The sequence below is a fragment of the Sphaerospermopsis sp. FACHB-1094 genome, from assembly GCF_014696195.1.
Classification (GTDB): Bacteria; Cyanobacteriota; Cyanobacteriia; order Cyanobacteriales; family Nostocaceae; genus Sphaerospermopsis; species Sphaerospermopsis kisseleviana.
This window is the reverse complement of the sequence record NZ_JACJPT010000026.1, coordinates 1-55,833: the sequence shown is the minus strand read 5'-3', so window position 1 is coordinate 55,833 and position 55,833 is coordinate 1. Positions and strand designations below refer to the sequence as shown.

Sequence of the window (55,833 nt, the reverse complement as noted above, 5' to 3'; positions counted from 1 at the left end):
CTTCGACACCGCCCTTCGACACCGCTCAGGACAGGCTCAGGACAGGCTCAGGACAGGCTCAGGACAGGCTCAGGACAGGCTCAGGACAGGCTCAGTACAAGTCGCTCAGTACAAGTCAAAATAGCTAAAACCCTTTACCTGTAAAGTTTTCGGATTTATATGGCTAACGCCACGCTACGCTATCAGCAAACCCTACATAACCAACCATCATCAAGTAACATCCTGTAAATCCTCAAATCCTGGACATCCTAATTCTGGCAAAAAATTGAGAGTATTTTAGAGGTAATTGTTAAATTGGTTTAACATTGTTTAGCCGTTGCAGGATCAACAAAATCATGTAAATCTGCTTCCCAAACACTAATATAAATTGAATCGCAATTTTGCCTGATTATTTGCCCTTTAACTCCACCTTTTTTGAAGGTAAAATTGTCTGTCTGACGTTGTTGAATTTGTTGTAGTCCTTGTTGAATTTCTGCGGTTGCTTTTCCTGCTAATAAACCATTTAAAGTTGTTTGCATGATTTGATGATCTACAGTTCCCGCAAAACCGACTTCTGTTTGTCTGAGTCTACCAGTGTCACGGTCAAATAAATAACCCAGGTCTATTTTATCGGGTACTACTTCATAGATAACTGCACGGGTATTAGGCCATAATCCCCTTAAATCTCTTCTGGGTTTGCCTAATGCGGCTTCTACCGTGCTTCTGGATGTACCTGTAGTAAATGTTGGTACACTTGTCCTGATATTGGTGGCATTTAATTGGCCTGTTGACTTAGGTTTATTCTTTTCTGGCTTTTTCTGGGTATCTGAAAATACCTCTGATTTGGGCAATACTTCTGGTTGAGTAGGCGGTTGTTCTGGCTGTTTCCGAGAATCAGATAATACCTCTGCTGAGGGAACTGCTTCTGGCTGTGGTTGCTGTTGTTGTATTTCCGCTTGGGGTGTGGATGTGACTGGAGGAATGGAAGTATTTTCAATTACAGGCTTATCCGCTGGTGGTGGTGTTATTTCTGGAGAAGAATTGCTTTCTGGTATGGGATTAGAAATGATTTCAGGTTGAATAGGGGGAGTTGGTGTAATTACTGGTGTGGGTGAAACTTCCAAAACCGGGGAATTTGTAGGTAAAACAGAGGGAGTTTGTGCTTCTGTTGTTACTGTGGAGTTGGTGGACGCTGAAGTTGAAGGTTGTGGCTGACGGTTAGAAGCTGTTACTAAACCAATTACAATACCAATTGCTACACCACCAAAAATGATAGCGGGTTTCTGCCAGTTATTAGGATTGTTGACTTGTTTGATAACTGGAGTTTTTGCGGGTGAATATGTGGGTTGAGTTGGCTGGTTAAGGATTTTTGTGGCGCTGGTGGTGGGAGAATGGGAGGGTTTGTAATTCTTATAATTATTTTGACCAGATTTTAAAGCATAGAGCATTTTACTGGCTGTGGTGTAGCGATCGCCAGGACGTGGTTCAATAGCTTGTGTAAGTATCTGTACCATTACTGGGGATATTCCCGCAGCATATTGTTGCCACAATATTTGCCCTGTTTGCGGGTGAGTTTCTAATTCTTGGGGGTGTTTACCTGTGAGTAAATAAATGGCAGTTAAGCCTAAACTATAAATATCAGTAGCATAAACTGGACGACCGATCGCTTGCTCACTGGGCATATAACCAGGAGTACCGATAACTATGGATTGTACAGGATTGCTTGAAGGATTGATCACGGTACGGATAGTTTCTTTCACTGCACCGAAATCAATTAACACTGGTTTATTATCCTGGGAGCGAAGGATGATATTATCTGGTTTTATATCTCGATGAATAATACCTTTGCTGTGGACATAATCTAAAACTGACAGCAAACTGACAAGAATTTCTCTAACAACTGTTTCATTTAACTTGCCTTTTGATTGGATAATATTGCTGAGGGTTTGTCCTTCAATCCATTCTTGCACTAAGTAAAATTTGCTATTTTCGGGAAAATAGGCGTAAAGTTTGGGAATTTGATCGCTGGTTTCCCCTAGATTTTCTAATATCGCGGCTTCTCTCTCAAATCTTTGTTGAATGAGTTGAGAAGTTCCAGGATCGTGGTTAATAGGTTTTAGTTCTTTAATGACGAAGCGACGACGGGAAGGAAGGTGGATGTCTTCTGCGAGGGAAGTTTCCCCAAACCCACCAGCACCGAGTACCTGGATAACTTGATAGCGGTTGTTTAACAGTTTTGTTGTCATGAAACGTTACACGCGAGATCCTTCCCAATGTATATCAGATACTTTGACGATGTAACTATAGGATGTTTCCTTTGTAATGAGGTACTCTCTGGGCGGGCAAGATGCCCACCTCACAGGGGTAGGTTTTTAATATTATCTGTGAAGGCAGGACAAGGAAGGCAAGGAGGGAAAGTAGACAAGGAAGATTTTAGACAAGAAATGTACTTCGGCTTCGCTCAGTACAAGGTCTGTTGAGCGTCAGTTTTTGTTACCAATCGTACATCATTTGTACGGCTTTCCTCCCTTGTCCACTGTCCTTCCTTGTCCCCCAAGTCTTGCCCTCACGACAATGTAAAATACCTACCCTTGTGAGAAGATGCCCACCCCACAAGAGTTTCATGATTATGATTTGTACCTCATAAGAATGAAATCTGCTGCATAACCGATTTATCTGAAATAGCGTAAATTGTTCTGATCTTGATATTGATTAATAAATTCTGCGTTTTCAACTTCTATTTTTGACAACAAATCAACAGGAAATTCTTGGGGTGAATATTGGGGATTATACCACGATTGCTGATTAAAATATGCTTGTAACTCAGGAGTATTAAACCTGCGTCCGTGAACTGCAAATATTGTGTTTCTCATAATATCTAATTCATAACCACTTTTACCAGATAAATCTGCTGCTGTCACCCGTCTTTGCGAAAGCCAAAAATAATTATTATTGATATTTGTGTTATTTACTGGTGATGTATCAGATATGGAAACCTTAAAAATTTCCTTGAAATATACACGATCAGGTGATGTATTAGCGTCTTTACTCGCAAGCACACAATAAGCATCTGAATTAACTTGTCCATAGGTTTTTAGAAAGTTGATACAATTCGTGCGATCGCTAAACCAATTTGCGTATACTTGATATAAACGCTTTCCTGATAGATTTGGATAATCTGGTATCCAAAACATTCCAGCTTGAGAATAACCTCTAACTTGTAAAGTTCTAACTTGTTGAGTAGCAGTTGGTAAATCTTTAAAGGCAGAATCAGCTACAAAATAAAATGAATTATTGACTACAGATTCATCTGCTAATGGGGGATTAACTTGAGTCTGTGTTGCGTCAGTAGATTGAGGTGAAGTATTTTTAGATGATTCTGTTTTTTGTTCTTCCTGAGTTGGTGATGAAGATTCTACTGAATTTTTATTTGAGGAAGATAGAGTTGTATTTGTGTTATTGGCAGATTCAACAGGTGGAGAAGATTTATTAATCGCCAATCCAATAATAATAGAACCACCTATCAAACTACTAGCGATAATACTAGGTAGAATCATTCCTGTTTGTTTATTATTCTGATTAACTGGTTGATTTGTATTCCCTGGACTAACTGTAACTGTATTTTGCAGTGGAGGAGCAATTATTGTTTGAGTAACTGGTGATTGACTATTAATAACTGACTTTATTTGCAAAGCATCCAACATTTCCTGAGCAGAAGTAAATCTTTCTCTGGGATGATAAGCAATAGATTTATCAATGACTTTTGCTAAATGAGGATTTATATTACTAGCAAAATTTTGCCAAATTATTTTCCCTGTTTGCGGATCTGTTTCCAAGGTTTGAGGCAGTTTACCAGTTAATAAATAAATTGCTGTTAAACCTAAACTATATAAATCACTAGAATAAACTGGTCTTCCTGCTGCTTGTTCACTGGACATAAATCCCGGTGTACCAATAATAATAGAACTGGTAGGATTTCCTTGCGAATTTAACACCGTTCCCATTGATTCACGCACTGCACCAAAATCAATTAAGACTGGTTTATTATCACTTTTACGAAAAATAACATTATCCGGTTTAATATCTCTGTGAACTATTTTTTGTGAATGAACATACTCCAAAACAGGCAATATATTAACTAACAATTCCTCAATAGCATTTTCAGTAAATAATCCCTGCTTTTGCATTTTCGCTGTTAAAGTATCTCCTTCTATCCACTCCTGAACTAAGTAAAATTCACCCCCTGTAGAAAAATAAGCATATAAAGCAGGAATTTGATCAGATGCACTACCAAGGTTTTCTAAAATGGCCGCTTCTCGTTGGAATCTTTCTTGTACTATTTGGTAAATTTGCGGATTATTGTGAATCGGTTTTAATTGTTTTACCACACAAAGGCGCTGTGATGGCATATTGGTATCTTGAGCGAGAAAGGTTTCACCAAACCCACCAGATCCCAGGGTGCGAATGACTTGATAGCGGTTGTTTAGCAGCATTATTTTTATTAATGATTAAGTACGATATCTCTAATACCCATATTTTCGTTTTTTATTTGCAGATTGACTAGCTCTTGATTCTAAGGTAAATACTGGTATTTCCTCTAATTCATCTTCAGTTAAATTATACTGTTCACAAACCAGACTGAGGCGATTTCCAGGAGTTTTCACAGCGTTAACAGAATGGGTTAAATCTCCTTGAAAGTAAACCAGGGTATTAGTTTGAGGTTTAACTTGTCCCACTTGGCGTTTAGTTGATTTTAACACCAATTCTCCCCCTTCCATGTTTTCTGGTACTCGCACATAAAGAACACTAACTAGGTTGGGTGGTTCAATTGTTTTACAATAAGAACGCAAAGAACGATCTATGTGTGGATCAACGCGAGAACCTTCTTTTAATAGTAAGGGATTGAGATAAAAAGCATTACAATTAGGTTGCAATGCTAAATCTAAATAAGGTTTAAAAAAGGGAAACTTTTCTATAACTTTGGGTAATCCCTGACGCTGAAAAACCACAGAAAATCCTTTGGTGTTGATAAAATCACGATTAAGATTGTTGATAGCAAAGTAAGGACTAGATTGAATTTCACCCCACAAGTCATTGAGGTAATTATTAGGTAAAACGTTGGTTTGTAGTTGATAGTATTTCATGTTTTTAGTTCATAATTTTATTTGATAAATTAACTACACAGATACCCGAATTATAAATTATAACTTATAACTTATAAATTATGAGTAATTTACAAAATAAACAAGAAGTCGGGTATCTTATTTTTAAATTTACAAATTCTGCAAAATTCGCTCAATCATCCCGTTTGCTTGGGAAGCATAACCACCACCAAATAAATTAAAATGATTTAAAATGTGATATAAATTATAAAGGGTTTTCCGTTGTTCATAACCCTGATCTAAAGGTAATATTTCTTGATAACCTTGATAAAAAGCTGGTGGAAAACCACCAAATAATTCTGTCATGGCAATATCAACTTCGCGATCGCCAAAATAAGTTGCTGGATCAAAAATCACCGGTTCACCATCAACTGTAAATCCGGCATTTCCTCCCCATAAATCACCGTGTACTAAAGCTGGTTCAACTTGATGATTTGCTAATAATTCGGGAATAGCTGCTAATAATTTTTCTGCTAAAGGAAATCTTCCTCCCTTTCTTTTTGCTAGTTGAAATTGATAACCTAAACGATGTTCTGTATAAAATTCTCTCCAGTCAGATTTCCAAGTATTAATTTGGGGTGTAGAACCAATAGTATTATTCAGATCCCAACCGAAACCTTTTTTACTAATGGTTTTGTGCATTTCTGCTAGGTTTCGTCCCATTTGTTGCCAAGATTTGTTATTACCACCGTTCATTTCTAGCCATTCTAATACTATATAACTAGAATTATTTGTATTTCCCCAACATACAGGTTTAGGAACACGGATAGTTTTGGTTTCATACATTTGTTGTAAACCCAGCATTTCTGCTGCAAACATTTCTCCCTGAGTAGCTTTGTTGAGTTTCACGAAGTAGGTGATTTTATCATTACTAATGGCATAACCTTGATTAATACAACCACCGCTTACAGATGAATGTTGAGAGGTTTGAAATTTTTGTCCTGTTACTTGACTTATATGGTGATCTATTTCTTGCCAAATCATGGTTTTTTATTGGTTATAGGTTATAGGTTATTAGTTACGCAAAAGGCAACGAAAGTAGGGGTAATACCCTTCGGGAAGCAAGCTACATGAATTACCCCTACGCAAGAATAAGGTTTTTAGTCATATCTTGCGTAAGTCCTATAGGTATTGGTTATTAGTAAGAAGTAAAAGTTATAGAATAGTATATTACCAATTACCAATCACCAATTACCCATGACTAATTTGGTTTGATGACAACTACACCATAAGCTGAGGGTGAAAGATATTTTTGTGCAGCTTGCATTAAATGATTTTCGTCTTGGTTTTGGATATATTGGGGATAATTAAATGCTGGTTCTAACTCACCTATTAAAGATTGATAATAACCATATAAACCAGAGCGATCGCTTGGTGTTTCATTGCCAAATATAAACCTATTTGCTACTCGTCTTTGCACACGAGCAATTTCTGATTCTTTAACTAATTCTGTGTGTAGTTTTTCCAAATGTTCAATGATTGCTGTTTCTACTGCTGGTAAATTTTCTACATCACATTTAGCAGAAATAGTAAATACTCCTTGGAGTTTATAATTACTATTACTCACAGAAATTGAAGAAACTAAACCTCTTTCTTCCCGCAGATCATGGACTAATCTAGATGTCCTTCCATGTCCTAAAATTCCCGCTATCACATCTAAAGCATAAGTGTCATTTAAATCAATCAATCCAGGTACTCGCCATAATATTATTAACCGGGCTTGTTGCAGACTTTCATCAATAAATTCCCGACGCACAATTTCTGTAAATGCTGGTTCTGTAACACCTGTTAAATGTTGATTTTTTGATGTTAAGCTTTTTGATGTTAAGCTTTGTGATTTTTGACTGTTTTTTTCAAATCCCTCAGCGACAATTTCTATTAATTCTTCCACTGGTAAATTACCCACAGCAACCGCAGTTATGGAAGATGGTTGATACCAAGTTTGATGAAATTCTCGCATCTGTTGGGGTGTAACTTGGGATATTACCGCTTCTGGACCGAGTACCGGACGACGATAGGGTAAAACATCAAAAGCGGTTTCCATTGTGTGCCGATAAATGCGCCTTCTGGGATTATCTTCTGAACGTCTAATTTCTTCTAAAACTACTAATCTTTCTCTTTCAAAAGCTTCTTTAGGAATGCTAGGATTACACACTACATCTATTTGCAGTGGTGCTAATTCTGCAAAATCTTTAGGGGCGGTAGTGATATAAAAATGTGTATAATCTTGGCTGGTAGCCGCATTTGTTACTGCACCTCTTTCTTCAATGCGACGTTCAAACTCACCACTGGCTAATTGTTCTGTACCTTTAAATACAATGTGTTCTAAAAAGTGAGCCATGCCATTGATAGCATCTGACTCCACAGCAGAGCCAACTTTTACCCATACATTCAGGTTCACTGCTTCTACTGGCATTTGCTCGGCAATAATGGTTAAACCGTTAGGTAGAGGATGCACCTTGGGAGCGTGAAGACGAGGAGATTTTAACAGAGTTGATGTCATTGGTGGTGAGGGCTATGTTACTGCTTATATCTTACAATGCCTTTGATGGTGTTAGCAGTGGTCTGGGTTGTGGAAGTTGTGGGGGATGTTTTTAGTTAGTTTCAAAGAAGGAAACATAATTATCCTAATTTTGAAACTGTGTAATTGTTCTTGTTTACTAGCTAAAACTTAAACAATATTATTTAAGTTATCTAAAAATTGTTGTACGTAATAAGTATTATTACCAGGATTTTCTGAAACTAATAAACTATTTCTATCTTCAAATGTAATTTTTTGTTTCTTAGTTGTTCCTTCATTGGGTATGCGACGACATGAAAATAATATTCCTCTAAATTCTACTTGGGTATTAATTTCTTTGTGAAAAATTTGAATGCGTTGTAAAACAAACTCAACAAAAATTTTTGCGGATTTTAATTGGTTTAAATAACTTCTAGCATTAGTTGATTTCATCTCTATCAATAAAACATAAACTTTATTTGATTTTTGTAAAAACAAAATAGCATCATTTTTAGAACAAATCCCTGGCAATTGTGGATTAAAAAAGGGATATATAGGATCATTTTTTCCTTCTTGTTTAGGCACATCCAGGGAAAATCCAAAATAAGGAATTGATTTTTTAAATTTAATGATTACATGACGACATTTTGCCTGTTCATGTTTCTCTTCAATTAAGATACAGCCAGCTTCATTTATATTTAAATGTAAGTCTTCTGTAATTACCTGTTTCACTAAATCAATTAATCTTTTACTCTGCATCCCAATCTTCCTCTTCTTGAGAAGCATAGTAAATATCATTGGAAGACTGATTAAGATTGTTAATCACTGCATCAAATGTTTCTGCAATAATACCTTCATCGTGATCAATTTCCATCTGATTAATAGTGTTATCGCTAAATAGATAAGCAGATACTTTTTCAGGATTTAAACTTTCATCTGGTTCATAACCATACTGCCTTCTTAATTCATCAGCTTGAGTAAATGATTTGTTTAACATAATCAAATTATTTAATTCACGGACAAAATAAGGACTATGGGTACTAACTACTACTTTAACACCATTATTCACTAATTTTGCTAATATTCTAGCTAAATTTCTTTGATTATCTGGATGTAAACTTAATTCTGGTTCATCAATCATTAAATAATCTCCCGGTTGGGCGAGATGTTCCACATAAAAAACGAAGCTAAATAGGGTTTTTACTGTTGAAGAAGTAAAATGTAAAGGCATTTTTTTATTTTTACTTCTATGAGGTTTAAAAAAAATATCACCATAACGATCTATTTCATATTTACCATTGATAATTTTTGTCTGAATATATTGGGTTTGTGTTTGAAAATTACTTTTTCGTTTTTTACTGTTGTTTAAATCATTCAAAAATTCAATATGATCAGAAATGGGTTTTGCATATCGAGAGTGAATAATATCTTTTAATACCTCCATAGGATCAATATTATCCTTCTGTGCATGATGTAAGAGACGGTTACGAATACTTGACAACTCTTTAAAAAATAAAGCTAGTCCTGCACGTTCAGCAGGAAGTAAAAAGCAAGTTTGATTATTTTGGTTGTTGCTTTTGTTAAAAATTAAACGATTGATAGTATTAGAAATTATTTCTATTAATAATTGATGAGGAATTTGAATTCCTTTATCCTGCATTGTCAAAGTTACTTGTGTGTTATTTTCTGGTTTCTGAATGTCTAAAAACCAATCCGATTCTTTCTTTCCTAAACTTAAACGACGTTGCCATTGATAATTAGTAATATTGTTGAAAATTAAATCAGCATCAAGTTCTATTTTAATCCGAGTATTCTGAAATTCATCTGGTTCTGTTGCAAATAAAGTAGGTAGAAATTTATAAAGACCCTGTGATATTTCTTGGGAAATGTTATCTAAGTTTTCAGTTATCAACTGTCCAAAATCATATTGACCAACTTTATCCTCTATTAATTTATTCAGAATGTTCTCAACAAAATTAAACTTGACTTCAAAATCATAATCAACGAGTGAATATAAAGAATACATTACATAGGTTTTAGCTGTATTGTTTGCTCCACAGAGTAATGTTAAATTATTTAACTCTAAGTTACCTTGTTTGATTACTCCAAAATTCTCCAAAAAGACTTTTGTTTTTAACATATTATCCTTACAAAGTGATGAAATATACAAGGGTGGTTTTTTAGTTCCACCCCACAATAACTAGACTAATATCTTATCAGCTTTTCGCCGTTGTTGGAAAAACAGAAATGTTGTTTGGTGCTGCCGCAGAACTTGGGAAAAATTTATCTGACAACAGTTTTTGAAATGTCTTAACTGAATCTTGCCAATTTTGAATTATTGCTTGCAAATCTTGTAATTTTTCAACCGGAGTATTTCCTGATAAAGAATAGTTGAAGTTACCAGAAAATAAAATTGCTGCCGCTACTTTATCAGGAAACTGTACATTTGCTTGGTTAATACTTAAATTTAGTATTCCCCGTTTCAAAGGATAACTTAACTGCAAGGCAGCATTCACTTTTGTACCTTCAAATTCTTGCCATGAACCAGGTGCTAAAAGTTTACCATTAATGTATTGATATGCTTCTGCATCAGAGTTAAAAACTACGAATCCTCTGGGGTTAATTTCTACTCTTTGATACTCAACTTGGGAGAGTTTTTCTACTAACTGATGAGTAATTTTGGGTATTTGAATTTCTGCCTGTTGTTTTGCACCTATGGACTCAACTACTGTAACATTATTGGGCTGGGCTACAATTCCTACACCACTTTTGTAAAAAATCTGCACGACAAAATTGTTAAAAACTGGCTCTCTCGCTAATTCCCAATCTGTGGGAACAATTCCAGTATATTTCAAAAAATCAGGGGTTATGACTGTGGGATTCAAATTTTTAGCAGTGATAGCGATCGCTAATTCTTGAATTTCAAAATTTTTACTCATGTTTAATTTTGTCTATTATTATCGCAGCAGAAATACTGTATCACAAAGTCATAGGTGATAGGTGATAGGTGACAGGTGACAGAAATATATTCCACATCACCAGACTGAATTGAAAATTATGTAAAATTATGAGTAGTAATATTAAGAATTGTAAAACAGGTATTCATGCCTAGTCTATCCCTGAACAAAAACCAAACCCGTGTGATCGTCGTCGGTGCGGGAATAGGTGGACTAACCACCGCAGCATTATTAGCACATAGAGGTTATAGCGTTTTAACCCTAGATCAAGCTTTAGTTCCCGGTGGTTGTGCTTCCACCTTTAAACGTCAGGGTTTTACTTTTGATGTCGGTGCAACTCAAGTTGCAGGGTTAGAACCTGGGGGTATACATCACCGCATTTTCTCAGAATTGAATATAGAATTACCTGAAGCAACTCCTTGTGATCCTGCTTGTGCGGTATTTTTACCAGGAGAAAATACACCTATTAATGTTTGGCGAGATCCGGAAAAATGGCAAGAAGAACGCCAAAAACAATTTCCTGGAAGTGAAGGTTTCTGGCAATTATTAGCGACTTTATTTAATGCAAGTTGGGAATTTCAAGGACGTGATCCGGTGTTACCACCCCGAAATTTCTGGGATATTTTACAGTTAACAAAAGCTGTTCGTCCTAGTACATTTATTACTGCACCTTTTACCTTATTTACTGTTGGGGATGCTTTAAGATTATATGGTTTAGGAAATGATAAAAGACTGCGGACATTTTTAGATTTACAACTAAAATTATATTCCCAAGTGAATGCCGAAGAAACCGCTTTACTTTATGCAGCTACAGCATTGAGTGTATCCCAATCGCCCCAAGGATTATATCATTTACAAGGAAGTATGCAAATATTGAGCGATCGCCTTGTAGAATCTTTAGAAAGAGACAATGGTAAATTATTAATGCGTCACACCGTAGAAAAAATAAATGTAGAAAATGGCAAAGCTAACGGTGTAGTAATTAGAAATCAAAAAACTGGCGAAGTTTGGACAGAAAAAGCAGATCATGTAATTGCTAACGTCACTGTACAAGACTTAGTAAGATTATTAGGAGAAAAAGCACCATCGGGATATAAACATAGAGTAGAAAAATTACCACCTGCTTCCGGTGCTTTTGTCGTTTATATCGGTGTTGATCAAAGTGCTATTCCTGATGATTGTCCGCCCCATCTCCAATTTATGTATGATATTAATGGACCAATTGGGGAAAATAACTCCTTATTTGTATCTGTCAGTCATGAAGGAGATGGACGCGCACCAACCGGAAAAGCGACAATTATTGCATCTTCTTTTGTTGATTTTACCCAATGGTGGAACACAGAAAACTATCAAGAATTAAAAGAAAAATTTACCCAAGATGCAATTTCCAAACTTGCTCAATATTTCTATTTAAAACCAGAAACCATCATTTATGTAGAAGCTGCCACACCTAAAACCTTTGCCCATTATACAGGTAGAGAAAAGGGAATTGTCGGGGGAATTGGGCAAAGAATACCGACATTTGGACCCTTTGGTTTTGCCAATCGTACACCTATTAATAATTTGTGGTTAGTGGGTGACTCAACCCATCCAGGAGAAGGTACAGCAGGGGTAAGTTATTCAGCATTGACAGTAGTTAGGCAAATTCAAGCGCAAGAAAAGCGTTAGAGGCTAAATGAAGATAACAAAATTAAAGTAAACAGAAAATTTTGTTATATTCAAATCTATCACCTGTGAGAAAAAGAAACTATGGTAACAACAGCAACACCCGCAGAAACCAGAGTTTTACTAGAAAACATCTCCTGGCAGACATTTAAAACCATGCTAGTAGAAATGGGTTCAGAACGCGCAAATAGAATTTCTTACCATCAGGGAAATATAGAAATTATGACTCCACAAAAACCTCATGAAAACGCAAATCGGTTAATTGAGGTTTTTGTCGGGGTATTGTGTGAAGAATTTGGTTTAGAAGTTGATCGCGTTGGTTCACTCACATTAACTAGAGATGATTTAGAATATGGTGCAGAACCAGACAGTGGTTATTATATCCAGAATGAATTATTAGTCAGAGGAAAAGAGAATATTGATTTAGCCTTTGATCCACCACCAGACTTAGTGCTAGAAGTGGAATATTCACGACCTAAAATAGATAAATTGAAGCTTTATGCTGCAATGGGAATCTCTGAATTTTGGCGTTACAACGGAACTTCATTAAGAATCTACATTCTGACAAATGGGCAATATTCAGAAACTCAAATCAGCCCCACTTTTGCACCTATCCAAATCACAGAAATTCCTCGATTTATTGCGGAAAGTAAAAAAATTGGACAAATGTCCGCAACTCGCGCTTTTCGTAATTGGGTGAAACTGGCACTAAATGATTGACACTATCCTGCCTAAAGGCGTTCGCACTGTCAACTTCACCAATCACCCATTACCCATTACCCATTACAAACCATCACCAGTTGATGATGGAGATGGTTCAGCTTCAGGTGATGGAGTAGGTAATGACTCCAGCGATGATGTAGGTAATGTTGTAGGTGATGTACGAGGAATGAGGAATTGTCTCCAAGTTCTAATTTGTAGTTGGGCATCTCTGTAAGCAGAACTACCACGAGGAATCAATCTAGCAGTTTCAATACTTCTAGGAATATCAAACTCGCTTTGAGAACGTGCCATTTGTAATATTTGCTGACCCCATTGATCAATAGCCACGTTAACATCCATGCGTAAAATGTTACGGTTGGAAACTCGATCAGCTATGCGGATGGCCTCAGCTAAAGCTTCTGGTGTGCCAGCAATAGCCACTTCTCTGGCTTTTTTCCAGTTTTCTCTCGCCCTAATTTGTTCTTGCCAAGTATCCACTGATGCTTGTGCTTCACTAGCCAGCGCCCTTCCTGATGAAGCGATTTTTTGTGCTTCCCTAATCGCAGTAGTTAAATCACCACTTTCAGCAATAATTCGTGCTTGGTCTAAATAAGGTTGGTCTTGAATACGCTGAATTTTAGCCGTCCAATGGCGGATTTTTTTCCGTGCTTCTGGATATAATGCACGACCAGAGCGAATTTGACTAGCTTCTGCGATCGCAGTTTGCAAGGAAGTAATATCTTCTAACAAAGCTATTTGTTCAGCACGGTCTAAATAAGGTCTGTCTTCAATAGTTTCTACTTGGGACTGCCAGCGATTCATCTCCTGTCTAGCTTCTGAAGCGCGGGGGTTGCTATTGGGAATCATCTGAGCTTCAGAAATGGCTGCTGTTAAATCATTGATTGTACCTTGACTAGCTAGGGTTCGCGCTTTTTCTAAACGAGTCACATCTTCTATTTCTAGTTGCCAGCGGGCAATTAATTCTTGTGCTTTAATATACACTTCCCTAGAAGCATCAATTTGTTGAGCTTGGGAAATGGCGCTCTCTAAACCAGCAACCGTACCTATCCAAGCACTTCTTTGGGCTTCACCCAAAACAATAAAATCATCAATTTCTGATTGTAATTCAGCAATAGGCGGAATTTTTCTAGCAATTTCTAATGCTGTATCCGCATCTTGCCTATCCATGCGAGATTGTGCCAATTGCAGTATCTTGCGCCCAAATTCAGGAATTAATTCCTGAGCTTTTTGATATACGTAACTCTCCGACTTAATCGACTCTACCAGCTTGATAGCTGCTAGAATATCATCCACTGAGGCACGTTTTGCTAAACCTTCAGCTTTGTCAAGTTTATCACCATCTTCCCTTGCTGTGACAATGATGCGATTTAGTTCATCATACTTGGTAGTTGACCAATATTGATTGTTGATGCGGAGCAGTTTAGATGACAGCATAAAAGCTGACTGCCAGCGTCTTTCTCCCAGTTCTTTTAATGTTTCGTCATAGATTTCTTCTGCCTTAGACCAGGTAGACTGCCATTTAGTAATTTGCTCTTCTACAATATTACGAGCTTCTAAGTCTTCAGGAATTTGTCGAGCCGTGGCGATCGCTTCTTCTAAATTCCCGGATTGGAAACTTTCCTCAGCCAGCTTTAAAATATCCCTTGACCATTCCTCCAACAAACCATTAATCTGTCCCCTGAGTGGGTGATTTTCTGGTAAGTCTCTCACCAGTGCGATCGCTTGCAGTAAGTCGTTCACATTCTGCTTAGAAGCAGCCAGGGAAGCACAGTGTAAACGTACAGACGCACTAGCTAAAGGCCAAAATATTTTTGGGCAATTTGGCGCTGATGGAAGTTTTAGCAGCATCGACATTGATATAAACCCGATACCGCTAGGAATCAATGTTAATAAAATTGACCACATCACCCAGCTTTTCATCCAGCTTGGCAATTTTACCCATTTTTTATTAGTATCAAAAGATTCCTTTGAATAGTTTTCTATAGGTAATCCTTCTGAATTGTTATCTTGTTGCTGCGTCACTGATTTAAAGTTAGAACCAGTAGGAGGGACACCAGATGATTGAGTTGTCCCGACTTCTGGAGTTCGGGACAATCTTGTATTAGGATCTGGTTTTCTGGCTCTGGTTGGAGAACAACTGTCTGAAATATCCCGATCTGTCATCTCTCACACCAAAGTAATTGAATAGCAGTTCTGATGAAACTGATTATTCCATTTTTGCCATAGTAACTTTCTTTCTCATCATTAAAAAGCTATTTTTTTCATTTTTTATCTTCCTCCACAAATACCATTTATATGTTTGGGCTTTAGTAGTATTTCACACTTATTCTGAAACAGAAGTTTCCCTTTGTAAATCAACTATTAATTGTGCTAGATTATCACCATTTGCTTGATAAACATTGCCACAAAAATCACAAGTAGCTTCCGCACCATCGTCTTTGAGAATCATATCTTGCAGTTCTGCTGCTCCTAGCATTTTCAAAGCTCCCAACACCCGATCAAAAGAGCAACCACAGTGGAAGCGCAACATTTGACTTTCTGGAAAAATCTTCAGATCCATATCTCCCAGCAAATCATGAAAAATCTCTGTTAACGTCTTCCCAGCTTGCATCAACGGTGTAAACCCTGATAAAGCAGATACTCGTGATTCCAGGGTTGTGACTAAAGCTTCATCTCTAGCAGCTTTAGGCAAAACTTGGATTAATATCCCTCCTGCCGCAGTCACTCCTTCTGCTCCTACAAACACACCCACAACCAAAGCCGAAGGAGTTTGTTCTGAATTTACCAGGTAATGAGCCACATCATCACCAATTTCTCCCGAAACAAGTTCTACTGTACTAGAGTAAGGATATCCATAGCCGATATCTCGAACTACATAGAGATAACCACTACCTACAGCACCCCCCACATCTAACTTACCTTTAGCATTGGGAGGCAATTCTACAGATGGATTTCCTACATAGCCCCTGACTGTCCCATCTAACCCGGCATCTACCAATATACCACCCAAAGGACCATCACCCCTGACCCGGACATTGACCCTAGAGCCTGGACGCTTCATACTAGAAGCCATCAGTAAACCTGCTGACATTGTTCTTCCCAGTGCTGCTGTAGCTACATAGGAAAGCTTATGGCGTACTCGTGCCTCCTCTGTTAAGCGTGTGGTAATCACTCCCACCGCTCGAATACCCCCATCCGCTGCTGTAGCCCGTATTAATTTATCTGCCATGAAAACTTTTACAATTTTTAACAAGATGACTTTATATATTGTAAGTTTTTCAGGGAACAGGGAACAGGTGACAGGTGACAGGTGACAGTAAGAAGGCAAGAGGCAAAAGGCAAAAGGCAACAGTTTATTTTTTCTTCCCAATTACCAATTACCAATTACCAATCACCATGCTAGGCACTTTTCAACAAAGCCAACTGCGAATTGAAATTGAAGCATCCGCTGATGCTATTCACGATAGTCTATTAATTCCTGCACAACTGGAAAAATGGCTACCAGGTCAAAGTTTTTCTCCGGGAATGCCAGAAAAGTTAACTTCGGGTTTTGATTTTACTACTTCCACTGGACCTGTGAAAATTCATCACCATGTAGATGTAGCAAAAAATAATTGTTTGCGCTTGTTACTTAGTGGTGGAATTGATGGTTTTCATGAGTGGTACTGGGGGGAAGGTTGGGTACAGTCTCGTTTGGAAGGTGTGTCAATTTTACCTTTGAATTTGGGTCAGACTGTATCTTTACTCAAGTTGCGGGAGTTTTTGCGGGGTAAAAAGGGGTAAGAAAGTTTTTTATGTTCACGCAGAGGCGCAGAGTCGCAGAGAGTTAAAGGAGAAGTTTTTTGTGGGGTGAGTCAAACGCTATCTGACTCACTCCGTTAGCAATTACAATTTTGATTATCGGATATAATTAAAAGCGAATAATTTCTTTTTGATGAACTTATTCAAAATACATATCTATTCCATGCGATGCGATCGCTCTTGGTTTTTAGATAAGTTTCAGTTATTTAAAACTAAAAATAGTTTAGTATTTCATAACTTGATAAAATCGCTGAAAATTCCCATTGCAGTGAAAGTTATATTAGAAATATCGGTTACAAACTGTGGAGAATCTTTTCTCAACATTTAGATCAGGATATTCATAAAAGTAATTTCCGTTCTACTTTATCTCGATTAAAGTTAACATCTTCACCAATTGTTATTCAACAGAATAAAAATATTAGTTTTAATTTTTGTCCTTCATATCCTCAACTTAACGCAAATAAACAGTCAAATCATGATCAACAATCATGTAAATATGATTTACAATCATCTCCGCAAATTATGTGTTTTTATGGAAGAGAGGAAGAATTAGAAACTTTATATAATTGGATCTTAAATCAAAACTCTCGTCTTGTTTCAGTATTAGGATTAGGTGGAATTGGTAAAACTACTTTAGTCAAAAGATTTATTGATTTCAACTTAGAAAAATTTGAAGTAATTATTTGGAAAAGTTTAAAATTTCCTAAATCTCTAGATTTATTGATTGACGACTGCTTAAATATTCTTGAGAAAGAAAGTCCAAAAAGTACAGATGATAAATTAAGAAAATTCTTAGATGTTCTCAATGATAAAAAATGTTTAATTGTTATTGATGATGTGGAAAATATATTTGCTAGTGGTAAATATGCTGGAATTTATCTAGATGAATATAAAAATTATCAAAATCTTTTCACTATGATCGCAGAAATTAAGCATCAAAGTAGTTTAATCTTAATCAGTCGTGAAAAATGTCCTGAAATGGAATTTTCAGATTCCAAATTATCTGCAATTAAATATTTAGAATTGTTTGGTTTAAAGAATGTCGAAGTTTTTAAAAACCAAGGTTTACAAGATGAGGATAGCTGGTTTAATTTAATTAATTAATATGAAGGTAATCCACTTTATTTAAAAGATATTGCTGTTTTAATACAAGATATTTTTGCAGGTTACGTGACTGAGTTTCTCGGTGACAATAACTTAGTTATTACTAAAAATATGCAAGTTTCATTCCATCAAATATTTAACAGATTATCACCCATAGAACAGCAAATAGTATTAGAATTAAGTAAATCTCATCAACCTGTATCTAGGGAAGATGTCAGACAAGGTTTAAACCTATCATCAAACTTATCGTCAATGGAATTGATTAACGGTCTACAATCTTTAAAACAAAGGTATTTACTGACAACAATTGTACAGGAGAAAGTTTTGTTTCAATTATCTTCTGTGTTTAAAGAATATTTGAGAATAATATAAAAATCCAAAATCAAGTACAGCTTAACATATCAAAAAATGGGTGAACCCGAAAACAGCAACACCAATTTTAACGCAGCTATCCAAATGTAAGAAGAAATGGAAGCACCCAAACAAGTTGAGAAAGTGGAAAAAGCGAAAGGATGAAATATTGATCCACAAAATGTAGGGATTTAGGCTAAATCCCTACTACATTCTTAATTATGAATTATGAATAAATACAAATTACTTCCCCGGTTTCACCACCAACACTGAACAATGCGCTTCTTCCATTACCTGAGTGCTAACAGAACCCTGAACAATTCTATTCATCCCCGTTAACCCGCGACTACCAATAACCACCAGATCAGCTTTGTAAATATTGGCCAGTCTAATAATTTCCTCCGCAGGTTCACCAGTTACTAATTCTAACTCGCTTTGAACTGGTAATTTTTCCTGGTAGGATTGCAACTGCTTTTCTATCTGGAAATAAGACAACTTTGGTGAGTCTGGATGAGGACGATCAGCGGGTAATTCTATTTCTGCCTCTGGTGCGGGAAATACATGACAAAGAACAACTTTGGTGTTTGCGGACAGCACCAAATCACCTAAAGTTTCAATTACTCGTTCCGCAATTTCCGAACCATCCAGAGCTACTAAAATAGTTTTTAACACCGCTTTTGTCTCCTCAAAAGTAGACCCCTTAAATTGTCACATTAAGAATTTTCTTGGTTTGAACACCAACAATTTTCTTAATTTGACACTCTGCGGTCTAAAGACACGCAGATTCTTTAAGACTTGCTCAAAAGGGATAGTCAATTATCCCCCTACGCGCTCAAAACAACTACCAGTACGACAGGTATTGCAATTGCGCTTACTTTTATGTTTTTTTGCTTTCCGAGTCCATCAAATTTTGGCGGTATTACACTCCATATTTGCCTTTGCTTGTTTACCCAGGCTGCGGTCAAATGCCGAGACGAGATAAATCAGGGGTTTCTCCTTATCAAAATACTTCTTCGTGTAGATGGTTGTTCCTACTCGCAGTCCAATCGTATCATATTCGCGGCGAATAAATTCGCCGTTGGCACTTCCTCCACTGTAAGACAGCCAAGTGGCTTCCGTGCCTTTGAGCGATTTTCTTGTGAACTTTAGTTTGCTAAAATTACAAACTTTCTATTTTTAATTATGGAGTAGCTGCCGTCAACCGCACTCAGTAAAAAAATAAGCGTTCTCAATTACTCTTCTTCCTGTACTCGCCTTCGTACTGAATCAGCATGGGAAGGCAAACCTTCCGCTTTCGCTAAAGTCTCAATTGCACCGGCGACTTTCTCCAGTGCGGTTGGTGAGTATTGGATAATACTAGAGTGTTTAAGAAAAGTTTCTACACCCAAGGCAGAAGCATAACGAGCAGCACCGGAAGTAGGTAAGGTATGGTTTGGACCTGCTAAATAGTCACCTACAGCTTCTGGTGTGGAATTACCCAGGAAAATAGCCCCGGCATGACGAATGTGAGAAATTAAAGTCCAAGGATCTTCAACTTCCAATTCTAGATGTTCAGGTGCAAATTCATTGGAAAATTCTGCCGCTGCTTCTAAAGATTCGACAACAACAATTAACCCATAGTGAGCGATCGCTTTTTCTGTATCTATCCGTCTGGGATGATCTACCAGTTGTCTATCTACTGCTGCCTGGACTTTTTTCGCTAAACCCGCATCTGTGGTTAACAAAATCGCCGCCGCCATTGGATCATGTTCTGCCTGAGCTAACATATCCGCAGCAACATGGGCAGGATTAGCCGTTTCATCGGCAATAATTAGCACTTCGCTCGGTCCTGCTAAGGAATCAATGCCCACAGTGCCGTAAACTAGTTTTTTGGCCAAGGTGACATAAATGTTACCTGGTCCGCTAATGACATTCACTTTAGGAATTGTTTCCGTACCGTAGGCTAAAGCAGCGATCGCTTGAGCGCCACCAATCCGATAAATTTCTTCTACTCCAGCTTCTTGGGCAGCCACCAAGACTGCTGGATTGATTGCTTTACCTGCTCCTGGTGGTGTTACCATCACTATACGCGGTACACCTGCTACTTTAGCTGGTATCGCATTCATTAGCACTGTACTGGGGTAAGAAGCTCTACCTCCAGGGACGTATAAACCTGCCCGATCTACAGGAGTATAGCGTTTACCCAGTACCACTTCATCATCGCCAAAGTGTACCCAGCTTTTTGGTACTCGCTGACGGTGAAACGCTTCAATTTGGCGACAAGCCCGCTGAATAGCTGCCAACAAATCCTTTGATACCTGTTGGTAAGCTGCATCCAGTTCTGAACCTGTCACCCTCAGTTCTTCTGGTTGCAAGGTTTGATGGTCAAATTCGGCAGTGTAGTGCAGTACAGCTTTGTCGCCTTGGCGCTTGACTGCTTGCAACACTTCACGTACCGTTGCTTCTTTGTGAAGCACCTGTTCATCGTGAGTACGATCGCAGATACGTTGTAGTTCGGATATAACGTCTGCCTGCTGAGTAATAATTCGCAGCATGGAGTAGTAAGGACAATGCCAAAATTAGAATTTTCCTGTTTGATCATTAGTCTGGCTTTTTACCCTGAGGATATCAAGCTTTTCCTAACTCTCTTCTCTAGCTTAACCTGCATTCTTTTGATACTCCCAGGATGGCTACAGATATTTTACTTGCATAATAAGAATTTAATGATTTTATACTCACTAAAAAGCAGGTTAGATGCTGGGAGTAGTTGCGTTGGCAATTTAATTTATTTATAGGTAACTTATTCTAACCTATTTCCCCGTCCTGAATATACATCCAGGCCTATTATTTTCCTACTCGGAGGCAGGAGGCAGGAGGCAGGAGGCAGGAGTCCGTTTTTATCAGGTTGATTTATACCCGCTACCAAAACTTTTGCCCTTCAAAAGCGTTAGCATAGCGGGACGAAGTGCGGTTTGAGATCCGATTGTTTCGATAAATGAGACGGCAGCGTAAGTGGCCAGTTATGGTTTTAAAGGTTAGAAAATGGGAATTACCAGAAGCTAAGCAGATATAGATACAAAAATCCCATATATTTCACTGGAAATTGATTGTTTATCCTGACTCCTGACTCCTGAACTTCTGCCTCCTGCCTCCTGCCTCCTGCCTTCTGCCCCCTGCCTCCTGCCCTAACATCCCACCGGAAAATTTTTCTGTGAAATTATAACATTGGCAAATTTTGTGCTATATTAGTAAGTCTAGTAGTGTGTGTACATATTAATTAATAGTTTTTTTGGAACTGACTGTGGCGAATACAAAATCAGCACTTAAACGCGCCCAAATCGCAGAACGCAACCGACTGCGTAACAAAGCATATAAATCAGCAGTAAAAACGCTGATGAAGAAATATTTGGCTGCGGTGGAAGCCTATGCAGCTAATCCTACTCCTGAATCAAAACAGGTAGTAGATACTCGGATGTCAGAGGCTTACAGCAAAATTGACAAAGCTGTCAAGCGTGGTGTGCTGCATCCCAACAACGGAGCTAGAAAAAAATCAAGGTTAGCACAAAAACTCAAACCACTGACACAAACAGCATAGAAGTCATTAGTCATCAGTCATTAGTCATTAGTCATGAACTAAGAGATTAATGACTTAACCAAACCCCATCAATGGTTTCTGACTCCATCATGCAATTAATAGACACCCACGTACATCTGAACTTTGACCTTTTTCAACCAGATTTAGCAGCAGTGCGATCGCGTTGGCAACAAGCCGGAGTAGTGCGTTTAGTCCATTCCTGTGTTCACCCAGAAGAGTTTGCCAGCATTCAAGCATTGGCACAGGAATTTCCTGAAATCAGCTTTGCAGTGGGTTTACATCCTTTAGATGCACATAAATGGCAGGATCAGACAGCAGAGAAAATCAAAACTCTAGCCAGTGCTGATCCTCAAGTAGTAGCGATTGGGGAAATGGGGCTGGATTTTTACAAGGCCAATAACCAGGAACAACAGTACAAGGTATTTGAGGCACAATTAGCGATCGCCGCAGAACTGAACTTACCAGTGATCATCCATTGTCGGGATGCCGCACCACAGGTCAGAGAAATACTGCAAAAATGGCGGGAAACACAAGGGGAAAAAGTACGGGGAGTAATGCACTGTTGGGGAGGAACACCAGAAGAAACTCAATGGTTTCTGGATTTGGGCTTTTACATCAGTTTCAGTGGCACTGTCACCTTTAAAAGCGCGAAAACAATCCAAGCATCAGCGGCCATGGTGAGTAGCGATCGCTTGCTCATAGAAACAGATTGTCCATTTCTAGCACCCACACCCAAAAGAGGCGAAAAACGCAACGAACCAGCTTATGTAGGTTATGTAGCTGAACAAATAGCCAAAATTAGGGGAGAAACAGTAGAGGCGATCGCCCATCAAACCACTGCAAATGCTTGTAGGTTATTCGGACTGTCAATAACATAAAATTAGCTATCAGTCAGTCGCCAAAATTCAGAAAAACTGAAAACTGATAAAAAACCAAAATTCAGACTTTCGGAGGACAAAACTGTGCTAATATTATTCCCTCAAAAACATTTTACTTGCGTCATAATGATAAAGGAAGGGAATTTTTAACTAGCTGCTGAAAATTACTGTTAAATGCTAGGTATAAAATATATCTAGTCAATTACATGGTGGTGAATGTTGATCAACACAAAATTCAAGGACATCTAAAAATATCTCTACAAGCAGATGCTCTCAATAAATAACAAACCCTGGAAGCCTAGTTTGATATGGAATTGTACACAGCAGCGGATTTTTGTGTATTGAAATATAGAAAATTATTAAATTTTTAGACTTAAAAGCCTTGTGACAAAAAAACAGCAAAAGAAATCCATCCTGATTCCCAGCCAACACTCGCGGATTCTTCATTATTTTTGGGTTCTTACTGTGAGTATAGATGAGGTCCCTAAAAGATACAACAGTATGGATGCGGAATTAATGAACAGGCTGTGTGAAAGAACTGGAGAGAGAAAAACCAAGAAAAATCAGCAAGATATAGACCATCTAATCTTGTTTCAAGATTTAGCACACAGACTTTTTCCATCCTTACTGATACTCAGAGGCGCTTAACCACTTGTCAAAAACACCAATTACAGATTTAATGACTGCAAAACAGTAAAGAGTTGGCAGCGTCAGGAGAAGTTACTCAACAACTTGCTCCCCACAAAGTGAGAGTCGGAACACCACAGCAGGGTTTCCCTGCTCGATCCAAGCGAAAGTTTAACCAGGTTGACAAAGGTAGAGGCATGACAAACGAAACATACATGGAACCAGCCTTTCTGTTGCCAGACTTGATTGAAATCCAGCGTTCAAGCTTTCGCTGGTTTTTAGAAGAAGGGCTAATAGAAGAGTTGAACTCATTTAGTCCGATTACAGACTACACAGGAAAACTAGAACTGCACTTTATCGGACAGAACTATAAACTCAAAGAGCCTAAGTATAGCGTTGAAGAATCCAAACGTCGGGACAGCACCTATGCAGTACAAATGTATGTCCCTACCAGACTGTTAAACAAAGAAACAGGTGATATTAAAGAACAAGAAGTATTTATAGGTGATTTGCCCTTAATGACAGATCGGGGAACGTTTATTATTAACGGAGCCGAACGGGTTATAGTCAACCAAATCGTGCGATCGCCAGGAGTTTATTACAAATCAGAAATTGACAAAAACGGGAGAAGAACCTATTCTGCCAGTTTAATCCCCAACCGGGGGGCATGGCTAAAATTTGAAACAGACCGTAACGATTTAGTGTGGGTACGCATCGACAAAACCCGCAAACTATCAGCACAGGTACTGCTCAAAGCATTAGGATTATCAGACAACGAAATCTTTGATGCCCTACGCCACCCAGAATACTTCCAAAAAACCATAGAAAAAGAAGGGCAGTTTTCCGAAGAAGAAGCCCTGATGGAGTTATACCGCAAACTACGTCCCGGTGAACCACCCACAGTCTTAGGAGGACAACAACTCTTAGACTCCCGCTTCTTCGACCCCAAACGTTACGACTTAGGCAGAGTTGGTAGATACAAACTCAACAAAAAACTTCGCCTTTCCGTACCCGACACCATGCGCGTCCTCACTCCTGGGGATATCCTAGCCGCAGTCGATTACCTGATCAACCTAGAATACGACATTGGTAGTATTGACGACATTGATCACCTTGGAAATCGCCGAGTTAGAAGCGTAGGTGAACTCTTGCAAAACCAAGTCAGAGTAGGATTGAACCGTTTAGAGCGCATCATTCGGGAACGGATGACCGTATCAGATGCTGAAGTTTTAACACCAGCATCCCTAGTTAACCCCAAACCCTTAGTAGCAGCAATCAAAGAATTCTTTGGTTCTAGCCAACTGAGTCAGTTCATGGATCAAACCAACCCCCTAGCGGAACTGACCCATAAACGCCGACTCAGTGCTTTAGGTCCTGGTGGTTTAACCAGAGAAAGAGCCGGCTTTGCTGTACGGGATATTCACCCTAGCCACTATGGACGTATCTGCCCCATCGAAACCCCAGAAGGACCAAACGCAGGGTTAATTGGTTCATTGGCTACCCATGCCCGTGTTAACCAATATGGATTCTTAGAAACACCATTTAGACCAGTAGAAAACGGACGAGTGTGCTATGAAAAAGCCGCCGTCTACATGACAGCAGACGAAGAAGACGATCTACGGGTAGCACCAGGAGACATTCCCGTTGATGAAAATGGCCACATCATTGGACCCCAAGTACCGGTACGCTATCGCCAAGAATTTTCCACCACCACACCAGAACAAGTAGACTACGTAGCAGTTTCCCCAGTGCAGATTGTTTCCGTAGCAACCAGCATGATTCCTTTCTTGGAACACGACGACGCGAACCGGGCATTGATGGGTTCTAATATGCAACGGCAAGCAGTACCTTTACTGAAACCAGAGCGTCCTTTGGTGGGAACAGGTTTAGAAGCTCAAGCTGCTAGAGACTCTGGAATGGTAATTGTTTCTCGCACCGATGGCGATGTAGTGTATGCAGATGCTAACGAAATTCGCGTCAGAGTCCGAGAGAGAACAGGTGACAGGTTACAGGTGACAGGTGACAGCGAAGAAACTTCCTCTTTCCCAGTTTCTAAACCCCAGGAAATTAAATATGTCCTGTCTAAATATCAACGTTCTAACCAAGATACCTGTTTAAACCAAAAACCCCTGGTTCGCATTGGCGAGAAAGTGGTAGCCGGACAGGTGTTGGCAGATGGTTCTTCTACAGAAGGGGGAGAACTAGCACTAGGACAAAACATTGTTGTTGCTTATATGCCTTGGGAGGGCTATAACTACGAAGACGCAATTTTGATTTCTGAACGGTTGGTACAGGATGATGTTTACACCTCTATTCACATTGAAAAATATGAAATTGAGGCCAGACAAACTAAACTTGGACCAGAGGAAATTACCAGAGAAATTCCCAACGTGGGGGAAGATGCTCTCAGGCAATTAGATGAACAGGGAATTATTAGAATTGGCGCTTGGGTAGAATCTGGTGACATTCTAGTGGGAAAAGTGACTCCTAAAGGTGAATCAGACCAACCACCAGAAGAAAAACTGCTACGGGCGATATTTGGAGAAAAAGCCCGTGATGTACGCGATAACTCCCTGAGAGTTCCCAATGGAGAAAAAGGGCGGGTGGTAGATGTGCGTTTATTCACCAGAGAACAAGGTGATGAGTTGCCACCAGGGGCAAATATGGTAGTGCGGGTGTATGTGGCACAAAAACGCAAAATCCAAGTTGGGGACAAAATGGCAGGAAGACATGGGAATAAGGGGATTATTTCCCGCATCCTGCCAGCGGAAGATATGCCTTACTTGCCCGATGGTTCACCGGTGGATATTGTGCTGAATCCTTTGGGTGTACCTAGCCGGATGAATGTGGGGCAGGTGTTTGAATGTTTGTTAGGTTGGGCTGGTCAAAACTTGGGAGTGCGGTTTAAGATTACTCCTTTTGATGAAATGTATGGGGAAGAGTCTTCCCGCCGCATTGTGCATGGCAAGTTGCAAGAAGCCAGGGATGAAACAGGGAAAACTTGGGTATATAACCCTGATGACTCTGGGAAAATTATGGTTTATGACGGACGCACTGGCGAACCTTTTGACCGTCCGGTAACGGTGGGTGTAGCTTATATGCTCAAGTTAGTGCATTTGGTGGATGATAAAATTCACGCCCGGTCTACTGGTCCTTATTCTCTCGTTACTCAACAGCCTTTGGGTGGAAAAGCTCAACAAGGTGGGCAAAGATTTGGAGAAATGGAAGTGTGGGCTTTAGAGGCTTTTGGCGCTGCTTATACTTTGCAGGAATTGTTAACAGTGAAATCTGATGATATGCAAGGTAGAAATGAGGCACTTAACGCCATTGTTAAGGGTAAAGCTATTCCCCGTCCAGGTACTCCTGAATCTTTCAAAGTGTTAATGCGAGAATTGCAATCCTTGGGTTTGGATATTGCTGTGCATAAGGTAGAAACCCAAGCAGATGGTAGTTCTTTGGATGTGGAAGTTGATTTAATGGCGGATCAAGGTTCTCGCCGTACTCCTCCCCGTCCTACCTATGAGTCACTTTCCCGTGAGTCTTTGGAAGAGGAAGAATAACAATTGTTGGCGATCAACTGGATAATTAACAATTGAAATTTATCGGTTGTTAATTATCAATTATCAATTATCAATTATCAATTAATTATGAGATCGATTCAATCTAATCAATTTGACTACGTAAAAATCGGTATAGCTTCACCAGAACGTATCCGTATTTGGGGTGAACGCACCTTACCTAATGGTCAGGTAGTGGGTGAGGTAACAAAACCAGAAACCATTAATTACCGGACTCTGAAACCGGAAATGGATGGTTTGTTTTGTGAACGAATTTTTGGACCGGCTAAGGACTGGGAATGTCATTGTGGTAAATATAAACGAGTGCGTCACAGAGGAATTGTTTGTGAACGCTGTGGTGTGGAGGTAACAGAGTCACGGGTGCGACGGCACAGAATGGGTTTTATTAAACTAGCTGCTCCTGTTGCCCATGTGTGGTATCTCAAGGGGATTCCTAGTTATATTGCCATTTTGCTGGATATGCCTTTGCGGGATGTAGAGCAAATTGTTTATTTCAATTCTTATGTGGTGTTAGCTCCTGGTAATGCAGATACTCTCACCTATAAACAATTGTTGACTGAAGATCAATGGCTGGAAATTGAGGATGCAATTTATAGCGAAGATTCCCAACTGGTGGGGGTAGAGGTAGGTATTGGGGCTGAGGCACTGCTGCGATTGTTGGCTGATATTAATTTGGAACAGGAAGCGGAAAATCTGCGGGAAGAAATTAATAACGCTAAGGGGCAAAAACGGGCGAAGTTAATTAAACGATTGCGGGTAATTGATAATTTTATTGCTACTGGTTCTAAGCCGGAGTGGATGGTAATGTCAGCTATTCCGGTGATTCCGCCGGATTTGCGCCCAATGGTGCAGTTGGATGGGGGAAGATTTGCTACTAGTGATTTAAATGATTTATATCGGCGGGTGATTAATCGGAATAATCGCTTGGCGAGGTTACAGGAAATTCTGGCACCGGAGATTATTGTCCGTAATGAAAAACGGATGTTGCAAGAGGCAGTAGACGCATTAATTGATAATGGTCGCCGGGGGCGGACAGTAGTAGGAGCAAATAACCGTCCTCTCAAATCTTTATCAGACATTATCGAAGGTAAGCAAGGACGTTTCCGGCAAAACTTGTTAGGTAAACGGGTGGACTATTCTGGACGTTCTGTGATTGTAGTAGGTCCAAAGTTGCAGATTCACCAGTGTGGACTACCCAGGGAAATGGCCATTGAACTGTTCCAGCCTTTTGTGATTAATCGGTTAATTCGTTCAGGGATGGTGAATAATATCAAAGCGGCGAAAAAGTTGATTTCTCGCAATGACCCCAGTGTGTGGGATGTGTTGGAAGAGGTGATTGAAGGGCATCCGGTGATGTTAAACCGAGCGCCTACGCTGCACAGATTAGGGATTCAAGCTTTTGAACCAATTTTAGTAGAAGGTAGAGCTATTCAACTCCATCCCTTAGTATGTCCAGCATTTAACGCCGACTTTGATGGCGACCAAATGGCGGTTCACGTGCCTTTGTCCTTGGAAAGTCAAGCAGAAGCCCGGTTATTAATGTTGGCTTCTAATAACATTCTTTCCCCAGCAACCGGTAAACCTATTGTCACCCCTAGTCAAGATATGGTGTTAGGAGCATATTACCTGACAGCAGAAAATCCCAACGCTACTAAAGGTAAAAACAGCTTCTTTGCTTCCTTAGATGATGTGATTATGGCGTATCAGCAGGATCAGGTAGACCTACATTCCTATATTTACGTACGGTTTGATGGAGAGATGGAAACCGGACAGCCGGATAATGAACCGCAGGAAGTTGTAGAAAATGAAGATGGCAGCCGGACTTTGTTGTATAAGTTCCGTCGTGTGCGTGAGGATGCCCAAGGAAATTTAATTTCTCAATATATTTACACTACTCCTGGAAGAGTAATTTATAACAAAGCGATTCAGGAAGCATTAGCAAGTTAATCAATTAACAATTGACAATTCCCCATTGTCAATTGTCAATTATCAACTGTCAATTATCAACTGTCAATTATCAATTATTAAGATGACTGAAAAAATGATTTTTCGTAACCTTGTTGTTAATAAAGGTCAACTGAGAAACTTAATCGCATGGTCATTTACCCATTACGGGACGGCTCGGACTGCGGTAATGGCAGATAAACTTAAAGACTTAGGCTTTCGTTATGCCACCAAAGCCGGAGTTTCCATCAGTGTTGATGATTTGATGGTTCCCCCTTCTAAAAAATCCCTCCTGGAAGCAGCAGAAGCAGAAATTCTCAGCACCGAGGAAAGATTTAAACGAGGAGAAATCACAGAAGTTGAACGTTTCCAAAAAGTAATTGATACCTGGAACGGAACTTCCGAAAGTCTCAAAGATGAAGTAGTGACATACTTCAAAAAAACCAATCCCCTCAACTCCGTATATATGATGGCATTCTCAGGAGCTAGAGGGAATATCTCTCAAGTAAGGCAATTAGTGGGAATGCGGGGACTAATGGCTGACCCCCAAGGGGAAATTATTGATTTACCGATTAAAACCAACTTCCGAGAAGGATTAACCGTTACAGAATATATTATTTCTAGTTATGGAGCGAGAAAGGGATTAGTTGATACAGCATTAAGAACCGCCGACTCTGGATATCTCACCCGGCGATTGGTGGATGTTTCCCAGGATGTGATTATTAGAGAATTTGACTGTGGCACCACCAGGGGTATTCCTCTACGGGATATGACAGATGGGGCTAAAGTATTAATTCCCATTGGGACAAGATTAATGGGGCGGGTAGTGGCTCAAGATGTAGTTCATCCGACCACAGGAGAAATGCTGGCACCCCGGAATACTCCGATTTCTGACGACTTAGCAGCAGAAATTCAAGAGGCAGGAGTCAAAGAAGTTATAGTGCGATCGCCCCTCACCTGTGAAGCAGCCCGTTCAGTATGTCAACACTGTTATGGTTGGAGTTTGGCACACGCCAAAATGGTAGACTTAGGGGAAGCGGTGGGAATTATCGCGGCTCAAAGTATTGGCGAACCAGGTACGCAATTAACCATGCGGACTTTCCACACCGGAGGAGTATTTACCGGAGAAGTTGCCCAACAAGTGCGAGCAAAAGTTGAAGGTACAGTAAAATTTTCTCGTAAATTAAAAACCCGTCCCTATCGTACCCGTCACGGGGAAGATGCCCTATATGCGGAAACCAACGGCACTATGGTTTTAGAAACCAAGGGAGATAGAGAAAGTCAAGAAATTTCCATTACCCAAGGTTCAACCTTATATATTAACCCTGGACAACAGGTAAAAATTGCCCAATTAATAGCAGAAGTAGCATTAGGCGGTAAAACCACCAGAGCAAACACAGAAAAAGCCGTTAAAGACGTAGCAACCGACCTAGCCGGAGAAGTACAATTTGCCGATGTAGTAGCAGAACAAAAAACCGACCGACAAGGTAACACTACCACCACAGCAGCCAGAGGAGGATTAATTTGGATTTTATCTGGAGAAGTGTATAACCTACCACCAGGAGCAGAATTAGTAGTAAAAAATGGAGATGCGATCGCCTCCAATGGAGTTTTAGCAGAAACCAAATTAACCACCGTACATGGTGGAGTAGTGCGACTGCCAGAAGCTATCCCCGGAAAAGCCACCAGAGAAATTGAAATCATCACCGCTTCCGTAATATTAGATCAAGCAACAGTAACAGTTCACAGTTCCCAAGGGAAAAATAATTACCTAATTCATACAGGACTAGGGACTGGGGACTGGGGACTAGGGACTGGGGAAGAGGGAGAGGATCAAAATTTTTCCCAATCACCAATCACCAATCACCAATCACCAAACACCAAATCTCAAACCTTTAACCTCCGTGCTACCCCCGGAACAAAAGTCCAAAATGGTCAAGTAGTAGCAGAATTAATTGACGACCGTTATCGCACCACCACAGGCGGCTTCTTAAAATTTGCCGGCATCGAAGTTCAGAAAAAAGGTAAAGCCAAATTAGGCTATGAAGTAGTAACAGGAGGAACCCTGTTATGGATACCAGAAGAAAGCCATGAAGTAAACAAAGATATTTCCTTATTGTTAGTAGAAGATGGGCAATTTGTAGAAGCTGGAACAGAAGTAGTCAAAGACATTTTCTGTCAAACCAGCGGCGTGATAGAAGTTACCCAGAAAAACGACATTTTGCGGGAAATAGTCATCAAACCTGGTGAACTGTTAATGGTCGATGATCCAGAAACAGTAATTGGTAGAGATAACACCTTTATCCAGCCCGGTGAAGAATTTATGGGAACAGTAGCCACAGAACTGCGATATATTCAGTATGTAGAATCCCCCGAAGGACCAGCCCTACTAAGTCGACCAGTAATAGAATTTGACGTACCAGCCCACCCTGACGTACCCTCCACAACCTCCATCAGTCAACAAACAGGCAGATCCATTCAACTACGGGCATTACAGCGTTTACCCTACAAAGATGGAGAACGAGTGAAATCCGTGGAAGGGGTGGAATTGTTGCGGACTCAGTTGGTATTGGAAATTGAACAAGAGGGAGAACAGGATCATGCTTCGCCTTTAGCAGCGGACATTGAATTGGTAGCAGATGGTGAAAATGCTGAGATTCAAAGATTGCAGTTAGTAATTTTGGAATCTTTGGTGATTCGGCGAGACATTGCCGCAGATGCTACCCAAGGCAGTACCCATACTACCCTAGAAGTGGAAGATGGCATGACCATTGCACCGGGGGCAGTGGTAGCAAGAACACAGATTTTGTGTAAAGAAGGGGGAACAGTACGCGGTGTCAAGAGAGATACAGAAGCCGTGCGTCGTTGTTTGGTGCTGCGAGAAACTGACATGATCACCGTAGAAACTACGACAGCGCCAAAGGTGAAAAAAGGTGATTTGTTAGTAGAAGGTACAGAAATTGCTGCGGGAGTGACAGCACCAGAGTCAGGTCAGGTAGTGGCAGTGAATATTAGGGAAAATATTTCCTCCCCTGCCTCCCCTGCCTCCCCTGCTTCCCCTGCCTCCCCTGCTTCCCCTGCTTCCCCTGCTTCCCCTGCCTCCCCTGCCTCTTACTCCATTACCATTCGCGTTGGCCGTCCTTACCGAGTCAGTCCCGGAGCAGTATTGCAAATTGAAGATGGAGGACTAGTACAACGAGGTGATAACCTAGTCTTGTTAGTGTTTGAGCGAGCGAAAACCGGAGATATCATCCAAGGTTTGCCAAGAATTGAAGAATTATTAGAAGCTCGAAAACCCAAAGAAGCTTGTATTTTATGCCGTCGTCCAGGAGAAGTAAAAGTCGTTTATGGAGATGGAGACGAAGCATTAGGAAGAGAAGCTTACGCTATTAAAGTTTTAGAAGCCGGTGGTAGCGTTACCGATTATCCCCTTGGACCAGGGCAAAATCTGATAGTTCCCGATGGTATTCATGTAGAAGCTGGACAACCCTTAACCGATGGACCATCTAACCCCCATGAGATATTAGAAATATTCTTTAGCTTAGGTTCAGAAGATGGAATCTATGCCTGTGCTAGTCATGCCTTACAAAAAGTACAAAGCTTTTTAGTAAATGAAGTGCAAATGGTGTATCAGTCCCAAGGCATTGATATTGCAGACAAGCACATTGAAGTAATTGTCCGGCAGATGACCAACAAAGTCCGCATTGACGATGGTGGAGACACCACCATGTTGCCCGGTGAATTAGTAGAATTGCGCCAAGTAGAACAAGTAAACGAAGCAATGTCCATCACAGGCGGTGCAAAAGCACAGTATACTCCAGTATTGTTAGGAATTACCAAAGCATCCTTAAATACTGACAGCTTTATTTCAGCAGCCTCCTTCCAAGAAACAACCAGAGTATTAACTGAAGCAGCCATTGAAGGTAAATCTGATTGGTTACGGGGTTTGAAAGAAAATGTAATCATTGGGCGATTGATTCCTGCTGGCACTGGTTACAACACCTATGAAGAAACCACCACCATTGAAGACTATGGTACTGATTTAGGTACTGGGGTTTTAGATGAAGTAGATGATTCACTGGATATGGTTTTAGACGACCGCACCGCTAAATTATACAGCTTAGATTCTTCTGACTTAGGTGATAGTAGTTACAGCAGTAGACGGGGTGACAGGCCTATTTATGACGACGACGACGATTTAATTGCTGATGAAGTGATTGCAGATGTTGAAGAAGAAGAAGAAGAAGAATACGAAGAAGAAGACGATGATTATGATGAAGAATAAAACCGAAAGGTAATTTTTAGAAAAAGCAAATGTAGGGGTTTAGCAATACTAAACCCTTTCTTTATTTCCAAAACTTACGCAAAATATCTCTCAAACCCTCTTTCCTTCCTGTCCTTCGTTCCTACCCCTGCGAAGAACACCTCCAGCGAACGTAATTCATTCCTCCATAACTTCTGCGTAAATCCGAATTTCTTTTGCATTTTTCCTTAGCTTTTAAGCCAACCAAGACCTTTAAAACATCCTCTAAAACTATCCCCAATTCCCAATTCCCAATTCCCTGATGCTTGACTGTTTGCACACTTGCTGCTTTACTAAATTAGTAAATCATACATTTAATAAAGATGACTACAGAAATTGATATTCCCGCTTTAAATACTTTAGAATATGTCACTTACATTGACGAAAATGGAGAATTACCAGCACATTTTCAGGGTAAAATAGGAGCCTATGCCATTTTTGACAAAGATAAAATTCTGCAATTCGTTAGTTATTCCCGTGATGTTTATCTTAGTTGCAAGCAGCATTTAGTCCGTCAACCAGAAAAATGTTATTGGTTAAAAGTTCACACAATTGAACGCCCTAACCGCACGATTTTAGAAAAGATTGAAAATACTTGGATTGTTGAAAATGGTAGCCTTCCATTAGGGAATGGAGAAAACAAAGAAAAATGGACTAATCCTATAAATACTCAAGCATTAATGACAGATGAAGAAAAAGCTAATTATCAAAATCCACTAATTGATGAATCGTCGAAAAGTAAAATCATCAAAAATGTAGCTCGGCGAATTGAATCAGAAATTTTAGCAGTTTTAGAATCAAGAGGATTAAAAACTCAAATGCGTTTTCATCCTAAATTAAAAGAAGAAGGTTTACTAGATTTAAAATAATTGATAATTATCAATTATCAATTATCAATTATCAATTATTTCCCCTATGAACTACGAAATAGCGCGAAAGTTACTTATAGATCAAACAGCAAATGAAGAAAACCCAGATGCTTTGTTAAATCGTCTCAAACAAGGAAAACCACCAGTACCAGGTCAAATTACCTCTGTTTTATTAGCCTTAAAAATTGTGTTTGAAGCTCTAAAAGATGCTCATAGCTTAGATAAAGAACTAGCATTAGCTTTATATAAATTAGGTATTAGAGCTTTGCAGTTATTTGCTACAGGATCTAAATCTGGAGTTGAATGGCCACCACTGCTAAAAGAAGATTTACAACGCATTTCCCGATCCGCTGAAAGTATCTTTTCCGGTAAATGGGAAACTATTTAAGGTTTGCTAAATAGGGGTTGCTGAGAAAGTCTTTCTGTGAGGGCATAGGAGTCAGGAGTCAGGAGTCAGGAGTCAGGAGGAGATTTGAAAATTTCTTTGCCATCTCTTGAAATCCCAAAAAATGCACACTTTTTCCGGTATACCCTTCAAAACCCTTGCACTAATTTCTGTGTTTATCAGCCTCTAACCTTTGATATATCAAGGTTTTAGGTTTATTCAGCAAACCCTAAATAAATGTAAAACCCAGATAGAACAAAGGTTACAGGTAGTCAGTGAGCTTGTCGAAGTGCTAATAAAGAGGAAAAAATCGCCAGGGTTTTCAAAGGTATACCTGAAAAAGTGTGCATTTTTTTAGATTTCGAGAGATAGCAAATAAATTTTCCCACCTCCTCCTGACTCCTGACTCCTGACTCCTGACTTCTGACTCCTGACTCCTTGAACTCCTGACTCCTGACTCCTTACACATAATCAAGGGTTTTCTGGGAACGTCTGCACCTTACCATCGGGACTAAAGACAACTCTGAGTCTGAGGTTTTGTCCAGCTTGATTAGTAGAAACAAAGGGTTTACCAATTTCTGGTATACCAGTGTCATTAATATATTCTCTAGCGGCTCGGTTCAAGGGGAAAATGCGTTCAATAGTACCGTCAACACCCAAAATCAGACTATATTCTAGTGTCTGGGAAAATCCCGTAGGTGGCCGCCAATTCTTTTGTAAATAAGCTCTAGCTTCTGCTGCTTGAGGTACATCAAATAATTTGTTTTCCTCAGCAGCAACCTGTGTTGGGAATGGTCTTTGTCTTGCTGATCGCAATTTTTCTATTAAATCATTATCGGGAGATTTGGTTGAAGAAGCAGCTTGATCTAATTGCTGTGAATTTGGTGTAGAGGATTGTTGTCCAGAAATCTGACTCTGCACATCATTAGGTAAGGTAGCAATAGATCCAGATATAGAAGAGATACTACTTGTATTTCCAGAAGGCAAATTTTGACCAGTGACAGGAGGAATACCACCTTGGTTAATCACTCCTGTAGAGTTTTGTTGGGAACTGGGTATTGGTGCTGTTCCTGGAATTTGTAGACTGCTAGGAGGGACTGGCTGTGTCTGTGGAGGTATTGTCAGTCCATTATTTGGCAATGTTCTAGCTGTGGGAGGCACGGTAGCATCAGGAAAAGTCAGAGGTTTTGGATCTAGAGTAGAATCAGCGGGTATCACGGGAGTCTCTAAATCAGGCGGCTTTATAGTATCACCACTACTAGGGGGAGATGGTAAACCAGCAAAGGAAGTCCATTCTGGTTGAGGAGTGGTTAAGTTCAGAGATGGTGCAGTTACAGTAGTTGCTGGTTGTGTGTCAGAAGTAGTCTTTTTAGCTGTTTGCTGCTGATTTTGCCTCATGCTGCTGGCATATTGCCAGGTTAAGGGAGCTAAACCCAAAGCTAGTGCTATTACTGCGGCTATAGGTGTCCAAGTAGGCAAACTGGGAATTATTGATTTCTCACTGTTGAGATTTGGTAATATTATGACATCAGTGGAATATTCTTCTAAGGCCGTGGCCAGATCAAATAGTTGTAATAGAGTAAGTTGAATTATCGGTCCTGACGTTTGATTAGCAAGGGAACCGAGATATAGTTTATGAGTTAAATTGTCACTAGATTCTAAATAAATTGTTGCCTCTAAAATTCCCATACTAGAGGGATTTGGGGTTTTAGGCGACGATGATGATGATGGGGTAACATCTTGTACTTCTGGTTGATCAGATGTTTTGCTTGATGGTTGGGATTCTAAGGAAGTGAGACAAAAGTTATCTGCTGATTTTTGTAGAAGTGCCTGAACGTAGTTAGTAACAGCATTACACAAGGCTTCTAGTTGATCACGATCGCCCTGAATAGGTACTCTCAGTTCTTCTGGTAGTGTTGGATCATCAAAGTGCAGTTGAAAACGAAGTTGATTCAGGACTGTTTGCCCTATCCAACGAGATAAAGGTGAGCTTTGCGCCAAGATTTCCAGTGTACAAGTGGGGGGAGTGTAGCGACGAATGACAGAATTTGATCCAGGCATAGCAAGAATGGCAAGGGGGACAAAAAAGAATTTTCGATTTTGGATCAGTGATTTCAAATCTAAAATCTAAAATCTAAAATCTAAAATCTAAAATCTAAAATCTAAAATCTAAAATCTAAAATTGTTTTGTGGATCGATCCAACAATGTTAACCACAGGCGGCGGTGTCCAGTAGGGGCGCTATAAAATAGTAAATCTACCAGCAGTTTTATTGCTAAGTTGGTTAGTAAATCTGTGGAGATTTGTTCATCTTCTTCCATCCGTTCTTGGTAGGTGTTACAGAAAGCATCTATATAATCTCCAAGTAAAGCATTTTGATGAGGTTCTTGATTTTTGGCAGCTATTGTTTCTAATAATCCAACAGCACGCCGGATTAATTCTTGGTGTTGTTTGGCAAGATAGCAGGTAATCAGAACCAGCGATCGCGCTTCATCTACATCTAGTTTTTTCCGCCCTCCTTGACCTTTGCGTATGGGGTTAGATTGGCGCAGTCGCCACAAGGCCACCCTATCTGGTACTTTTGACTCTAACTGGAGATTAATCGCCGCAGATAGCATAGCATCAGAACCAATGCCAGTTAAAGTTTCTAGTGCTAATAACACCAAATCTAACTGGGTTTTAATATTTTCCCATTGAACGGTATTGGGGTTCGGAAACTGGCTTAAATCCTCCCACTGGGAATTCGGTGTTGCTGAATTGGCGGCCGATTGCATAACTTTTAGCATAGTTGATCAGGCGAATAAAGGCTGTTGCTGTTACTTTTTTTGAAACAGACCATCAAGTATGAAAATTGGTTTCTCTTCATGTAGCTGTAAATAAGTTTAGTAAACAGCTGTTGTTTTGGTTTTACTTTAGATGAAAATTTCTTGTTTAAATATGAGAAATTCATGATGCTTTGGTTAAGATTGGTGATTGGTAATTGGTAATTGGTAATTGGTAATTGGGTAATAGTTTTTCCCAATGCCCAATGCCCTAATCTACATGAGCAATAGTGACACCAGTACCACCATCTGCTTGTTCTGCTGGTTCATAATGGCTGACTCTGGGGTGTTGCTGCAAGAATGCGTGAACTCCTTGCTTTAATTTACCAGTTCCGTGTCCATGAATGATCCATATTTGTCCAACAGCTTCAGAAATAGCTTTATCCAATATATATTCGGCATCTGCTACCCGTTTTCCGCGCAAATCAACAGTATTTTTTGATGTGCGAATGGCTACGGTTGGTGTTGGTGACGGGGTAACGGCTGGTGCTGGTTTGGTTTTGACTATGGGTTCTGGTTTTTGACCATCTAAAGATTCTACGTCTTGTAATTTCACTGTCATTTTCATGATCCCAAAGCGCACACTTAACTCCCCATCTGCATCCGGGGCGGTTATGACTTCGGCGGTTTGCCCTAATTTGGGTATACGAATGCGATCGCCTATTTTGGGCATAAAACCGGGTTTGGGTTTGGGTGCTGGTGCTGGTTGATATTTTTCTGAAATATCACTTAACGCTTTTGTTGCTTTTTGTGCATCCTGAGCCGTTGGTTTACCCTGTTGTAACCGACGAATAACTTGGGCAATTTCTCCTTTCGCTTCTTGAATTGCTTTTTGTACGGCTATTTCTTGGGAGGCTCGCAAGTCTTTTTCTCTTTCCTGTAAAGCTGCGGCTCTTTGGGAAACTTCTTTGTATAATTTCTCCGCTTGCTTTAATATTTTTTGTGCTTCTGCTGCTTTGGTTTCTTGACTGCGCCTTTGAGCTTCTAACCCGGCTATTACTTGGTTAACTTCGTCCGTTGTTTCTCCCACTTGACTTTTTGCAGCTTCTATGACTTCTGGTTTTAAGCCTAAGCGTAAGGCAATGGTTAAGGCGTTGGAACGTCCAGGAATACCCCACAATAACCGATAGGTAGGTGAAAGGGTGGCTTCGTTAAATTCGACTGATGCGTTTTCAAACCGAACATCGTCATATTTTAAAGCTTTTAATTCTCCAAAGTGAGTAGTAGCAATGGTTAACTGAGCATGATCCGCCAGATATTTGAGGAGAGCGATCGCTAATGCACTACCTTCCACCGGATCTGTACCAGCGCCCACTTCATCCAGTAAAACTAGGGATTGGTGACTGGTGACTGGTGATTGGTGATTGGTGATTGGGGAAAAGTCTTCTCCCCTGCACCCTGCACCCTGCTCCCCTGCTTCTTCTCCTGTTCCCTGTTCCCCGCGATGCACTGAGCTTGTCGAAGTGTTCCCTGTTCCCTCGCTAATGGCATTCAAAATTCGACTAATGCGGCGAATATGCCCGGAAAATGTCGATAAGCTTTGTTGTAATGATTGTTCATCCCCAATATCGGCTAAAATCTGACTAAACCAAGGAATTTCTACTGGTTCACGGGCGGGAACAAATAAACCCACCTTGGCCATTAAAGCCGCTAACCCCAACGTTTTTAAAGTTACTGTTTTACCACCCGTATTTGGTCCAGTAATTGTGACTACTTTAATATAAGGACTAATCAACAAATCCACGGGAACTACAGGATGTCCTTGTTCATGTTGTTGTTGCCAAATTAACAAAGGATGCCGTAATTGCCGCAGAGTAATTATTTCTTGCTCTTGGGGATTAATAAAGCGGGGCGGGTTTGCACCTAACCAGAAACTATACCTGGCTTTGGCTGTAGCTAAATCCAGAATTGTAACAATGGCTAATAACTTTTCTAAGTCGGTTTTAAATTCTGCTACTTGTGTAGTTAAATTCCTGCGTATGGCTTCTTCTTCTACCTGTTCTCTTTTCACAGCTTGGCGTAATTGGTTGCCCATTTGCACAATGCTGTTAGGCTCAATATATAAAGTTGCTCCGCTGGTAGATGTGTCGTGAACAATACCAGGAATTGCGTCTTTTTGTGGAGCTTTTACAGGGAGAACATAGCGATCGCCTCTTTGAGTAATAATCAACTCTTGCAGGGCATTAGATTTAACTTGGATGATATTTTGCAGTTTTTGGGTAATTTGACTGCGTAACCTGCGTAAATCTTCCCGAATTTCTCCTAATTTCTGACTAGCGCGATCTGTCACTTGCGCTCGTTCATCAATACAACGGTGAATTTCTTGCTCTAATTCTGGGTAAGTCCGTAATTCGGCGACTAACTCAGTTAAAATAGGTACATCTTCCTGGTTATCAATTAACCGCCGTAAATTTCTCGCACCAGCAAGGGTGGTAGCGATCGCTAACAGTTCCTCACCTGATAAAATTCCTTGTAATTCCGCACGTTCTAAGGAGTCACCAATATCTTGAATGCCCTCAAAGGATAACCCTGGTGTCAGTCGGCTTTCCAATTGATAGACTTCTTTGGTTTGTGCCAACAACTCTTTACTTTCCTCCAGAGTTGATGGAATTGGCAAGGCACGGGCAACTATCGCCCCTAACTTAGTTGCCGCAAAGGTGGAAAGGTGCTGGCAGAGGCGATGCCATTCTAGTAGTTCTAAGGTTTCAGACTGAATCAAGGCTTCAATATCTAATCTGAAACTATGGTAACAATTCTGGTAACAAGAAAGCTAAGTCTTTCAGGATGAAATTTTCTCCACCACCACCTACTCCCACCAATATACATCCAGGTTTTAATACTTGTTAGCTGCTTTACTCATGCTTAGTTGAATAGTTACATTACATTATATGATGTAACCCACAAGCTAAACAATTGTTAGCTGAATTTGAATCTAGGTTTGATTGGGTTTGATCACTGGGAAAAATCTGTATCAGGATTTGCCTAAATTGCTATAAAAAATAATTTTAAGTGATTCATTCATTGCCGCCACCCTAAGTTATCAAGGTATTCACACTAAAAATATCTAATTTGTTAATATTATTAATAATAAATGTCTAATTTGTTAATATTATTAATAATAAATCATCTATTTTGTTAAATATCTCAATAAATAATCAAAAAATAAATTTTAATCTTGACATTGAATAGAAGAAGAGAATAAGATGGATTCAAACGAAAATATAAAAAACCTGCTGAATATTTTGCAGGAGCAAATATGCTGTTTAGTCCAGCAAACTTACCTTATTGGATTTTCCTGATTACAGGAATACTGCTTTTCCTGTTTATGATTATGCTAGGAGGAGAATCGGAATTAGATGCTGATGCAGATTTAGATATAGATATAGAAACCAACATTGATTTAAGCTTTGGACGATTTCTGGAATGGGCTGGTATTGGTAAAGTTCCATTAATATTGATGTTGGCAACAGATTTGAGTCTGTGGGGTGTCATTGGTTGGATGTTAAATGTGTGGCTGGGAGGTATTGATCAAAATCAACAACTGCCTTTAATGGGGATAATTATCTTGTTAATTTCCCTAATTATTAGTTTATTCATTGGCAGATTGATAGCTGAACCCATTAGTAAAATGTTTGCGGAATTTAGTGAAGATGCAAGTGGCGATCGCCTAGTTGGTTGTATTGGTACTGTAACTTCTGTTTATATTCCTGCTGAAAACATCAACAAAATTGGCCAGGTAGATATTTTCGATCCAAAAGGTAACTTTTTAACTATTAATGCTGTGATCCCAGATTGGGCAACTATCGCACCACAAAGAGGGGAAAAAGTGATAGTAATTGAACTTAAACAGCAAATCTATTTAGTAATTGCCAAAGACAGTGTAGACGAAGAAAATTGGTTAAATAGTTCCGACTCTAAAAATCAGAATTAGTGAAAGGACAAGAAAATGCTTTTTTGGTTAACATTTATTCAGGCTCTACCAAGTGTTAATGTATCGGAGTTATTAACATTTCAACTGCAATCAAAACAGGAATATAGAATATCAAATTCTCCCACATTTCCGCTGACAACTCAGCCAACTTTAGCTCAAATTAATGGGGGAATAGTATTTCCTGGTTTGATTGTAACTTTAGTTATATTACTTTTATTAAGCTTGTTTGCTTATACCAGGGTTTATGTTGTCACACCCAACAACGAAGCTTTTGTGAGAACGGGGGGATTATTTACTAAAAAGAAATCAGTAATTCTTTATGGTGGTTGCATTGTTTTACCAGGATTTCATCAATTAACCCGTGTACCTTTGCGAGAAATGTCTATTGATGTAGAAAGAACTGGAAAACTGGCAGTAAGAACAAAAGATTACCTGAGAGCAGATATTAGAGTCACATTTTATGTATGTATTAATGCTTCCGAAGAAGATGTTTTAACGGCAGCAGCAAGACTATCTCAAAATGGCAGTAGAATTACTCCTGAAGACATCAAAGAAGCTTTAGAAAAAAGGGCTGATGATGCTATTAGGGCGGCAGCTAAAACTAAAGATTTAGCAGAAATTGATTCTGATAAATTGGGTTTTGCTCAGGAAGTTTTGAATTTAGTAGGTACAGATTTGAAAAAGGTGGGATTAACTTTAAATAACATTGCCATTTCGGAAATATTAGAAAGTGTTACTTATGATCCTGATAACTTCTTTGATGCTCAAGGTGTGCGGTTGCGGACGGAAATTATTCAACGTTCAATTCAACAAAAACGGGAAGTTGAGTTAGCAACCCAAGTCGCTATTGAACAAAAAGAACTAGATGCACAAAAGCGATCGCTACAAATTGCCCAAGAGCAAGAAAGTGCTAAACTAGCTCAAAAATTGCAAGTTGAAGCACTGAAAGCACAGAGAGAAAGGGAAATTCAAGAAGCAAAAGATAGAGAAGCTGCAATGGTAAGACGTACCAAAATTTTGCAGGAAAAATCAGTGGAAGAGGAAGAAATTCGTAAAAAATTAGCTTTACAAGAAAGTCAAATTGAAGCTGATATTGCTTTAGAAGAACGGAATAAACAACTAAAAGTAGCACAAGCATTGCAAAAACAAGAAGCGGAAATTGCTGAAATTTCTCGCCAACAAAGTGTAGAATCAGGAAAGTTGCAAGCGCAAGTAAAGATAGTTGAATCAGAAAGATTAGCAAAACTAGCGCAGGAAGATGTCGCAATAGCAATTGCTAATAAAAAACGTGAAAGTTTTGTTGCACAAGCAGAACAAGCGAAAGCAGAAGAAGCGGTAAAAACTGCCAGTGAAATTGAAAAAGCGGAACGCCAAAAACGTTTATCTATAATCATCGCAGAAAGGGAAGCACAAGAAAGGAGTATTAGCGATCGCAACGTTGTAGAAATTGATGCTTTCCGTCGTCGTCGTCAAGCGGAAATTGCCCAAGAAGCAGCAGAATTAGAAGCAGAAGCCATTCGTACTCTTGCAGATGCTAACCGTGATAAAGCTTTAGCTGAAGCTGAAGGTATTCAAGCCAAAATTACAGCAGAAAATACCATTAGCAATGCTAATTTAAGTGCGAAAATTCTCACAACTATCTGGCCAGAATTAGCGGATAAACTACCAGAAATTGTTACTGCTTTAGCACCACAACCAGGAGTTTTAGGAGACACTCGCATTTATTCCTTCCCTGGTGCAAATGGTAGTAATGGCAGTCAAGATATTAACAAGTTACTATTATCTACTAGCGGACTTTCCTTAATAAATACCTTGTTAGATGAAGGTAAATTAGGTGATTTAATTGGGCAAGTTAGCCAAATAGTAAGTAGTAACAACTCTGTGAAACTACCAAGCTTGAATCACCAAGAAAAAGAAAGTAATTAATAATTTGCAATTCATAATTCATAATTTTTTCAATTATCAATAATGAATTATGAATTATGAATTATGAGTTGTTAAACAACAGCTTTTTCTTGCACTAAAACGTAAGGTTCAACAATTAAAGCGTTAAACCTCTTAGTCCGATCGCCATTCCAATTTCCTAATTGTTCTGGTGAAGGTTTGGCCAGCAATTGTTCATCAATCCAATTTTGCACAGAGGGAATATTATCAGTTGCGATCGCTTCTCCCACATCCAGCAAATCTAACCCATCTGCTACCACAATTATCACATCTCTTTGTGCATGGGGAACTAGCCAATCCCATTCCGCTTCATCCAGATTTTCTTTTAATTTTTCTCTTAAATCAGACATAATTTTTCACAGTTTTGTTAGGATCTCAATTGTACATAATTTGCAATTCATTAGTCATTAGTCACTAGTAATTAGTCATTAGTTAAATTTCACCCAATCACCTATCTTCCTAAATCGTGCATTTCATTAATTACATCTGCACATTTACGAGTTATAGCTTCTAATTCTTCCTTATTTGTAGAAGTTGGCGCATCAATCAATTTACCAATTCTAATAGTCATCGGGACTTTACGAGGAATAGGTGTACCTTTTTGGACAACGTTTTCACTCCCCCACAAACTCACCGGTAATAAAGGCGCTTTGGCTTTTGCAGCTAACAGTGCTGCACCTCTTTTGGGGTCATGAATACGACCATCTGGGGTGCGAGTTCCTTCCAAAAACACACCTACAGCCCAACCATTCTCTAAATATTCTAAAGCCGCACGAATAGCCGCACGATCAGCAGTACCCCTACTGACGGGATAAGCACCGTATAATTTAATAGCTTGGGCTAAAACAGGCACTTTAAATAATTCTTCTTTAGCCATGTATGCAACTGGCCGAGATACACAGTTAGAAACAATGGGAGGATCAAAATAACTTGCATGGTTGCTAACTACCACCAATGGTCCAGTTTTGGGAACATTTTCCACCCCATAAATTTTACCCCCGAAGTAAGCGTGTAGCATGGGGCTAACCACTGACCACTTGAAAGCGTGGTAAAGTGCCAAACTAATAAAAGGTTCGCGTTCTCTGGTCACGGAAGATATTTTAAATAAGACTATTATTTAGAATAAGCTATGGCGATCGCTTTTCGTCAATGAACAAAGGTAGATTTAGCATATTTACAGATGAAAGCGTTTTCAAGGGTGCATTTTATATCCGGCTAATTACTTTTAATTGTTTTATCTTCCCTATTCCCTATTACCTATTCCCTATCCTCAAAGATATGCTCAATATTCAACATAAACATCAAAATAAGATGCAACCGCAGGTAGAGAATATATGGAGAGAACACTAATAGCCTAGATATTAAACGACCAATTATTATATAGAGGTTAGGTTATGGCAGTATCAGCAATTGATATTTCCAGAAGTCTTAGTGGCATAGATTTTCCTGCAAATAAAGAAGATTTGGTTAACCATGCCAGACAGAAAAATGCAAGTCAGGAAGTAATTGACGTTCTCCGACAAATGCCAGAGCGTGAATATGAAAACATGGCAGACGTGGAACACGAATTTGGTCAAGTTAGATAATTTTTGAATAAGTTTCCGTTCTTGTCTGTCTAGTTCATGTCTAGTTCATTAGCTACTTTTTGGCATTTGATATATAGGGGTTGCTGAGAAAGTCTTTCCGTGAGGGCATAGGAGTCAGGAGTCAGGAGTCAGGAGTCAGGAGGAGATTTGAAAATTTCTTTGCCATCTCTTGAAATCCCAAAAAATGCACACTTTTTCCGGTATACCCTTCAAAACCCTTGCACTTTTTTCCTGTTTATCAGCCTCTAACCTTTGATACATCAAGGTTTTAGGTTTATTCAGCAAACCCTATATAGTGGGATTTAGGCAAAAAATACTGATAATTTATGTTTAAATCCCACTATTCATTACTATTTCTTCAGCTAAGAATAGCAGCGGTACTCTTATAATATCTACAATAAAAAGCTTCAAGGAATAAAAATTCTACCTGCTCCCATATAATTTTCAATATCTAATATAATCTCCACTAGGCGAGCAGCACATTTTTCTCGATAAATGCGCTCATCAAATCGATCAGGATTTCCAATAGTAATAATTGGTAGTGAAGTATCTGTATTCTCCTCTCGAATTGTTTGCTCTAATGAATCAGTTCCTTTCATATTTCTATTAGCTGTGATCAGAATCATTTGGTTTGCTTGAGCAAATTGCCATACAATTTTGTCACTGCTATCTGTCTCTAATCCAGCTTGTTTAAAGGTAAAAAAACGAATTGATAACAGATCAATCCAACCTTCAGCCGCAAGTGTTCCCCAAAATAAAACCGAGTCCCCTGTTAAGTTATAATCAATGAGAAAATTCATAATGGGGATGTGATGCGTTCTTGCCAAGATTGCAGTTTTGCGCGTAAATCTTCCTGGCCAACTTTAGCAGGTTGAGTTGCTATTTTGGCAAATCGTTCACGGTTTTTTTCTTGCCAATATTGGCGAATTTCTGCTGATTTTTGCAGAAACTCTTGATATTCAGCTTCTATTTCCACAGCATGATTTTCTATGTAGTCTAAAGCCACATTCACCTGTGCATCACTTAGTCCCAGTTTTTCACGAATTAACTTAGGTGGATACTGAGCTTTTACATAGTCCATCACATCACACAAAGTAATCCGAGTTCCGGCTATAATTAGTCCCCGTTCTGTGCGAATGATACCTGATTGTCCATTATATACAGTTTTCATATCCATCAACTCCTAAAGGTTGTATCTGCTCAACCTAATTTAATTGTGAATTAATTTCCCCTAACTTGGCAACTCCCCAGTATTACGAATATTCTTCAATTCCATACCTTCAACAGTCCGCTTAATCAAACCAGTTAAAACATTACCTGGTCCAATTTCTACTACTTTGGTAATCCCATTTTTTGGTAATTGTAATGCAATTTCTCGCCACCGTACTGAACCAGTCATTTGTTGAGTTAAACGTTGTTTTAAAATTTCTGCATCAGTAACAGGAACTGGATCAACATTAGAAGCAACGGGAACTTCTGCTGTTTGAAAAACTATACTATCTAATATTTCTTGAAATTCCTGTGATGCTGCTGCCATTAAATGGGAATGAAATGCACCGGAAACTTTTAAAGGTAATGCCCGTTTTGCTTTGACATTAGACATTACAATTTGTACAGCTTCGGGAGTTCCTGAAATTACGACTTGTGCGGGACTATTATCATTTGCTAACACTACATCCGGGGTTTCTGCAATTACTTTTTCTAATTGTTCGCGATCAAAATTAAGTAATGCTGCCATCATTCCCCCAGCAGTATTATCCATAATTTCTGCACGACGTTTGACTAATTGTAAACCTGTAGACCAGTCAAAAACACCAGCAACATAAAGAGCAATATATTCTCCTAAACTGTGACCGGCAACTAAATCTGGTTTTTCTCCTTTTTCTCGTAATAAGTCCGCGAGAATACTTTCGATCACATATAAACAAGGTTGGGTGTAAAGTGTACGTGATAATCTTGCTTCGTCATTTTGACAAATTTCACTCACAGACCACCCTAAAATTGCTTCAGCTTCCTCAAATTTTGCCTTAGCAGATGCTATATCTAGTAGATCAATTCCCATGTTTAAGGCTTGCGAACCTTGTCCGGGAAACACATAAGCAGTTTTTGTCATTTGATAATTGGGAATTGGGAATTGGGAATTGGTAATTGGGAATTGATAATTGGGAATTGGGAATTGGGAATTGGGAATTGGGAATTGGTAATTGGTAATTGGTAATTGGTAATTGGTAATTGGTAATTGGTAATTGGTGATTGGTAATTGGGAAAAATGAAATTGATTACCCAGTCACCAGTCACCAGTCACCAGTCACCAGTCACCAGTCACCAGTCACCAGTCACCAGTCACCAGTCACCTGTCACCTACCTTCCCCATTGAAAAATAGCTGCACCCCAGGTTAAACCAGCACCAAAACCAGAGGTAGCAATGATATCATTTGGTTTAATTTTTCCTTGCCTTACTGCTTCATCTAATGCGAGGGGAATGGAAGCAGCAGAGGTGTTACCATAATGGGCAACGTTACTGATTACTTTATGTTCAGGAATATTTAACCGATCAGCTACAGAGTTAATAATCCGCTGATTTGCTTGATGTAAAATCAGCCAATCTATTTGATCTACGCTGAGATGAGCTTCAAATAAAGCTTTATCTATGACTTCTGGAACTTTCTGAACAGCAAAACGATATACTTCTTTACCGTTCATGGTGATGGGGTGATAAGTGCCTGTAGGTACATGAATATCTGGACTAACCTGTTTTGTAGTGCCTTGATAACCCAGGTTGAGATAGTGATTTTGACTACCATCGCTTTTCAGGGAAAATCCTAATAGGCGATCGCTCTTATTTGCTTGCAATACCACCGCCCCAGCACCATCGCCAAACAGCACACAAGTGCGCCGATCTTGCCAATCTACCCAACGAGAGAGGATATCTCCGCCTATCAACAGTACATTTTGATAAACTCCTGTTCTAATATATTGGGCTGCTGTCACCAGTCCAAACACAAACCCCGAACAGGCTGCAGTTAAATCAAAGGCTACTGCTTTAATTGCTCCTAATTCAGCTTGAATGCGACAAGCATTGCCAAACAAATCATCTGGGGTAGAAGTTGCCAGCAAAATTAAATCAATATCTTCTGGTTTAATTCCCGCGGATGCGATCGCCTGTTTACTGGCATCGGTAGCTAGTGTAGTCAATGATTCTGGCGGTAATGCTAACTGCCGTTGACTAATTCCTGTTCTTGTGGTAATCCACTCATCAGAAGTTTCCACCAGTTGAGTTAGTAACTGGTTGTCTAACCTAGTTGCTGGTACTGCCGAGCCACTACCTGTAATTGCTATACCATGTAGGAATAAATTCTGCACTCCTAAATCTCCCCAGTTGTCAATTGTCAATTGTCAGTTGTCAAGAAGCAGTCAGAAGTCAGCAGTCAACAGTCAGCAAACCCCATTCATGATTGACTAATGACTAATGACAAATGACTATGGATTCTCGCTCACAGAAGGCTAATCACTCTCGCTCTGTAGAATTTGATATTGTGACTGTAGTCTTTGCAATACCTGATTGTCTACAGCTTCTTTGGCCATACGAATAGCACTAAAAATAGAAGGTGCTTCAGAACTACCATGACCGATAAAACAAATCCCATTCACGCCTAATAGTAATGCACCGCCATGTTCTGCGTGATCCATGCGCTGTTTAACCCGTTTCAGGTTAGGTTTTAAAATTGCTGTACCAATTTGTCCCCGGATACCTTGGGGTAGTTCTTCCCGCAGAATTTGTAAAATTACTCCTCCTACTGCTTCGGCAAATTTTAATAACACATTACCCACGAAGCCATCACAAACGATGACATCAAATTCCCCTGATAATACATCACGTCCTTCCGCATTACCAGCAAAGTTAATTTGGGTATTTTCCCTTAATAATTGATGGGCGCGGAGGGCTGTTTCGTTACCTTTAGTGTCTTCTTCACCGATATTCAATAATCCTATTTTGGGTTCAGGCATTCCCAAAACATATTGACTATAAATTGAACCCATGACTGCAAACTGCTCTAAAAATTTAGGGCGACAGTCTACATTTGCACCAACATCCAGTATTAATACTGGCGTACCTGCTTTAATGGTGGGGAATACTGTGCCTATGGCTGGACGATCAATTCCTGGTAATCTGCCTAAACGTAGTAAAGCTGATGCCATTGCTGCTCCAGAGTGACCAGCAGAAAATACTGCATCTGCTTGTTTGTTTTTAACTAAATCCATCGCCACGTTAATAGAAGCCTGACGCTTTTTTCTGACCGCGTTTAAAGGCTCTTCATCCATTGCGATCGCTTCCTGTGCCGGAACAATCTCTAATCCTACCATATTGGTTTTTGGCGGTATGACAGCTTCAATTTGTTGCTGATCACCTACCAACAAGATTTTCACACCCAATTCTTCTTTCGCTCGTAATGCGCCAGCGACGATTTCAGCGGGTGCGTAATCCCCTCCCATAGCGTCAATTGCGATGCTTACACCAGTCGATCCCATTGCTCCTAGCTCAAAGAAACCTTACAAATTTTATCAGATCGCAACACTCAACAATTAAAAATTCCAGAAAAAAGGTTTTTCAGCGCCTTCAGCAACTATATTTTCTTTTTTCTGCAACTAAGCAATTTATTTATGTCTATATCTGTATAATCCCAGTTGTTTATGTATATGAAGCATTTACTCAAATATTTAATTCAGTAATATTACTATATTATAATATTTAAAATTTACTTTCAAGTAGCTATGATTAAGATAATTGGCTTTTTTAGGGCAATATGTTATGTTTGAATTGCCCTAAATATATCTAAATTTATTTAATTTTGCCTATCCAACCAAGTAACTAAATCAGATATTTCAGAAAAGTCTAAAAACTCTTCTCCTAATATTTCTAATTGTTCGGTAGATAATAAGCGAATCCTTTCAACTATGAATGAATCTATTTCCCCAAAGCGCCGATTTAACTGACGATTTAAGAACCGGAAAGCTTCTTTTTGTTCTCCTTTTAATTCTCCCTTTTGCAAAATATCCTGATAAATTACAGATTCTTGCATAATATCCTCGCTCAATAATTGACGAATTAGATTTTTCTCGAATCGTAAACCTGCTAAAATCTCTGTGTAAGCAGCAGTATTCTGTCTGGCTGGTACATCTGCAATTTTAGCAATTTCTCTGGCTACTTGGGATAATAACTCTGGTGCGGAATTTGTTTTTGTTAATGGTGCTAGGGGTAATAATGCTGGGTTATGGAGAAAGAAATCTGAATCTTGCTCCCACATTCGGATGACTCGATAGCGATGAGTTGTCATTTCATCAACATAAGCATCAGTAAAAGCAATTTCATTTGTGGTTTCTTGTAGGAAAATCACCACTTGGGTAACAGGTAGATGATATTGTCTAACTAATCTGACAAAATAATCTAACATTCTTAACGGGATGGGAGTGTCTGATTTGGTGTTGGTTTGAAATTCTAGATGTAGGATTCTGTTTTTTGTTTGTAGCAATATAACGGAATCTGCGCGGATTGGTTCTATGCTGAGTTCAGTTTTTAAGACTTTAACTAGGGTTTGCTGAATAAACCTAAAACCTTGATATATCAAAGGTTAGAGGCTGATAAACACAGAAATTAGTGCAAGGGTTTTGAAGGGTATACCGGAAAAAGTGTGCATTTTTGGGGATTTCAAGAGATGGCAAAGAAATTTTCAAATCTCCTCCTGACTCCTGACTCCTGACTCCTGACTCCTATGCCCTCACGGAAAGACTTTCTCAGCAACCCCTAACTAAAGTTAGATATTTCGATGTAGCGAGGGTTGGCTGATAGGCATTGTTTTCCCACTGGCTAACTGTTTGCTGATAGACACCCTGTTATATCTTCCTCTACTATCATTGATAACATTCTACTAATCAGTTAGCATGGAACTGCTTCTTCTTTTAACTCTTTGAAATCTTTTAGTTTGTCTTTCTAATCATAATTTATTTGATATATATCAAATTGAATTTCAGTATTTTCTATATATTTATCAATAGTAAATTCCCAGTAATAACCATATTTTTTAAGCATTATAGATACAATAAACTCTCTAAGTGCATTTTCAATATTCATCACTAAAGGGAACAGTCGTTTACTGCGTTCATCTCCATAAGAGTTATAAACAAGAGTTGCTTTTTGAAAGTAATTTTCTGCTGGTATAACTAGAGAATTTTCTAGTTGGAAAGGTTCAACTGGAACAGCCATTTCAACATCAAAAGTTACCAAAATATAGGAACTTTTGCTAGACTGCCAGTGTACATTTAACTGAAACTCAAAATTTTGTGTAATATAGGCTGTTAGTTCATATTGGTTATTTGATGGATTTAAGGGGGTTGATTCATATTTGTCGTAGACAGCACCCAAATCATCGAAAAGATCATACAAGTATTTTTCCAATTCTTCTTGTGACTGTTCAAAGACGGTCACGTAACAAGCACGAATCATTCTTTTACTGTCCCGTGAAATATCTTTCCAAAAAGTTTCTGGGCTTCAGCACGGCAATCTTCAGAAGCTTTCGATAATTTCCCTGCCTCTTGTGTTAATCGTTGTGCTTCTGCAACAATCTGTTTTTGTTCATCAAGCGAGGGAAGCATCACAGGTAAATTATTTAGGGCAGTAATAGTTAACATAGGCTGAATGCTACCAGTCGCAAGGGAGTGAATCAGGGCTTGACCAACATCTGAATTAAGATAGAAAACTAAGTAAGCAGGATCAATTTTGTCTGTTAAGTGCAGTATTGCAAGATGTGTATCTATGTTGGCTGGTTCGTCAGATTCATAAACAGTAGCTATTCCCGGACGCATGATTAAACTAACCAGCACATCACCCTTATAAACTTGAGTTTTTTCTAGTTTCTTGTGTTCCTCTGGAGTTAGATAGCGCAGATGATTTAGGTTGATACCTTCAGTTGAAATATTACGTGCTGATATCAAAGGAATTTCGCCTATATCCTTAATCCCATTGATAAAATAACCACGCTGAGTAGTTCCTAAACTACCCAATTTGACTACTGGAAAGGGGCTTTTCTCTAACTGAGCCATTGCGCCTGTAATAGATTGGGAGTAAGGCTCGAAGTTCCAGACACCCTTTTGACGTAACTTTGAAAGATTAACTATGGTTTTTTCCATTGAACTACCTTCCTAATAACTCAGCTAAATCTTTAATTGCTTTCCTCACTTCTGGCGGTTCATTAACTTCATCTTCTGAGGCAGAAATACGACCAGATGAGTCATAGCCAATATCATCAATCCTAGCCATGTAAATCTTATCATCCTGCTCAATTTCTAGCTGATTTTCTGCTGTCAAAGGTATATCCCGCTTTTCTAGAAGAACCACGCTAGTTTTTACAGCAGCACCATAGGGTCTAAATGTTTCTTGTGGTAAACTCACAACTGCCTTCAATCTTGCCCAACGTAAAATCCAATCTCTAACATCCTGCATGGAACTATTTGCTAACACTCCATCAGGTAAAAGAATTGCTAACTTACAATAAAGCAACTTCTTGAGGAATACTTTTAACAACCTTGCCATTTTTCTTTGTCACCCCATCCCGTGAAGCAAAATCCTTCAAAATATTATCATTTGTCAATTTAGAACCAAATGGAGGATTAGTTAAAATCATCGTTAAACCTCCCAGATAAAACCCAGGACGTTCTGGAAGTCCTTCTGTAATTCCTCCTGTAATGCTACCCAATCTTTCCAGTGAATCCATAACCTTTAAATCGGCATATTGTGCGCCATTCATTAAAGTGTTAACTCGCGCTACGTGCATGACATTTCGAGAATATTCAGCCCCAAATAAATGATTATCTCGAAACTTGATAAACTCTTCCGTTGGTTCTTCAGGATTAATCCCTTCCGCACTACCACCATTATTTGCTATTGCTTTTGCATATTCCTGTTTACGCACATAATCCAAAACGTGGGTTAGCATCCGCGCTGAACCGCAAGCAGGATCACCAACATAATCATTTACTGTTGGTTGCAAAATTCCTACCATTAAATTAATTACTGGTGTAGGTGTGAAATATTGCCCCAAATCATCGCGGAAAGTCTTACTTAAAAAGTCCTCAAATACCCCACCTTTGACATCTGCTGAAGATTTTCGCAAACTCCAAGGCTGTAAACGCTTGACAATTTCCATTGTGGTGTGAGGCTTGAATTGCAAAACATCAGCTTCATTAAAAGCCAACCTCACACCCAAATCATCACCAAATTTTTTCGCTAGTGTATCCCGTTCCCACTGCTTTGCTTTTTCAAAAGTGTCTCTGACTTGAACTAATAAACGTTCTGGGTCTGTTTCATTACTGACACTAAATACATAAGCCCGTGATTCTCCTGTTTGCTTTACTAAGTCAATTGTTGCTTGTTCGTCGTACCACTTAGCAAACAAGAATTTAACCATTGCATCAACGGCTTCTTGTGGTTGCAAACCTTCATTGGTTACACCTAGCTAAATAATATGATATTTTGAGCGATCGCACTTTTATCTAGTTCTCATACAGAAACCATAAGGGCGGGTAAAACCCGCCCTATTTAAGTCACATTAACTAACTCAAAACCCAACTAACCAAAGTTCTCACCCCGAAACCGGTAGCACCAGCACCGTTATAGCCATTTTCCTTATCAGCCCAAACAGGACCGGCAATATCCATGTGCGCCCAAGGAGTATCCTTAACAAACTGCTTCAAAAACAAAGCCGCAGTAATAGAACCACCGTAGCGAGGTCCGGTATTTTTCATGTCCGCAATACCCGATTTTAACCCTTCAAAATACTTTTCTTCCATCGGCATCCGCCAAATTTTCTCACCTGCTGCTTCTGAAGCGGTTTGTAGTTGGGAAGCTACTGTATCATCAGGTGTAAATAAACCAGCGATATCATCACCCAAAGCCACTACACAAGCACCTGTGAGAGTTGCTAAATCAACGATCGCATCTAAACCCAATTTATCCGCATAAACCAAAGCATCAGCCAAGGTTAAACGCCCTTCAGCGTCGGTATTGTTGACTTCGATTGTTTTGCCATTTGATGCGGTTAAGATATCTCCTGGGTGCATTGCCTTACCGCTAATCATATTTTCGGTGACGGCTGAGATAAAGTGAACTTCCACATCTGGCTTTAGCTGCCCGATAGCTTTAGCAGCGCCTAAAGTTGACGCAGCGCCACCCATGTCAATTTTCATGGTTTCAATACCGCTACCAGCGCCTTTAATGTTTAAACCACCGGAGTCGAAAGTTAAACCTTTACCAATAATCGCTAATTTGCGTCTGGGTGTAGTAGCTGGTTTGTAAGTGAGGTGAATAAATTTAGGTGGTAATTCAGAAGCTTGGGCTACTCCTAAATATGCCCCCATACCTAATTTTTCACAATCTTCTTTTTCCAAAATTTGTAATTCTAAACCGTGTTCCTGAGCTATTGCTTGGGCAGTTTCTGCCATTGTAATCGGTGTCACAGCGTTAGCTGGGGCGGCTACTAACTGCCTTGCTAAAATTACCCCAGAAACAATTTGTTCTGCACGGGTAATAGCCGCTTCTTGTCCAGCTAAACCCAATAAATCAATAGTTTCGATGTTGGGATTTTTATCTTCTGGTTCAGATTTAAAGCGAGTATCTTGATATAGTGCCAGTTGTGTGCCTTCTGCGATCGCTTGGGCTGTGGCTGCTGGATCGTTGTTGTAAACTGGTAAACTAACTGCCAGAGTTTTGGTTTTTTGCTTTTTGGCAGTGCGAGCGACAGCAGCAGCAACACGGCGTAAAGTTTCTAATTTCAAAGCATCCGGTTTTCCCAAACCTACCAAAATCACCTTCCGCACGGGATGACTAGCACCTAAGCGAATAACGACAGTGCTATGAGGTTTACCTGTAAATTCTTCTTCGGCAATGATTTCTTTGACAATTCCGGCGCATTTCTCGTCTAGAGTCGCTAAATCGCCTGTTAACTCTACTGCGTCTTCAAATAAGCCAACTGCTAAGGTATCACCAGTCCAATCTAATAAAGCTGTATTTGTAGGTTGAATCGTCATTTTTGTAATGTTCTGTAAACCTTCCTTACTTGTACCAGTATTGCTCAAAATTTCCAGCGTGTGGGAACTCCTGTTAAGATAATCCCTATTAGGGATTGTTTACCTACTTAGTAGCATGACTGTATTTTAAAGATTCTACAAATTCATGATCCTTCAAAATCTTATACAAATTCACATCTTCCTCTAATAAACAAGCATGACCACTATCAGGTAAGATTAATTTCTTAGGATTAGGTAAAATCTGATCTAACCGTTCCACTTCACTCACAGAAGGTAACAAGCGATCGCTCCCTCCAGCTATTAATAATACCTCTTGCTTTAATTTTTGCAATCTTTCCTCTTCAACTTGAAACTCCCGCAACAATGACAACCGCCAATTTACCGTTTCTGCGGGTAAAGAACGCATGGTTCTCAGCAGTTCATGGCGAATACTACTAGACATCCGTGATAAAGATGCTAAAAATGGTAGTAATCCTAATGCACCAATATCATAAAACCAAGATGGCACAAAGTCAGTCAGTTGAGATAAAGAATTGAGCCAAGGACGTAATTGAAAGGCTGAAGCAGGATTAATTAAAATAATACGTTTGAATAATTGTGGTGATTGGGTAGCGACTTTCATAGCTAAACAACCCCCAAAAGACTCACCACACAGGTAAACAGGACGGTGACAACTTCTTTCTAATTCTGCGTGAATTAAGTCTAAAACATTATTGGTTAACACCTCCCAGGTGGTGAGGTCTTGTCTGGGGATCGCTAAACAACGGACATCAAAACCCAATTCTAAGCCAGCAGTTTGCGATCGCAACATTTGACCAGTTCCATCCATTCCTGGTAAATAGACAAACAGGGGATACTCTGGTTGTACTCTTTTGGGAGTTAGGAAACAAGGTTTAAGTTCAATGTTTGTCATTTTGCCCGTGTGTCTCTATCTATTTGACCTTGTTTAACTGTACCGTTTCACTGCGAATTCTGGGGACTGGTGACTGGTGACTGGTGACTGGTGACTGGTGACTGGTGACTGGTGACTGGTGACTGGTGACTGGTGACTGGTGACTGGTGACTGGTGAC

Annotated in this window: 45 protein-coding genes; 16 read left to right on the top strand and 29 right to left on the bottom strand. The window is 39.4% G+C overall.

The window, feature by feature from the left end:
* Positions 1–299: 299 nt before the first annotated feature.
* The 8 genes from H6F47_RS10810 to H6F47_RS10775 all read right to left on the bottom strand — a co-directional run bounded on the left by H6F47_RS10810 (position 300) and on the right by H6F47_RS10775 (position 10,580).
* Positions 300–2,225 (bottom strand): serine/threonine-protein kinase, encoded by a 1,926-nt coding sequence (locus H6F47_RS10810; protein ID WP_190649128.1) that lies wholly within the window; start codon positions 2,223–2,225, stop codon positions 300–302.
* Positions 2,226–2,651: 426 nt separating this feature from the next.
* The gene (locus tag H6F47_RS10805; RefSeq protein ID WP_190649125.1) at positions 2,652–4,472 is read right to left on the bottom strand and encodes a YARHG domain-containing protein; all 1,821 of its coding nucleotides are present in this window, start codon (positions 4,470–4,472) and stop codon (positions 2,652–2,654) included.
* A 30-nt stretch (positions 4,473–4,502) separates the two neighbouring features.
* Positions 4,503–5,123, bottom strand: a complete 621-nt coding sequence (locus tag H6F47_RS10800) for a 2OG-Fe(II) oxygenase (protein ID WP_096566800.1) — start codon at positions 5,121–5,123, stop codon at positions 4,503–4,505.
* A gap of 129 nt (positions 5,124–5,252) precedes the next feature.
* The gene (locus H6F47_RS10795; protein ID WP_190649133.1) at positions 5,253–6,122 is read right to left on the bottom strand and encodes a fructosamine kinase family protein; all 870 of its coding nucleotides are present in this window, start codon (positions 6,120–6,122) and stop codon (positions 5,253–5,255) included.
* 220 nt (positions 6,123–6,342) lie between these two features.
* Positions 6,343–7,644, bottom strand: coding sequence for a pitrilysin family protein (locus tag H6F47_RS10790; protein WP_190649122.1), 1,302 nt, complete (start codon positions 7,642–7,644; stop codon positions 6,343–6,345).
* 168 nt (positions 7,645–7,812) lie between these two features.
* Positions 7,813–8,400: a hypothetical protein gene (locus tag H6F47_RS10785; protein WP_190649119.1), complete on the bottom strand. Its 588-nt coding sequence runs from the start codon at positions 8,398–8,400 to the stop codon at positions 7,813–7,815.
* Entirely contained in the window at positions 8,390–9,781 is a 1,392-nt protein-coding gene (locus tag H6F47_RS10780; protein WP_190649116.1) for an AAA family ATPase, read from the bottom strand. Before H6F47_RS10780 ends, H6F47_RS10785 begins: the two co-directional genes overlap by 11 nt.
* 76 nt (positions 9,782–9,857) lie before the next feature.
* On the bottom strand, positions 9,858–10,580 hold the full coding sequence (locus tag H6F47_RS10775) for a hypothetical protein (RefSeq protein ID WP_190649114.1): 723 nt from the start codon (positions 10,578–10,580) through the stop codon (positions 9,858–9,860).
* Between the two features lie 165 nt (positions 10,581–10,745).
* On the opposite strand from H6F47_RS10775, the gene crtD reads away from it, so the two are divergent.
* Complete coding sequence (gene crtD, locus H6F47_RS10770; protein ID WP_190346347.1) at positions 10,746–12,266, top strand: C-3',4' desaturase CrtD; 1,521 nt, start codon at positions 10,746–10,748, stop codon at positions 12,264–12,266.
* 81 nt (positions 12,267–12,347) lie between these two features.
* Positions 12,348–12,983, top strand: a complete 636-nt coding sequence (locus tag H6F47_RS10765; protein WP_187040093.1) for a Uma2 family endonuclease — start codon at positions 12,348–12,350, stop codon at positions 12,981–12,983.
* Positions 12,984–13,046: 63 nt separating this feature from the next.
* On the opposite strand, the gene H6F47_RS10760 is transcribed toward H6F47_RS10765, so the two are convergent.
* Both H6F47_RS10760 and hslO read right to left on the bottom strand, forming a co-directional pair.
* Entirely contained in the window at positions 13,047–15,149 is a 2,103-nt protein-coding gene (locus H6F47_RS10760) for a chromosome segregation ATPase (protein WP_190649113.1), read from the bottom strand.
* 160 nt (positions 15,150–15,309) lie between these two features.
* A complete protein-coding gene (hslO, locus tag H6F47_RS10755; RefSeq protein ID WP_096566784.1) occupies positions 15,310–16,215 on the bottom strand; it encodes an Hsp33 family molecular chaperone HslO in 906 nt (301 codons plus the stop codon).
* A 167-nt stretch (positions 16,216–16,382) separates the two neighbouring features.
* Between hslO and H6F47_RS10750 the strand changes: the two genes are divergently transcribed.
* The 4 genes from H6F47_RS10750 to H6F47_RS10735 all read left to right on the top strand — a co-directional run bounded on the left by H6F47_RS10750 (position 16,383) and on the right by H6F47_RS10735 (position 18,263).
* On the top strand, positions 16,383–16,769 hold the full coding sequence (locus tag H6F47_RS10750; protein ID WP_096572615.1) for a hypothetical protein: 387 nt from the start codon (positions 16,383–16,385) through the stop codon (positions 16,767–16,769).
* Positions 16,770–16,917: 148 nt separating this feature from the next.
* The gene (locus H6F47_RS10745; protein ID WP_190649111.1) at positions 16,918–17,115 is read left to right on the top strand and encodes a hypothetical protein; all 198 of its coding nucleotides are present in this window, start codon (positions 16,918–16,920) and stop codon (positions 17,113–17,115) included.
* Positions 17,116–17,309: 194 nt separating this feature from the next.
* Positions 17,310–17,891 (top strand): ATP-binding protein, encoded by a 582-nt coding sequence (locus tag H6F47_RS10740; protein WP_190649108.1) that lies wholly within the window; start codon positions 17,310–17,312, stop codon positions 17,889–17,891.
* Between the two features lie 111 nt (positions 17,892–18,002).
* Entirely contained in the window at positions 18,003–18,263 is a 261-nt protein-coding gene (locus tag H6F47_RS10735) for a hypothetical protein (RefSeq protein WP_190649105.1), read from the top strand.
* A 222-nt stretch (positions 18,264–18,485) separates the two neighbouring features.
* On the opposite strand, the gene H6F47_RS10730 is transcribed toward H6F47_RS10735, so the two are convergent.
* Entirely contained in the window at positions 18,486–18,914 is a 429-nt protein-coding gene (locus H6F47_RS10730; protein ID WP_137666252.1) for a universal stress protein, read from the bottom strand.
* A 560-nt stretch (positions 18,915–19,474) separates the two neighbouring features.
* Positions 19,475–20,776, bottom strand: coding sequence for a histidinol dehydrogenase (gene hisD / locus H6F47_RS10725; RefSeq protein ID WP_096566775.1), 1,302 nt, complete (start codon positions 20,774–20,776; stop codon positions 19,475–19,477).
* A 746-nt stretch (positions 20,777–21,522) separates the two neighbouring features.
* Between hisD and rpsT the strand changes: the two genes are divergently transcribed.
* The 7 genes from rpsT to H6F47_RS10690 all read left to right on the top strand — a co-directional run bounded on the left by rpsT (position 21,523) and on the right by H6F47_RS10690 (position 34,403).
* A complete protein-coding gene (gene rpsT, locus H6F47_RS10720) occupies positions 21,523–21,816 on the top strand; it encodes a 30S ribosomal protein S20 (protein ID WP_096566773.1) in 294 nt (97 codons plus the stop codon).
* 89 nt (positions 21,817–21,905) lie between these two features.
* Entirely contained in the window at positions 21,906–22,694 is a 789-nt protein-coding gene (locus tag H6F47_RS10715; protein ID WP_190649130.1) for a TatD family hydrolase, read from the top strand.
* Between the two features lie 824 nt (positions 22,695–23,518).
* Positions 23,519–26,881, top strand: a complete 3,363-nt coding sequence (gene rpoB, locus H6F47_RS10710; RefSeq protein WP_190649102.1) for a DNA-directed RNA polymerase subunit beta — start codon at positions 23,519–23,521, stop codon at positions 26,879–26,881.
* Positions 26,882–26,968: 87 nt separating this feature from the next.
* Positions 26,969–28,846, top strand: a complete 1,878-nt coding sequence (locus H6F47_RS10705) for a DNA-directed RNA polymerase subunit gamma (RefSeq protein WP_137666250.1) — start codon at positions 26,969–26,971, stop codon at positions 28,844–28,846.
* A gap of 82 nt (positions 28,847–28,928) precedes the next feature.
* Positions 28,929–33,128 (top strand): DNA-directed RNA polymerase subunit beta', encoded by a 4,200-nt coding sequence (locus H6F47_RS10700; RefSeq protein ID WP_190649099.1) that lies wholly within the window; start codon positions 28,929–28,931, stop codon positions 33,126–33,128.
* A gap of 341 nt (positions 33,129–33,469) precedes the next feature.
* Complete coding sequence (locus H6F47_RS10695) at positions 33,470–34,015, top strand: GIY-YIG nuclease family protein (protein ID WP_190346342.1); 546 nt, start codon at positions 33,470–33,472, stop codon at positions 34,013–34,015.
* A 46-nt stretch (positions 34,016–34,061) separates the two neighbouring features.
* On the top strand, positions 34,062–34,403 hold the full coding sequence (locus H6F47_RS10690; RefSeq protein ID WP_096566765.1) for a Dethiobiotin synthetase: 342 nt from the start codon (positions 34,062–34,064) through the stop codon (positions 34,401–34,403).
* A gap of 468 nt (positions 34,404–34,871) precedes the next feature.
* Here the strand turns inward: H6F47_RS10690 and H6F47_RS10685 are convergent, their stop codons facing one another.
* From H6F47_RS10685 to H6F47_RS10675, 3 genes are all read right to left on the bottom strand, one after another.
* Positions 34,872–36,461 carry a DUF4335 domain-containing protein gene (locus tag H6F47_RS10685; protein WP_190649097.1) on the bottom strand — a complete coding sequence of 530 codons (1,590 nt, stop codon included), beginning with the start codon at positions 36,459–36,461 and terminating at the stop codon, positions 34,872–34,874.
* 115 nt (positions 36,462–36,576) lie between these two features.
* Positions 36,577–37,185 carry a DUF3038 domain-containing protein gene (locus tag H6F47_RS10680; protein WP_190346338.1) on the bottom strand — a complete coding sequence of 203 codons (609 nt, stop codon included), beginning with the start codon at positions 37,183–37,185 and terminating at the stop codon, positions 36,577–36,579.
* Positions 37,186–37,432: 247 nt separating this feature from the next.
* Positions 37,433–39,940 carry an endonuclease MutS2 gene (locus H6F47_RS10675; RefSeq protein ID WP_190649094.1) on the bottom strand — a complete coding sequence of 836 codons (2,508 nt, stop codon included), beginning with the start codon at positions 39,938–39,940 and terminating at the stop codon, positions 37,433–37,435.
* A gap of 537 nt (positions 39,941–40,477) precedes the next feature.
* Between H6F47_RS10675 and H6F47_RS10670 the strand changes: the two genes are divergently transcribed.
* Together H6F47_RS10670 and H6F47_RS10665 are read left to right on the top strand one after the other, a co-directional pair.
* A complete protein-coding gene (locus H6F47_RS10670) occupies positions 40,478–41,152 on the top strand; it encodes an OB-fold-containig protein (RefSeq protein WP_190649091.1) in 675 nt (224 codons plus the stop codon).
* A gap of 15 nt (positions 41,153–41,167) precedes the next feature.
* A complete protein-coding gene (locus H6F47_RS10665; RefSeq protein ID WP_096566757.1) occupies positions 41,168–43,078 on the top strand; it encodes a flotillin family protein in 1,911 nt (636 codons plus the stop codon).
* A 71-nt stretch (positions 43,079–43,149) separates the two neighbouring features.
* Here H6F47_RS10665 and H6F47_RS10660 read toward each other — a convergent pair whose 3' ends face one another.
* Both H6F47_RS10660 and H6F47_RS10655 read right to left on the bottom strand, forming a co-directional pair.
* Positions 43,150–43,446: a DUF2288 domain-containing protein gene (locus tag H6F47_RS10660; protein ID WP_096566755.1), complete on the bottom strand. Its 297-nt coding sequence runs from the start codon at positions 43,444–43,446 to the stop codon at positions 43,150–43,152.
* A 101-nt stretch (positions 43,447–43,547) separates the two neighbouring features.
* Positions 43,548–44,186 carry a lysophospholipid acyltransferase family protein gene (locus H6F47_RS10655; protein ID WP_190649088.1) on the bottom strand — a complete coding sequence of 213 codons (639 nt, stop codon included), beginning with the start codon at positions 44,184–44,186 and terminating at the stop codon, positions 43,548–43,550.
* 304 nt (positions 44,187–44,490) lie between these two features.
* On the opposite strand from H6F47_RS10655, the gene H6F47_RS10650 reads away from it, so the two are divergent.
* Positions 44,491–44,682 (top strand): DUF2795 domain-containing protein, encoded by a 192-nt coding sequence (locus H6F47_RS10650; RefSeq protein WP_096566750.1) that lies wholly within the window; start codon positions 44,491–44,493, stop codon positions 44,680–44,682.
* A gap of 407 nt (positions 44,683–45,089) precedes the next feature.
* Here the strand turns inward: H6F47_RS10650 and H6F47_RS10645 are convergent, their stop codons facing one another.
* From H6F47_RS10645 to H6F47_RS10590, 12 genes are all read right to left on the bottom strand, one after another.
* Positions 45,090–45,482 carry a DUF5615 family PIN-like protein gene (locus H6F47_RS10645; protein WP_137669065.1) on the bottom strand — a complete coding sequence of 131 codons (393 nt, stop codon included), beginning with the start codon at positions 45,480–45,482 and terminating at the stop codon, positions 45,090–45,092.
* Positions 45,479–45,853 (bottom strand): DUF433 domain-containing protein, encoded by a 375-nt coding sequence (locus H6F47_RS10640; protein WP_187040080.1) that lies wholly within the window; start codon positions 45,851–45,853, stop codon positions 45,479–45,481. The genes H6F47_RS10645 and H6F47_RS10640 overlap by 4 nt, the downstream gene beginning before the upstream one ends.
* Positions 45,854–45,913: 60 nt before the next feature.
* Complete coding sequence (fabD, locus tag H6F47_RS10635; protein ID WP_137669068.1) at positions 45,914–46,795, bottom strand: ACP S-malonyltransferase; 882 nt, start codon at positions 46,793–46,795, stop codon at positions 45,914–45,916.
* Between the two features lie 248 nt (positions 46,796–47,043).
* A complete protein-coding gene (locus H6F47_RS10630; RefSeq protein ID WP_190346361.1) occupies positions 47,044–48,045 on the bottom strand; it encodes a beta-ketoacyl-ACP synthase III in 1,002 nt (333 codons plus the stop codon).
* 141 nt (positions 48,046–48,186) lie between these two features.
* Positions 48,187–49,212, bottom strand: a complete 1,026-nt coding sequence (gene plsX / locus H6F47_RS10625; RefSeq protein ID WP_137669064.1) for a phosphate acyltransferase PlsX — start codon at positions 49,210–49,212, stop codon at positions 48,187–48,189.
* 314 nt (positions 49,213–49,526) lie between these two features.
* A complete protein-coding gene (locus H6F47_RS10620; protein WP_137669063.1) occupies positions 49,527–50,309 on the bottom strand; it encodes a DUF4351 domain-containing protein in 783 nt (260 codons plus the stop codon).
* A gap of 362 nt (positions 50,310–50,671) precedes the next feature.
* Positions 50,672–51,184 (bottom strand): hypothetical protein, encoded by a 513-nt coding sequence (locus tag H6F47_RS10615; protein ID WP_137669218.1) that lies wholly within the window; start codon positions 51,182–51,184, stop codon positions 50,672–50,674.
* The gene (locus tag H6F47_RS10610; RefSeq protein ID WP_190649084.1) at positions 51,181–51,867 is read right to left on the bottom strand and encodes a restriction endonuclease subunit S; all 687 of its coding nucleotides are present in this window, start codon (positions 51,865–51,867) and stop codon (positions 51,181–51,183) included. Before H6F47_RS10610 ends, H6F47_RS10615 begins: the two co-directional genes overlap by 4 nt.
* A 4-nt stretch (positions 51,868–51,871) precedes the next feature.
* The gene (locus H6F47_RS28500) at positions 51,872–52,270 is read right to left on the bottom strand and encodes an N-6 DNA methylase (RefSeq protein WP_137669220.1); all 399 of its coding nucleotides are present in this window, start codon (positions 52,268–52,270) and stop codon (positions 51,872–51,874) included.
* The gene (locus H6F47_RS28495) at positions 52,224–53,171 is read right to left on the bottom strand and encodes an N-6 DNA methylase (protein ID WP_137669221.1); all 948 of its coding nucleotides are present in this window, start codon (positions 53,169–53,171) and stop codon (positions 52,224–52,226) included. Before H6F47_RS28495 ends, H6F47_RS28500 begins: the two co-directional genes overlap by 47 nt.
* 118 nt (positions 53,172–53,289) lie before the next feature.
* Positions 53,290–54,762 carry a leucyl aminopeptidase gene (locus H6F47_RS10595; protein ID WP_190649078.1) on the bottom strand — a complete coding sequence of 491 codons (1,473 nt, stop codon included), beginning with the start codon at positions 54,760–54,762 and terminating at the stop codon, positions 53,290–53,292.
* Between the two features lie 103 nt (positions 54,763–54,865).
* Positions 54,866–55,675 (bottom strand): alpha/beta hydrolase, encoded by an 810-nt coding sequence (locus H6F47_RS10590; protein ID WP_096566736.1) that lies wholly within the window; start codon positions 55,673–55,675, stop codon positions 54,866–54,868.
* Positions 55,676–55,833 lie beyond the last annotated feature (158 nt).

What these genes read in the sequence shown, in the direction of transcription:
- H6F47_RS10810 (WP_190649128.1), bottom strand. Translation starts at nt 2,225, where the DNA reads ATGACAACAAAACTGTTAAACAACCGCTATCAAGTTATCCAGGTACTC.
- H6F47_RS10805 (WP_190649125.1), bottom strand. Translation starts at nt 4,472, where the DNA reads ATGCTGCTAAACAACCGCTATCAAGTCATTCGCACCCTGGGATCTGGT.
- H6F47_RS10800 (WP_096566800.1), bottom strand. Translation starts at nt 5,123, where the DNA reads ATGAAATACTATCAACTACAAACCAACGTTTTACCTAATAATTACCTC.
- H6F47_RS10790 (WP_190649122.1), bottom strand. Translation starts at nt 7,644, where the DNA reads ATGACATCAACTCTGTTAAAATCTCCTCGTCTTCACGCTCCCAAGGTG.
- H6F47_RS10785 (WP_190649119.1), bottom strand. Translation starts at nt 8,400, where the DNA reads ATGCAGAGTAAAAGATTAATTGATTTAGTGAAACAGGTAATTACAGAA.
- H6F47_RS10780 (WP_190649116.1), bottom strand. Translation starts at nt 9,781, where the DNA reads ATGTTAAAAACAAAAGTCTTTTTGGAGAATTTTGGAGTAATCAAACAA.
- H6F47_RS10775 (WP_190649114.1), bottom strand. Translation starts at nt 10,580, where the DNA reads ATGAGTAAAAATTTTGAAATTCAAGAATTAGCGATCGCTATCACTGCT.
- crtD (WP_190346347.1), top strand. Translation starts at nt 10,746, where the DNA reads ATGCCTAGTCTATCCCTGAACAAAAACCAAACCCGTGTGATCGTCGTC.
- H6F47_RS10765 (WP_187040093.1), top strand. Translation starts at nt 12,348, where the DNA reads ATGGTAACAACAGCAACACCCGCAGAAACCAGAGTTTTACTAGAAAAC.
- H6F47_RS10760 (WP_190649113.1), bottom strand. Translation starts at nt 15,149, where the DNA reads ATGACAGATCGGGATATTTCAGACAGTTGTTCTCCAACCAGAGCCAGA.
- hslO (WP_096566784.1), bottom strand. Translation starts at nt 16,215, where the DNA reads ATGGCAGATAAATTAATACGGGCTACAGCAGCGGATGGGGGTATTCGA.
- H6F47_RS10750 (WP_096572615.1), top strand. Translation starts at nt 16,383, where the DNA reads ATGCTAGGCACTTTTCAACAAAGCCAACTGCGAATTGAAATTGAAGCA.
- H6F47_RS10740 (WP_190649108.1), top strand. Translation starts at nt 17,310, where the DNA reads ATGTGTTTTTATGGAAGAGAGGAAGAATTAGAAACTTTATATAATTGG.
- H6F47_RS10735 (WP_190649105.1), top strand. Translation starts at nt 18,003, where the DNA reads ATGCAAGTTTCATTCCATCAAATATTTAACAGATTATCACCCATAGAA.
- hisD (WP_096566775.1), bottom strand. Translation starts at nt 20,776, where the DNA reads ATGCTGCGAATTATTACTCAGCAGGCAGACGTTATATCCGAACTACAA.
- H6F47_RS10715 (WP_190649130.1), top strand. Translation starts at nt 21,906, where the DNA reads ATGCAATTAATAGACACCCACGTACATCTGAACTTTGACCTTTTTCAA.
- rpoB (WP_190649102.1), top strand. Translation starts at nt 23,519, where the DNA reads ATGACAAACGAAACATACATGGAACCAGCCTTTCTGTTGCCAGACTTG.
- H6F47_RS10705 (WP_137666250.1), top strand. Translation starts at nt 26,969, where the DNA reads ATGAGATCGATTCAATCTAATCAATTTGACTACGTAAAAATCGGTATA.
- H6F47_RS10700 (WP_190649099.1), top strand. Translation starts at nt 28,929, where the DNA reads ATGACTGAAAAAATGATTTTTCGTAACCTTGTTGTTAATAAAGGTCAA.
- H6F47_RS10695 (WP_190346342.1), top strand. Translation starts at nt 33,470, where the DNA reads ATGACTACAGAAATTGATATTCCCGCTTTAAATACTTTAGAATATGTC.
- H6F47_RS10690 (WP_096566765.1), top strand. Translation starts at nt 34,062, where the DNA reads ATGAACTACGAAATAGCGCGAAAGTTACTTATAGATCAAACAGCAAAT.
- H6F47_RS10685 (WP_190649097.1), bottom strand. Translation starts at nt 36,461, where the DNA reads ATGCCTGGATCAAATTCTGTCATTCGTCGCTACACTCCCCCCACTTGT.
- H6F47_RS10680 (WP_190346338.1), bottom strand. Translation starts at nt 37,185, where the DNA reads ATGCTAAAAGTTATGCAATCGGCCGCCAATTCAGCAACACCGAATTCC.
- H6F47_RS10670 (WP_190649091.1), top strand. Translation starts at nt 40,478, where the DNA reads ATGCTGTTTAGTCCAGCAAACTTACCTTATTGGATTTTCCTGATTACA.
- H6F47_RS10665 (WP_096566757.1), top strand. Translation starts at nt 41,168, where the DNA reads ATGCTTTTTTGGTTAACATTTATTCAGGCTCTACCAAGTGTTAATGTA.
- H6F47_RS10660 (WP_096566755.1), bottom strand. Translation starts at nt 43,446, where the DNA reads ATGTCTGATTTAAGAGAAAAATTAAAAGAAAATCTGGATGAAGCGGAA.
- H6F47_RS10650 (WP_096566750.1), top strand. Translation starts at nt 44,491, where the DNA reads ATGGCAGTATCAGCAATTGATATTTCCAGAAGTCTTAGTGGCATAGAT.
- H6F47_RS10645 (WP_137669065.1), bottom strand. Translation starts at nt 45,482, where the DNA reads ATGAATTTTCTCATTGATTATAACTTAACAGGGGACTCGGTTTTATTT.
- H6F47_RS10640 (WP_187040080.1), bottom strand. Translation starts at nt 45,853, where the DNA reads ATGAAAACTGTATATAATGGACAATCAGGTATCATTCGCACAGAACGG.
- fabD (WP_137669068.1), bottom strand. Translation starts at nt 46,795, where the DNA reads ATGACAAAAACTGCTTATGTGTTTCCCGGACAAGGTTCGCAAGCCTTA.
- plsX (WP_137669064.1), bottom strand. Translation starts at nt 49,212, where the DNA reads ATGGGATCGACTGGTGTAAGCATCGCAATTGACGCTATGGGAGGGGAT.
- H6F47_RS10615 (WP_137669218.1), bottom strand. Translation starts at nt 51,184, where the DNA reads ATGATTCGTGCTTGTTACGTGACCGTCTTTGAACAGTCACAAGAAGAA.
- H6F47_RS10610 (WP_190649084.1), bottom strand. Translation starts at nt 51,867, where the DNA reads ATGGAAAAAACCATAGTTAATCTTTCAAAGTTACGTCAAAAGGGTGTC.
- H6F47_RS28500 (WP_137669220.1), bottom strand. Translation starts at nt 52,270, where the DNA reads ATGGCAAGGTTGTTAAAAGTATTCCTCAAGAAGTTGCTTTATTGTAAG.
- H6F47_RS10595 (WP_190649078.1), bottom strand. Translation starts at nt 54,762, where the DNA reads ATGACGATTCAACCTACAAATACAGCTTTATTAGATTGGACTGGTGAT.
- H6F47_RS10590 (WP_096566736.1), bottom strand. Translation starts at nt 55,675, where the DNA reads ATGACAAACATTGAACTTAAACCTTGTTTCCTAACTCCCAAAAGAGTA.